Consider the following 56,395-nt stretch of genomic DNA (forward strand, 5'->3'; position numbering starts at 1 on the left):
TGAGTCTGTCAATAATTTTTCAGTATGGGTTTTCTCTGATAATATCTTTACGAAAGCCGTATCGCTGTCAGGAGGGCCGCCGATGTCGCACGCGCAAGACGCCATGGGCACAATCGAGGATCGCCTGACGCAGCGCTTCGAGGCGCTGACCCCGGCCGAACGCCTGCTGGCGGGTCATCTGACACGGAATTTTCCTGTCGCGGGGCTTGCCTCGATGACGCATTTGGCAAAAGAGGCGGGGGTTTCGACGCCGACGGTCCTGCGTCTGGTGCAAAAGCTGGGCTTTCGCGGTTATCCCGAATTTCAGGCGCAACTGCGCAACGAGGTCGAAGCGCGGCTGGAATCCCCCCTGTCCAAACATGCCCGCTGGACCGATGGCGTGCCGCAGACCCATATCCTGAACCGGTTTGCCGATGCGGTCCTCACCAACCTGACCAAGACGCTCAGCCGCATCGACCATGCGGATTTCGACGCTTGCGCCGCGATCCTCGCCGATACGAACCGTCGGATTCTGGTCACGGGCGGGCGGATCACCCATGCGCTTGCCGATTATCTGGCGATGCAGCTTGGGATTGTGCGGACGGGTGTTTCGGCGCTGCCCAGCAATTCCAGCGCCTGGCCGTCGGCTTTGCTGGAAATGCGGCCGGGTGATGTGCTGATCGTGTTCGATATCCGCCGCTATGAAAGCACCACCCTGCAACTGGCTGAAATGGCGGTCGAGCAAGGGGCCGAAGTCGTCCTGATGACCGACCCTTGGATCAGCCCGATCTCGGCCCATGCGCGCTTCCGGTTCGCGGCGCAGATCGAGGTGCCCTCGGCATGGGACAGCACGACGGCGTTGCTTGTGCTGGTCGAGACGCTGCTTGCCGCGGTGCAAGAGCTGAACTGGCCGCAGGCTCAGGATCGCATGACGCGACTGGAATCACTTTACGAACGCGCCAGCCTGTTTCGACGCGGCCGCAGCTAAGCCGTGCCATGGAAATGGGCGCCGCACCGGGTTTAGGTTCGGTGCGGCACCGAGTCTTAGAAGGTCATGCGGGTCGTCAGGAAGAAGCTGCGACCCGGTTCGGGATAGCCCTCGGCCACCTGATAGTTGCGGTCAAAGATATTGCGCACCCCGAAAACGACGCTGGCCCGTTCCGTTGCCTGCCAGTCGAAATCCAGATTGACCAGGCCAAAGCCGCTCATCCGGGTATAGGCGATATTGGTATAGTCGCCGGTCTGGTCCGCGCTTTCCACCAGACGCGAACTGGTGGCCTCGACCGACGGCGAAACCGTCAGGTTGTCGAGCGCCTGCCAGTCCAGCCGCAAGAATGCGTTGTGGCGTGGCGTGTCGGTGGCGCGAAGATCGGCGCGTACCGGGTCGGCGATGCTCAGATGCAGGTATGTATAGCTTGCCGCCAACCCGATACGGTCGCTGAGCTGCCAGTTGGCGCCGATCTCGAAACCTTTATAGGTGCCGTCGCCGACGTTCTGACTTTGCGAGATCGTGTTGCCTTCGGGGTCCACATCCACGGGCACCGACTGCATCATGTCCTCGACCTTGCTGTAGAACAGCGCGGTCTTGATGGTCGCGGGGCCAATCTCGCCGTCATAACCCAGTTCAAAGTTCGTAGCGCGTTCCGGTCCCAGATCAGGATTGGGAACAGCCCAGCCGAAACGGGTGCTGTAACGATTGGACAGCGTCGGGAAGCGGGTGCGCGAGGACAAGCTGGCGTGATACTCGCCCCCGGTATCGGGCTGCCAGATCGCCGCCAACTGCCAGTTTACCGCATCCGAGGATCCGATCGGCAAACCATCGCTGTCGGCGGTGCGGTCGGCCATCAGCACCGTGGCCTTGTCATAGCTAAGACCCGCGACGATGCTCAGATCCGGGCGCGCCTGCCATGTGTTCTCCAGCGCGACAGACCAGGTTTCCTCTTCGCTGCGCTCCTCCTCGGGGGCAGGCGGCGGCACAAGACCCGGCTGGTTGTACTGAAAGCTGTCATGCCGGTCGTGCCGATAGTGCAGCGCGCCGCGCAGGGTGTTGTCGGCGCCAAGCTCGGTCCCCGCCTCAAGGCTGACCCCCCATGCGCGGTCCTTATAAAGACTGTTGAAGGCGCGCCGCTCGACCTGGGTGGTGTGGGTCGGGTCATCCCATGACGACAGCAGGTTTTCGAAGTGGTTATAATAGGCGCGGGTCTTCAGATAACCGTTGCCCAGTTCGGTGTGGGAATAAAAAGCCAGGCTGTCCAGATCCCAGTCCGGCCATGTCCAGTCGCGCTGAGTCCGATAGACGTTGAGGGGGGCGCCTTTCTCGCCATCCTGGCGGGTATAGCTGAGGACGTATTCGTCGGTCGCATTCGGCGTCCAGCCCGCTTTCAGGTTCAAGCGGCTGTCCTCGGTCTCGGCATTCTCGCGCAGGCCAGCGTCCTGACGTTCGGTCGGGACAAAATCGCGCGACAGATAGAAGCCATCGCTGTCGCGGCGCAAATAACTGCCTTGCAGCCAGAAATCCTGCTGCCTCGTGCCCATGGACAAAAAGCCGGTGCGGGCGGTGATATCGCCACGATTGCCCGCCTCGACGCCCAGCCGCGCCTCGCCCTCGAACGGCTGCGAGGGTTGGCGGGTGACAAGGTTGATCGCGCCACCCATGCCGCCCGGCCCGTTCAGGACAGAAACATATCCCTTTTGCACCTGGATCTCGGCCAGGTCCGGGGTCATGAAGCGCCCGAAATCCAATCGGTTGTCGGCAGGTAGATAGACGCGGATGCCGTCGATGGACAAAGGCACCTGATACCTGTCGAAGCCGCGGACATTGATCACACGCTCGTTCCGGGTGCCGCCGGTGTTGCTGGCGATGACCCCGGGGACCGAGCGCAGGGCGTCATCCAGCATGATGCGGTTCTGACGCAGGGTGTCCTCTGCGCTGACGGTAGTGGAGGTGCCGCCCTGCTTTTGATCATCCTCGGCCTTGATGACGATCGTGCCCAGCACAAAGGTCTGGCTTTCTGCCGCCTGATCCTGCGCCGCCACTGCGATCGGCATCAGCCATAATGCGACCGCACCCAGCAGCCCGGCCCTAGTTTTTCTGCGCATACGCACCTCCTGAAACATCACGTCGCCTCCTGAATTCCCGGATCTCTGTCGTCCTGAGATTCGTTATGTTTAGTCAAACACAACGTAACGATGTCGAATGCAAGCATCAGGATCTTGTTTTCCCGCGGCATTCCGTCACTTGCCATCCACACACGCTATGTTTCATCATGCATATCGAAAGCAGGCCGGCTGCGCGGCAAGATGGAGGTATGCATGGATATCCGATATGTCTGTTCTGACGATGACCGCAGGGCCGGCGAGGTGCTGGCGGCTGTGGCCGAACGGGCGAAACAGGCCGGTCTGAACCTGGCGGGAACGGTGCCGGCACCGACCCGGGGGGCCGCTGGTGAGAAATGCCACATCGTCCTTGCCCTGCTGCCGGATGGAGAGGAGCGCGATATCAGCATCTCCATGCCAGTGGAGGTTCCCGGTTGCCGTCTGGATCCGGGCGCGCTGGAACAGGCGGTGCTGGTCGTTCAGGAACGGCTGCCCACGGCGCAGGCGCTGATCGTCAACACCTTCGGCAAGCAAGAGGCCGCCGGGCGCGGACTGGTGGCGGCCATCGGCGATGCATGCGAACGCGATATTCCGGTGCTCGTCGGCGTGTCGCGGCAATGGCTGGACGCCTTTCTCGCTTTCGTGGACGGGCGGGCCTTGCCCTTGCCGGCCGATGAAGACCGGATCTTTTCCTGGCTCAACATGACCTGCCTGCGCGAAGCAGCAGCCTGATCCACCATAAAACAGACAAGGAATCTGCCATGAAGCTCAGCGCCCGAAACGTGCTGCCGGGAACCGTGACCGAAATCGTTGCGGGGGCAGTCACCAGCCACGTCCGCCTTGACTTGGGCGGCGGCTGCATCGTCACCGCCGCGATCACCAATGAGGCGGTGGCAGAGCTTGATCTGAAAGTCGGGGCACGCGCCTCGGCCGTGATCAAGGCCTCCGACGTGATGGTTGGCATAGATGACTGAATCCCGTTCAGACGCCCTGCGACCGCGTGAAATAGCCGTGCCCGTACCGGATCGCTTCGACGCGCAGCTCTGGTTTATCGGTCGCATCCACACCCCGTGGAAAAGTCGGGGCGAATGCCCGCGCCGCGGTGACGCCGACAACGGACCCGAGTGTCGGATCGAGGTTTTCCACCCGTGGGCCGCTGGTCTTGCAGGCATTGCGAAACACCAGCGCGTGCAGATCCTTTACTGGATGCATCAGGCGCGCCGGGATGTGATGATGCAGAACCCGAACTACGGCGACGTCGCGACGGGGACTTTTGCCCTGCGCTCACCGGTTCGGCCCAATCCGGTGGCGTCGTCCATCGTCAGACTGCTGGCCGTTGATGGGCCGATCCTGACTGTCCGTGGACTCGACTGTCTGGACGGCACGCCGCTTGTCGATATCAAGGCCGAATTCGGAGCTACTCCATGATACAGCTTACCCGCCGTGCTTTGGCCGGCCTTTTGCTGACCGCCGCCCTTACCGTCAGCTTCGCCCCAGCCGCGCCCGCATTCGACGGCCGGACCATCACCGACATCACCGGGCGCGAGGTTCAGGTTCCCACCGATCCGGCCCGGGTTTTTGCCGCCGGCCCCCCCGCTGCAGTGCTGCTTTATACGCTGAAGCCACAGGCGATGATCGGCTGGGTCAGCGCGCCCAAACCCGAAGCAGCGCCATTTCTGCTGCCCGAGGCTGCGGCCCTGCCCGAACTTGGTCGCCTGACCGGACGGGGCGACACCCTGAACCTTGAGGTTTTGCTATCCGCCAACCCTGATCTGATCGTGGATTATGGCGCGGTCAACGACACCTATATCGATCTGGCCGGCCGGATTCAGGAACAATCGGGCGTGCCCTATGCCCTGATCGACGGCAGTTTTGCCCATATGTCGCAGGGAATCCGGGAAATGGCCGACATTCTCGGCGTGCCCGAGCGGGGCGAAGAACTGGCCACCTATGCCGACAGGACTCTCGCCGATCTGGATGCACTGCTTGCCGGGATCCCTGAAAGCGACCGCCCCACCGTCTATCTGGCCCGCGGGTCCGAAGGGCTGGAGACACCGGCTAGAGGTTCGATCAACGCCGAGATCATCGAGCGTATTGGCGCCCGCAACGTGACCGCCGCCGAAACGCAGGGCCTCACCAGCGTGTCGCCCGAGCAGGTTCAGGCCTGGGCGCCCGAGGTGATCATCACCATCGACCGGGACTTCGCCGCCAATGTCGGCAATATGCCCGAATGGCAGGGCATCCCCGCAGTCACGAACGGGCGGGTCTATCTGGCGCCCTCGGCCCCATTCGGCTTTATCGACGCGCCGCCTTCGGTCAACCGGCTGGCGGGCCTGATCTGGCTGTCGCACAAGCTTTATCCCACTGCGGCAACCGGGGATCTGCGGACAGAGATCGCCGATTTCTATGGCCTTTTTTATGGTATCCGCCCCGACGAGGCCGTGCTGACGGACCTGCTGGGTGAGTGATCGCCGACTGACCGGCCTGTTGGCACTTGGGCTGGTCGCAGCATTGCTAATCGCAGCCGCGACCGGCCCATTTGCCTTGTCGCCCAGCAAGATATTGGCGGTTCTGGGCGGGGACAGGTCGGACCCGCAGGCGGTAACGGTGCTTTGGAATATCCGCCTGCCGCGCGTTCTGGCTGCCGCCGTGGTCGGCGCGGCGCTGGCAGCAGCCGGGGCCGCCTATCAGACCACCTTCCGCAATCCTCTGGTATCGCCCGACATCTTGGGCGTATCGGCCGGTGCCGGTTTCGGCGCGGTGCTGGGCATCCTGTTGGGATTGCCGGTCATGGCCATCCAGTTTTTGGGGTTCGGCGTGGGGCTTGCGACGGTCGGGCTGGTTCTTGGCCTGACACTGGCGTTGCGCGGCACGGGTCAGGTGCTGGTCATGGTCCTGTGCGGCATCGCCATCGGGGCTTTGGCAAGCGCCGGCATTTCTTTGGTCAAACTGCTGGCCGATCCGGAACAGCAACTGCCCGCGATCACCTTTTGGCTTATGGGCAGCCTCGCGGGGGTAAAGCGCGCCGATCTGGGCGCCGCAACTCCGGCGCTGCTGATCGGCATCGCACCACTGCTGGCTTTGCGGTGGCGAATCGGCCTTTTGGCCATGGGCGATGACGAGGCCCGTGCCATGGGCATCAACGCGACCCGGCTGCGCATACTGGTCATCGCCTGCGCGACACTGATGACTGCGGCGGCGGTGGCGCTGGCCGGGATCATCGGCTGGATCGGGCTGATGGTGCCGCATATGGCACGGCTGATCACCGGCCCCCGCTTTGACCGGATGTTGCCTGCGGCCATCCTGATCGGCGCGGGTTTCATGGTGCTGGTCGATACCGCCGCCCGCAGTATCGCCACGCTGGAGGTGCCGCTGGGCATCCTGACCTCGGCTCTGGGGGCGCCCGTCTTTGTCTGGTTGCTGGCACGCGGGGCAAGGCCATGGAGCGAATGACCCCGCTTGTCGTCGCCCGCGATCTGGCCATAGGCCATCGCGGCAAGGCCCTCATTTCAGGCGTCGACCTGCGTCTGGATGCAGGCCGCGTGCTGTGCCTGCTAGGCCCGAACGGCGCGGGAAAAACGACGCTGTTTCGTACGTTGCTGGGCCTGATCCCACCCGTGGCAGGCCAGATCACGCTTGACGGCCAGCCGCTTGCCCAACTGACACGCACCCGCATCGCGCGCCATCTGGCCCATGTGCCGCAGGCGCTGACCACGCCCTTTGCCTTTACCGCACTGGACATCGTGCTGATGGGCGCGGCGGCCGGCCTGGGTCATTTCGACCGGCCCGGCAAGGCCGAGGTCCAGCGGGCCATGGCGGCGCTGGATATGCTTGGCATCGCCGATCTCGCCCAGTCCGAGGTGACGCGCCTGTCCGGCGGCCAGCGCCAGCTTGTCCTGATCGCCCGCGCATTGGCGCAGGATGCCAGCGCCATCGTTATGGACGAGCCCACGGCAAGCCTTGATTTCGCCAACCGGATCAGGGTCGGCAAGGCGATCAAGCGGTTGGCGAGCGCGGGTATCGGCGTGATCCTGTCCAGCCATGATCCGGATCAGGCCGCCGCACTGGGTGACAGCGCCCTGCTGATGAACCGCCAGGGCGTCATCGCCTGCGGTCCCATTGATGAGGCAATGACCGCCGAAAACCTGACCGCGCTTTACGGCATCACAGTCCGGCGCGAGTAAGGCGGCGACGGGCGGTTGCGATTCTACTGACTTGCGGCAAGGCTCCGGGCCAGCCCCATCCATCCGTCACTGCCGGGCCAGCCAATCGGTGATGCCGCGTCTGAGGTTGGTTTCACCCTGGGCGCGGGCATCATCGATCAAACATTTCAGTTCGGCCAGATTGACCCGTCTTATCAGATGCTTCACCGGGCCGATCGACGCCGGCCGCATGGACAACCGCCGAAAGCCAAGCGCCGCGAAAGTCACCGCTTCGATCGGTCGGCCGGCATCCTCGCCGCAGAACGACACCGGCACCCGCGCCTCGTCGCAACGCTGCACGATCTGGTCCAACAGCGCGATGAATGAGGTGTTCAGCGTGTCGTAACGGCGGCGCACCCGTTCATTCTCTCGGTCGGCAGCAAAGAAAAACTGCTTCAGGTCATTGCCGCCGACCGAGATGAAATCGCACATCTCGAAGAACTTCTTGGGCGCGAAGGCCAGAGAGGGGGTCTCAAGCATCGCGCCGACACGGATGTCCGAGGGCATCGCATGGCCCAGCCGCTGTTCGCGGGCCAGTTGCTCCATCAGCAGCTTATGCGCCTCTTCGAATTCACCCATCTCGGTGATGAAGGGGAACATCACATGCAGCGGACGCCCCACCGCCGCGCGGATCAGCGCCTGCAACTGCATCCGCAAGACACCGCGCTTGTCCAGACCCACGCGGATCGCACGCCAACCCATGGCCGGGTTCGGCTCGTCCTGCGGCTTCATATAAGGCAGCACCTTGTCGGAACCGATGTCCAAGGTGCGAAACATCACCGGCTTGCCATGGGCGTTGTCCAGCACATGGGCATAAAGTCCCGCCAGTTCCCCACGGCGCGGCACGCGGGTCCGGGTCAGGAACTGCAATTCGGTGCGGAACAGGCCCACCCCCTCGGCACCCGAGCTTTCCAGGCTGGGCAAATCCGCCATCAGGCCCGCATTCATATAAAGCTGAATGGTCGTGCCGCATTTTGAAGTCGCAGGCAGATCCCGCAGCCCGGCATATCTTTTCTGCGCCTGCGCCTGCATGGCCATCTTGTCGCGAAAAGCCTTGGCTACCGATTCTTCGGGGCGCAGATGCACCGTGCCCATATCACCGTCCACCAGAATCGAATCGCCGTTCAGTGCCTCGGAGGTAATGCGCTCGGCATGGATCACCAGCGGGATCGCCAGCGCACGGGCGACGATGGCGGCGTGACTGCCGACCGAGCCCTCTTCCAGAACCACGCCTTTCAGCCTGCGGCCATAATCCAGCAATTCGGCCGGGCCGATATTGCGGGCGACCAGAATCGGGTCCTCGGGCATTTCGGCACCAGTGTCGCGCCCCTGCCCCGTCAGGATGCGCAGAAGCCTATTCGACAGATCGTCCAGATCATGCAGCCGGTCGCGCAGATAGGGATCGGCGGCACTTTCCAGCCGGGCGCGGGCCTGACTTTGCTCCTTTTCGACCGCGGCCTCGGCCGACAGGCCCAGATCGATCGCCTCTTCCATACGGCGCAGCCAACTGCGGGAATGGGCGAACATCCGGTAGGTTTCCATGACCTCGGCCGAATCGCCCACGCCCATATCACTTGCCGCCAGCATCGAATCGACCTTGGTGCGCAGCATGGCCACGGCCTCGTTCAGCCGGACCTTTTCCTTCAGCGGGTCATCGGCGACAGGGTTCGTGACCACGACACGCGGCTCGTGCAGCCAGACATGACCCTCGGCCACACCCTCCTGCGCGGCAGCCCCCGGGAACATGACAGGAAAGCGGTGCTGCGGCGGCATGCCATCGGCCTGAGTCCCCAGAAAAGCGCCCAGTTCGGCCATCTCGGCCAGCACCATGGCGACGACTTCCAGCCCATAGACCTCGTCCTCGCTGAACTGGCGGGCATCGCGGGACTGCACCACCAACACGCCCAGCCGTTCACCCACGCGCTGGATCGGCAGACCAAGAAAACTGGAGTAAACCTCTTCGCCGGTCTCGGCCATATAGCGAAAGCCGGGCTCGGCTGGAGCGTTGGCGGTATTCACATGCCGCCCAAAGCGGGCGACGCGGCCCACCAGCCCCTCGCCCAGACGCAGCCTGGTCTTGTGGACGGCCCCCGGGTTCAGCCCCTCGGTCGCGCATAGTTCAAGCGTATCGGGATCGCGGAAAAGATATATCGAGCAGACCTCGGTTCCCATCGAATCGGCGATGTGATGGGTAATCTGGTCCAGACGGTCCTGACCACCCCCCGGGGCAGCCAAGGTTTCACGCAGCCGCCGGAGCAGCTTGCGCGAGTCACTGTCCTTGCGTTCGGGCATAATCCTCCCGCTTCAGCCTGTCGGGCCCGGAATCAGGGCTTGTCCAGTTCGAAGGCATCATGCAGTGCCTGAACCGCCAGTTCCATATATTTGCGGTCGATCAGCACCGAAATCTTGATCTCGCTGGTGGAAATCACCTTGATGTTGATGTTTTCGTCAGCCAGCGCCTTGAACATCAGCGCGGCAACACCGGCGTGGCTGCGCATGCCGATCCCCACGACCGAGACCTTGGCGACCTCGGTATCGACGACCAGATCGTCATAGGCGATGTGGCCGGCGGCCTTGGCGTCTTCCATGGCTTTCCGGGCGCGGGCGACCTGATTCACCGGACAGGAAAAGGTCATGTCGGTCACAGCGCCGGGGTGGTCGTCGTAATCGCGTTCAGAGATGTTCTGGACGATCATGTCCACGTTCACGCCGGCATCCGCCAAAGGCGCAAAGATCGCGGCCGAGATGCCGGGACGATCCTCGACAGTGACCAGGGTGATCTTGGCCTCTTCGCGGGAATAAGCGACGCCGTTGACGACTTTCGATTCCATGATTTCATCCTCATCGCAGACCAGAGTGCCGCTGTTTTCGTCGGTTTCCTCGAACGACGACAGCACCCGCAGGCGGACCTTGTATCGCAACGCCAGCTCGACCGAGCGGGTCTGAAGAACCTTCGCCCCCAGGCTGGCGAGTTCCAGCATTTCCTCGAACGCGATCTTCTTGAGTTTGCGCGCTTTCGAGGTGATGCGCGGATCGGTGGTATAGACCCCGTCCACGTCTGTATAAATGTCGCAACGCTCGGCCCCGAAGGCGGCGGCAAAGGCGACGGCGGTAGTATCCGATCCGCCCCGGCCCAGCGTGGTGATCCGATTGTCCGAGGCGATGCCCTGAAAGCCCGCGACGACCGCAACCCGCATGCCTTCGGCGAATTTCTGGTCGATGTTCTGGCGCGGGATATCGACGAAACGCGCCGCCGAATGCTGCGCGGTGGTGTTGATCGGCACCTGCCAGCCCTGCCAGCTGCGCGCCGGCACGCCCATTTCCTGCAAGGTCAGCGCCATCAGGCCGGCGGTGACGTTTTCGCCCGAAGCGACAACGGCGTCGTATTCGCGCGCGTCGAACATGGGCGAGGTCGCCTCGACCCAGCCGACCAGCTCATTCGTCTTGCCCGACATGGCGCTGACGATGACGATGACGTCATAGCCACGTTCGACTTCGCGCTGAACTTTCAGCGCTGCGTTCTTGATGCGGTCCAGGTCGGCAACCGAGGTGCCGCCGAATTTCATCACCAGAAGCGGCATTCCCTTGCCCCCAGCATCACCAGTTTTCCGGGGCGGGTTCTATGGTCGGGACGGGAAAAGAACAAGGGGCGGCAGGAGTTTCGCGCGTATTCGGCTGCATTATTTTGCCGGCTGCCCCGCCAGAGCGGCCGGGCCCTTGATGCGGCGGGCGCGTGGCCGCACAAGACGGGCATGAAAGTGACGCATGACGAATCCACCTTTACCCTGACCGGCAAGATCTGGTCGACCACCTATCCGCTGGAGGAACTGCCCAGGTGGCTGGCCTTCTATCGGGGCCGCAAGGCACGCTTTCCCAAGGCCGGCAACAGCTATGACGCCACCATCGCCGCGCTGGAGGAACTGGAGCGGATGCTGGCCGCCAAAAGCTAGGCCCCGCTATGGTCGCGCCAGCGGCTATGGATGTTTTTGCAATGGGCCGTTTCGGAAAAGATGCGATCCATCAGGACCATGAAGGCGCTGCGCCACAGCGACGGCGGCTGTCGATACACGCGCGAGCACAGCGGTTCGGATTGCCGGCCTCCAAGGGTCCGGTTGATGCAGACTGACGCGCTCCACCAAGCGTTCATGAGAACCTCACTACTCGTCAAAACACCTTCGATCAGACGAATGTGACGCCCGGAAAACGGCTGGGCGCCCATTCCGATATGAAGCGGCGGTGATGCGGGAAAGTCACGCTGCCTTTTTCGGCAGGACGGCAGCAGTGCGGGTGGCGCATGTTCCCAGCAGTGCGTTGGTAACAAAAGAAAAATGCTGCAGCACAAGAGAGCCAGAACTTTGACACGGCATCAAAGTCCATCCAGATTCTCTGCCAATTTCCGCCACCCGACGGCGCCAACCCGCTACGCAATTCCCCAAGTGCCTTGGCCAAGGGAGGCTGCATCAACTGCCCCGTCCATTCAGATCCTAGCGCTGTTCAGCCATACAACTTGGTTGCTCCCTACAGCAAATCAGGTATACAGATAGATTCAACAATCCCACGCTATCTACGACGGCTCTGCCTCCAGATCGCCAGTCGTAAACTTACTTGGTTAAAATGGTTGATAACCCCAAAAAACAATTCCATGCGCATGATATATTCATTCCAGGCGTCGATGAGGGATTGCGACTTGCATATGCACAGTCACTGGAAACTGGCAGGGATAAACCCGCAAATATAAGCTTCCTGTCATTATCCAGCAATGACGACCACAGACTGACATCCTACAGATTGATGTGGAAGAAACCTGCGTGGGAACAGTCTGTGACGACCCCCACCGTCTTGGCAGTTGCGGATAATTTGGAAATCTCCCCTTCCGAAACCAGGATCAATGGGAAGGTTCTGCTGAATTCCGCAAAGGGCGCAAGGTTTCGAAATAGAATAGTCCAGACAAACAAGACATTAGACGCAGAAATAACAGCGTATTTGACGGAGAAATCCTTCCGGAACAGGAGAAGTATTCAAGCTGACACCACGGATTTTCGCGACCTAAGCCTTGTAATTGAGGCAAAGAATTTCTTTAATTATTATCACTTTCTCAAAGAATCTTTCCCTGTTCTGATGTTGTACAAACAGCACAACCTGACGGGGAATATCATATTCTATAGCGGAAAAGGTTCGGTTGCTGATTTTGTTATTTCACAATGCAAAACGTGGTTTCCGGAGCTGTTGGAAAAAATCGTATTCGATGCGAGCGGAGATAGCAGAAAATTTGCTCGGGCCCTATTGGGGCTGAACACCTCCCACCTTTATTTTCAATGCAGAAACCGCGTAATGAAAAGCATTGATGATGTCGGTGTCGAAGTGGGACGTCGCGCAAGCGTACGAAACTTTCAGATGCTTGGCATGAATGCGTACGAACAGCCACTTGCTGATTTCCGCAAACATGCGTTAGCGCTGGCTCGCCCTGACCCAAAACCAAAGCGGCGCTTGTTCGTTACACGGAAATCCAAACGCGTCCGCAGTATAGATGGTGAAGAGCACTTCCTGCAGCTTCTTGAAAGGCTGAACTTCGAGACGATTAGCTTTGAGGATTACTCGACTCTCGAGCAAGCCAAGTTGGTCGCAGAAGCCGAGGCAGTTGTTATTCTACACGGCGCCGGGATAACTAATATGCTTTACGCACAACCCGGTTGCCACTTTATAGAACTCTCCAACCTTCAAACTCTGAAAAAGCGATACGGCGATTTCCTGCCGCTCGCAATTGCATCCGGCGCCCATTATTGTCATGTCTTTCTGGATCACGATTTCGATGATCCCGACACTGTGCCATCAATCGCCCTGCACGGTCTTCGTGGCGTTCGCATGAGCCAATTTCAATCTCAGGTAACGGCATCCTGGATTGCCGCTTTGCTTCATCCAGAGGAGTTTGAGGAGGCGAGGCGAGAATGTGCAGAGTTAAATGACCAACGCGATTTTTCAAAACTCACAACGCAACTAGATAAGCATAGCCACCTCCTACAACATCTCGCAGATGCACATGTCTGGACTGCGAACTGCCTTAACGACGGCCGCGACCTTACGGGCTCTTTGGATGCACTGCGCCGCGCTTTGATCCTGGCTCCACGCAGACACCCATTGATTAAACGAATCCTGACCCTCGCACACCGCATTGAGGATAAAACTGCGTTCGACCAAGCCTGCCTGCACGCAAGAAGGTATGGCGGCGAGGACATGCAGGCATTCTTCCAACAAAACGGTTGGATATTTCACGTAACAGACTCAAACTCCACGCCCAGTGAGCCAATTCACCAGCGTTAAACTGAAGTATTCATGTGCGTCGTCGACTTTGATTGCCAGAGGCTTGCTGGAGCATTCAATGATCTGATTGAAGGCACAGGACCCGTTTGGCACGCAGCAAGGCCTGCACCTCCGTAAAATGGGTCCCGCTGCCACGCATCGCGATGCCGGCCTCGATATCGATACCCCCCGCCGTCGTTATGGCTCCAGACCAAGATGTAGGCACGCATCGAGCGCAGGCCGCTGGCGGAAGCCAGGCGATCAGACGCTAATGTAAGAGGCACAGCCGCTCGGTCTCACGGAAACCTGCGCCAGCAAACTCGGAAGAGCCCTGGTCCCGTTGAACAGCTCCTCCTGCGCACCGATCTGGAGCAGAATATCCAGGAAGCATCGCTCGAATCGCCGATAATCTTTCGCTCATTACCAGAACTTGCCAAACCCTGATGATTGCAGGCCAATCCGAAGCAATCAAGCGCCACGTCTTTCAGCTTCAAAAAGCCTCAAACCTTGACAGAATTTCCGTTGCTCGAGGATCGGTCAAGCAATGTCTTGGTTCTGCAAACGGCCCTGCAAACCATGGACACTGACTTCCGTTAATGATGGTCGGGGCGAGAGGATTCGAACCTCCGGCCTACGGTACCCAAAACCGTCGCGCTACCAGGCTGCGCTACGCCCCGGACCTTCTGGCGCTGTCTAGCGGGTGACTGCGCGGGGGGAAAGGGGAAATTGACGGTATCAGCATCGTCTGTTCAGTTTCAGTCACAGGGCGCCAGTGCGCCATCCTGCGGCAAGCCCGGGTGGGACAGCACCATACCGGGATGAATCCCCAGCCGGGCCGCATCGCCGCCCCGGATCTCAAGCACCATCAGCCGCTCGGGCGCTGGATCATCGAGTGGGGCGCCGGGCACCGACGTTTCGTCCAGCGGCCGGGCCATGGGATGGACGTGACGCACTTCGCCCCGCGCGTCGATAAAGATCATATCCAGCGGGATCAGCGTGTTGCGCATCCAGAAACTGACCGGTTGCGGTGATTCGTAGATGAAGAGCATGCCTTGCCCCGAAGGAAGATCGCGGCGGAACATCAGGCCCCGCGCGCGTTCCTCGTCGGTATCGGCGATCTCGACCGACACTTCGACCGGCATTCCCCGACCCTGAAACAACGCCCGGTCGGGATGGCATTCGGCCGCCAGGGCCGAAGAATGATTGGCAATGAGAAGAATCAGAGTAACAGTTGCGGCTCGCAACTTCATACCGCGCCCGCGACCAGCCGCAATTTAGCGAGCGCGGCCGCTCCCCCCGGTTGCGACTGCCGCGCCTCGATCGCGGCTCTTTCCCATGAAAGGATTTGTGCGGCCATCATCCCCCGTCGCCCATCAACCACGCGCAGGGCAATGGCCTCGCCCACGGCCAGGTCGGCAAAGCCGGAATGTCGCAGGACCTCGACGTGCAAGAACACGTCGGCCTTTTCACCGAACAGATTGGCAAAGCCAAAGCCCTTGGCCTTGTCGAACCATTTCACCCGTGCCGGCAACAGCGGCAACAGTGCGATTTCTTCCGGCGTGGCCGAACACAGATCGGCGATGGCTGGCATCGGCTCGCTGGCCGGAGGCGTGATCTCGAGCACCTCGAGCGCCTGCATGCCACGGGCAGTTTTCTGAATGATGGCAACAACATGAGAGCCCTCGGCAACTGAGCTCTGGCCGAAATTCCGCAGCACGTTGGCGTGCAACAGAATATCGGCGCCACCGTCGGGGTCGGTAAGGAACCCAAATCCCTTACCACCATCGAACCACTTCACGACGCACGCGATCTTGCGCTGTTGCCCGTCGTCTTCTTCCATGTCTTCCCGTCACCCGTTTGAAAACCAGAAACAACCCGAAGCTCCGGTCTAGCGCCCTTCGGTCTGGACTGAACGAAGGTGAAGCCGGATTGGTCAGGTTTTCCATACCATGGATAAATCCCGAACCCGCATCAAGGGCTAAGACGGCACACTTGCCATAAACTTTGCGTAAATTCCGGGGCACCTTCCTGCAATCCGCTGTTTTCGTTTTCTGAACCCGGTTTTGTCCAACGAAAGCGATCATGCAGCCGAAAAGCACCGTCGGCCCAGAATTCGATCTGAACCGGGCGAATACGGTAGCCGCCCCAATGCGGCGGGCGCGGCGGATGCAATCCAAGGTTGATTCCCTGCCGCGCCACCTCGGCCATCAGCGCGCCGCGACTGGCCAGCGGCCGGCTTTGTCGCGAAGCCCAGGCACCAATCCGCGACTGCAATGGACGCGAGGCGTAATAGGCATCGGCCAATTCCGGCTCAACTCGGGTGACATGACCGCGCACGCGGATCTGCCGGCGCAGGGATTTCCAATGCATGACGAAGGCCGCGACGCCAGTAGCCTCGATTTCGACCCCCTTCGCGCTTTCGAAATTGGTATAGAAAACGAACGAGCCATCTGCCCCAGCGCCTTCTATATCCTTCAAAAGCACCATGCGCACATCAGGCATCCCGGCCGCATCCACCGTGGCCAACGCCATGGCGGTCGCGTCGTTCGGCTCGGTCTTTTCGGCCTCGGCCAACCAGCTTCGCGCGATGGCAAACGGGTCGTCGCCGGCGAATATTCCGCTACGGTCGCTCATGACAGTCTGCTTACCAACACTTGATGCCTCCATGCACATGGCCTAATCCTGCTGAAAACCGAAGAAGCGCGAGGGGCAGCATCATGTCAAGTGACGGCGGTATGGGGCTGATGAAGGGTCGTCGCGGCCTGATCATGGGCCTGGCGAATGACAAGTCCATCGCCTGGGGCATTGCCAAGGCCCTGGCCGACCACGGGGCCGAACTGGCCTTTTCCTATCAGGGGGATGCGCTCAAGCGGCGAGTCGAGCCTCTGGCCGCACAGATCGGCTCGGACCTTCTGGCCGAATGCGACGTGTCGGACGAGGCTTCGATCGACGGGCTGTTCTCGACCATTGCGGAACGCTGGGACAATCTGGACTTCATCGTCCATGCCATCGGCTTTTCCGACAAGGAACAGTTGCGTGGACGTTATGCCGATACGACGCGCGACAACTTCCTGATGACCATGGATATCTCGGTCTATTCCTTCACCGCCGTCGCGCGCCGCGCCGCCGCGATGATGCCCAATGGCGGCTCGATGCTGACCCTGACCTATTATGGGGCCGAACGGGTGATGCCGCATTACAACGTCATGGGTGTCGCCAAGGCGGCGTTGGAGGCATCGGTGCGCTATCTGGCCGAGGATTTCGGCAAGGACGGCATCCGCGTCAACGCGATCTCGGCCGGCCCGATCAAGACGCTGGCCGCCAGCGGCATCGGTGATTTCCGCTATATCATGAAGTGGAACGAACTGAATTCGCCCCTGCGACGCAACGTCAGCCAAGAAGAGGTCGGGCGTTCCGCGCTGTATCTGCTGTCCGATCTGGGCTCCGGCGTGACGGGCGAAACGCATCACGTCGATGCCGGCTATCACATCGTCGGCATGAAGGCCGTGGACGCCCCCGACATCGCCACGACGAAAAAGGACTGATTCCCCGCGATGAGCGCCGAGCAGGTCATTGCGCTTGTCTCGGCGCTGTCGCTGGCGATCCTGACGCCCGGCCCGGCGATCATCGCCACCGTGCAGGCAGCCTTTGCCCATGGCCGCAGCCGCGCCCTGCCCTATGCGCTGGGGCTGGCCTGCGGCGCGTCGCTGTGGTGTCTTTTCGCGCTTGCCGGGCTGGCCGTGCTGTTCCGGCTGCACCCCGGGCTGTTCGCGGTGCTCAAGGTCTTTGGCGGTTTTTACCTGCTGTGGTTCGCATGGACGCTGTGGCGTTCATCGACGCGGCCCCTGCCCGAGGCCGCAGGCGGCACATCGAAAGGGTTTTGGGGCGGAATCGCGCTGAATCTGTCAAACCCCAAACCCGCGCTGTTTTATGCATCCCTTATCCTTTCGGTCTTTCCCGAGCCGATGGGGATCGCGCGTCAGGCGCTGATCTACGGCATCTGCCTTGCGACCGAACTGTTCTGGTATGCGATGGTCGCCGTTCTGATGTCGACAGCCATCATGCGAACGCGCTATTTTGCAGCAAAGTTCTGGATCGACAGGGCTGCCAGCATCGCCATGGCATTGCTGGGTCTGCTGTTGATCGTCAATCACTAAGGAGCCAGCATGAACGATCGCCTGCCCCATGAACGCGGATTCCACATCAGCTGGGATCAGCTCCACCGCGACGCCCGCGCGCTGGCCTGGCGGCTTGAGCATCGCCAGTGGCGCGCGATCCTGGCGATCACGCGCGGCGGCCTTGTGCCGGCGATGATCGTTGCGCGCGAACTCGATGTCCGCGTGATCGACACCATCTCGGTCAAGTCCTATCACGGCAAGGGCGGGCAAGAGCGGGGCGAGGTCAAGGTACTGAAGGCCCCCGATGCGGCGATGATGCAGGACGGCGAGGGCATTCTGGTGGTGGACGATCTGGTCGATTCGGGCCGCACGCTGGAACATGTCCGTGCCATGTACCCCAAGGCGCATCTCGCCACCGTTTATGCCAAGCCCAAGGGCCGTCCAATGGTCGAAACCTATGTGACCGAGGTCAGCCAGGACACCTGGATCTTCTTCCCCTGGGACATGGCGCTGCAATACGTCCAGCCCTATCGCGGCGAGGACTAAGCGCGGCGCAACAGCCTAGCCGGTGTGCCGGGACCGCGACGCGGGTTTTGGTGGCGCCAGAGCCAATAAGGCAGCCAAGGCCGGTTTTGCAAATACGGGCCTTGGCCGTGGCATGTGCATATGCATCGGTGAACGGCGGATCAGTCCTTGTTGCATCCCTTGTCGGTTATTGGCCCCGCGGCTATTCTGTGCGCATGATAAGCATCAGACCCGCAAGCGACCGTGATGCTCCCCTCCTGCCAGAGATCGAACGCAGTTCCGGCGAAATATTCCGGCAATCTCCGGGGCTTGAGTGGATCGCCGATGACACTGTTCAGTCCGAGGAACAGCATCGCGCCCTGATCGCAAATGGCCTTGCCTTCGTCGCGGAGGTGCAAGGTTATGGAGTTGCGGCTTTCCTGAACGGAGAGGTAACGCCCGACGCCCTCCACATTTGGGAAATTGCGGTCCACCGCGATCAGCAGGGGCACGGCATCGGGCGAAGGTTGATCGAGGCGGCGCAGCAGTTTGCCGCGGATCATGGGATCAATGCACTGACCTTGACCACGTTCAGGGAAGTGCCTTGGAATGAACCCTATTATCAAAGACTTGGGTTCAGTACACTAGATTGCGAAGAGCTCAGCCCCCGGCTGCGGGCCGTCCTGGACGCCGAGGGGCAGGCCGGGCTACCTACAGCACGGCGTTGCGCCATGAGGAAACTTCTCTAACGGCAGCAGTGCCCCGCCTAGCCATTCCCGCGCACGAAACGGGCGGCTTCCTCGGCGGCGCGGCGCAGGGCGCGGCTTTTGTTCACCGTCTCAGTGAATTCGGCCTCGGGGTCGCTGTCATAGACCACGCCACCGCCCGCCTGAATATAAAGCGTGTCGTTCTTGATGACACCGGTACGCAGGGCGATGCACATGTCCATCTCGCCATTCGCGGCAAAATAGCCGACGCCGCCGGCGTAGACGCCGCGCTTTTCCGGCTCCAACTCGTCGATGATCTCCATGGCGCGGACCTTGGGCGCACCCGAAACCGTGCCGGCAGGCATACCCGCCAGCAGCGCCGACAGCGCATCCTCGCCTTCGTTGAGCTCGCCCACCACGTTCGACACGATATGCATGACGTGGCTGTAGCGTTCGATGGTGAACTGCTCGGTCGGGTGAACTGTGCCCACGCGTGCCACGCGGCCCACGTCGTTGCGGCCCAGATCCAGAAGCATCAGGTGCTCGGCCAGTTCCTTCTGGTCGGCCAGCAGATCTGCCTCAAGCGCGCGGTCCTCTTCGGCGGTCGCACCGCGCGGACGGGTGCCGGCGATGGGGCGGATCGTCACCTCGCCACCGCGCAAACGGACCAGAATCTCGGGCGATGCACCGACGATCTGGAAACCGCCGAAATTCAGGAAGAACATGAAGGGCGACGGGTTGGTGCGCCGCAGCGCCCGGTAGAGCGCAAAGGGCGGCAGCGGGAAATCCATCGCCCAACGCTGCGAGGGCACCACCTGAAAGATGTCGCCGGCGCGGATATAGTCCTTGGCCTTCCCGACCGCCGCCAGATAGGCCTCTTTCGAGAAGTTCGAGCGCAGCTCACCGATCTTGAGGTCATGCCCCAATGCGCGCGGCTCGCTAGGCTGGCGGTCTAATGCGCGCAGCGCCTCCATCACCCGCTCAGCGGTCTGGGCATAGGCGGCGCGGGCGGGTGTCCCGTCCTGATACCAGGCCGGGGCGCAAAGCAGGACCTCGCCCTTTACGCCGTCAAGCACCGCCACGACCGAGGGGCGCATCATCATCGCATCCGGCAGCCCCAGCGGATCGGGGTTCACATCGGGCAACCGCTCGACCAGCCGGATCATGTCATAACCCAGATAGCCGAACAGCCCTGCCGCGCCCGCAGGCACGCCGTCCGGCATGTCGATGCGGCTTTCCGCGATCAGGGCGCGCAGGCTGTCCAGCGCCGGCCGGTCATCGTCGGCGAATTCGTCCGAATAGCGGGCATTGCGGTTGATGCGTGCCTTGCCGTCACGGCATTCCCAGATCAGATCGGGCTTCATGCCGATAAAGGAATAGCGCCCGCGAATCTCGCCGCCGGTGACGCTTTCCAGCATAAAGGAATTGGGCGCGGCCTCGGCCAGTTTCAGCATCAGGCTGACCGGCGTGTCCAGATCGGCTGCCAGCCGGATGGTCAAAAGCTGATTGCGCCCCTCGGCCCAGCCGCGTTCGAATTCGGCAAAATCCGGGGTAATGTCCATTACTGAACCTGTGCGTTCACCGCATCCACGGCGGTCTGGTTCAGCGTCACACCGTTCCGGGTCTGCAGAGCACGGGTGAAATAGTCGAACACGTCCTGACGCAGCGAATCCGCCAGCCGGGCCGAGATCCCTTCGCGGATCTGCCCGGCCTCGTCACTGTCGGTCTCACCCGCATGGATCTTGTCCAGAGTGATCAGGAACACCCGGTTCTCGGCGTCCACCACCTCGGTCACGCCCTCTTCGGCGATGTCAAAGGCTTGGATCACCACATCCTGCGGCACGCCGTTGATAAAGCCGCCGCGGGCCAGATTGGTCACAGGGGTCCCCGGCTCGGGGGTGGGTCTGTCCGCCACCGGCGCGCTGTCGGAAGTCCCGGCCGCGGCCGCACCCAAGGCCTGCGCGACCGGAGCAGTCGCCGCCGCCGGGGCCGGCTCGATGCCGGGATCGGCGGCTGCTTCGGCTTCGACGCGGCGCTGATCGGCCAAGGCCAGCAGTTGGCGATGCGTTTCGTTCTGCGACCAATCGTCGGCCACGCGATCACGCACCTCCTCGAACGGGATCAGTGCCGGCGGTTCGATCTGGTCCAGACGCATGGCGAAAACGCCGCCGTCACCCGTCTCGAAAAGCTCGGGGAAATCCTTGTCGGTCAGTTGCGCGGCACGCTGGCGGAATTCGGGATAGGCGTCGATGCCGTTCGGATCGGCCTCGGCCCCCTGGCTCCAGTCGATCTGGCCCATTTCCATCGGCGTGTCCTGCGCCATGTCCTCCAGCGCGGCACCGCCGGCCAGAAGATCGGCGAACTCGCCGGCGCGTTCCTCGATCTGGCGGCGGGCGCGATCGACGGCGGCCTCAAGCCGCAGGTCGTCCTTGGCCTGATCGAAGGGAATATCCAAGGGTTCGAGTATTGCGTTCATCGAAAACAGCGCCGGCCCCAGTTCGGAACTGGCCGGGCCGGCGATACCGGGTCCCTCCAGCGCAAAGACAGGCTCACCTGCCGCGCCCAGATCGGTCTTGGCAACCTCGCCCAGATCGATGTCGGCCAGCGTCAGACCGCGCTCGGCGGCCAGTTGCTCGAAGGTGATCTCACCGCTGTCGATGCGGGCCTTTGCCTGTTCGGCAGCCGCCACGGTCGGAAACACCAGACGTTCGACCATGCGGCGTTCGGGCTGCTGGAACTCTTCGATCCGGTCCTGATAAAGGTCACGCAGCGCCTGTTCATCGACCTCGACCTCGCCCTCCAACATCTCGGGGGTCAGCCAGACATAGGTGATCTTGCGGATCTCGGGCGCTGTAAAGCGGTCGGCATTGGCCTTGTGCCAAGCCTGCAACGTCGCCTCGTCGGGGGTGGCGACCGGAGTGGGCAAGTCCTCGACAGTCAGTTCGCTCCAATGGATATCGCGCGTCTCAAGCAGCCAGCCCTGCGTCTGCGTCACCACCGGCTGCGGCGCGCTGACGGCCGAGAGTGCCGCGTCCTGCAGGATCTGCCGCGCCATGTCCATGCGCAGGTCATGTTCGAACTCGGCTTCGCGCAGCCCTTCGCGGCGCAGCGCATCCGCATAGATGGCGCGATCAAACTGGCCGTTCAGCCCGCGAAAGGCACCTATGCCGGTAATCTGTTCGGCAACTGCCTGATCGCCCACCGAAACACCCAGCCGGTTCGCCTCGGCCTCAAGTGCGGCGGCGGTGAAAAGCCGCGCCAGCGCCGCCTGATCCACGCCGATGGCCTTGGCCTCGGCGGCGCTGATCTGGCGGCCGGTGCGGGCGGAAAAGTCCTGCATCTCGGCGCGCAGCGTGCGGGCATAATCTTGTGCCGATATCTCGACCCCGCCCACGGCACCGATATCCGCCGTGCCGCCCGAGAAGTTGGTGACGCCAAAGCCGCCCAGTCCCAGAACCAGCATACCCATCAGCAACCAGACGATGGTCGATTTGCCCTTGCCTCGCATCTTGTCGCCGTGCCCCGTCAGTTGCTCTTATTAGTCAGCGCAAGTCTTTAGGGTGCCAAAGCCGCCGCGGCAAGTGCCGCAAAGCCATGCACCCATCACGGGCGCGCGCGTTGGCGCGCGATGGGGCCCGTCACCGGCATGGCGGACAGGTATTCAATCGGTCAGCCGCAGAGCACCGAAATCGGGGGGAGTGGACAGGTCGACCCCCGTATCAGGCGCGGGTCGGGACAGGCCGACCGGTCCTTCGCTGGACGTATTTCCGGTGATTTCCGGGGTCGGAATCGTGGCAGGCGCATCAGCGGCGGGCGGCGCGAGGGCATCCGACGACCGCCCGGAAATAACAGGCGCGGCAGGAGGATCCCCGGCGGCTTCCGCAAGCGGGGGCTCTGCCTGGGGAACCGCCACCTCGGCCGGGTCGGCATCGGCGGGCTCTTCGTGCGCCGTCACGGTTTCCGGCGTTGCCGTAGCAGGGGCCGACAGCGCCCGTTCCGGCGCGCGGTCCAGTCGCGGCACCACCACCTTGCCGGGCGGCGGCACGGGAATCGGGGCCTCGGACACGAGTTCGGGCAAGTCGATGGAATCGATCTCGGGCAAGGCCATCTCAGGCGAGGCCGGGCTTTCATCCGGTGTCTGCGGCCGCAAACCGGCAGGCTCCGCTGCGACAGGGGCGAATTCGTCGGCGGGACGCTGCACCTGCGGTGTGGCGGCAGGCCGCGGACCCTCGGCGGACAGGGGCGTGGGCGGCTGCGGCTGCATATCGCTGGCGCGGGAAAACTCGGATCCGGCGGGGACGGTCAGCGTCTCGGCCGCCGGGGCTTCGTCTAGGGCGGGCCCCTGCGGGCGCGGCGGTTGCGGCAGCACCAGGGACAGCCCGACCAGCGCCGCGCCGCAGATCAGCGCGCCATGAACCAGCCCCGTTGCAAATCCCCTTGCCATGCTTTGCCCAGCCCTTGCCCCACGCACGTCCGATGCCGTTTTTCTTGCCCCGCGGGCTTGACCCGACGCGGAGCTTTGCCCCATCTATAGCCGCAGATTTTCCGGGGTTCACCCCCCAATGCAAGGCGCCCCGCCGGAAGGCCCAGACCATGATCCTGCTCATCGACAATTACGACAGTTTCACCTGGAACCTTGTCCATTACATGGGCGAGGCCGGGGCCGAAGTGGTCGTGCGCCGCAACGACACGCTGAGCGTGGACGAAGCGCTGGCGATGGGCGCGCAGGGTATCGTGATCTCTCCCGGTCCTTGCGATCCCGCACATGCGGGGATCATCGTGCCGCTGATCCGGGCGGCCGCGGAACGGGGCGTGCCGCTGTTCGGGGTCTGCCTGGGCCATCAGGCCATCGGCGAGGCTTTCGGCGGCAAGGTCGTGCGCGCCTCGCGCATCGTGCATGGCAAGACCGATGCGATCAGCCATGATGGAACCGGGGTGTTTACCGGATTGCCTTCTCCGCTGACCGCGACCCGCTATCACTCGCTGACGGTCGAGCCGGAAAGCCTGCCCGATTGCCTGCGCGTCACCGCCACCGCCGCGGATGGCACGATCATGGGGCTGATGCACCGGACGCTGCCGGTCGAGGGCGTGCAATTCCACCCAGAAAGCATCGCTTCCGAATATGGCCACGACATGATCCGCAACTTCCTGCGCCGCTGCACGAATCTGGATCGCGCAGCATGAACGGCGCGACAGACATCCGCCCGCTGATCGGGCTGGCCGCAACCCGCCCGCTGACGGGAACCGAGGCCGAAGCCGCCTTTGGCGCGCTGTTCGAGGGGGCGGCAACCCCCGCCCAGATCGGCGGCCTTCTGATGGCCATGCGCGTGCGCGGCGAAACGGTCGAGGAAATGGCCGCCGCCACCCGCGCCATGCGCGCGCGCATGAACCGCATCAACGCCCCGCAAGGCGCCATCGACATCGTCGGCACAGGCGGGGATGGCAAAGGCACGCTGAACATCTCGACCGCCACGGCCTTCGTGGTGGCGGGCGCGGGCGTGCCGGTCGCCAAGCACGGCAACCGCAACCTGTCGTCGAAATCCGGCTCGGCCGATGCGATCACCCATCTTGGCCTGAACGTGATGGGCACGCCCGAAATCGCCGAGCGGGCGCTGGCCAGCATCGGCATCTGCTTCATGATGGCACCGGTTCATCATCCGGCTATGCGCCACGTCGGCCCCGCGCGGGCCGAACTGGGGACCCGGACCATCTTCAACCTGTTGGGGCCGATGACGAACCCCGGTCTGGTCAAGCTGCAACTGACCGGCACCTTCGACCGGGTCTGGAACCGCCCGATGGCCGAAACGCTGCGCGAGCTTGGCTCGGAATTCGCATGGCTGGTGCATGGCGGCGATGGCACCGACGAGATCTCGATCGCGGAACCGACCTGGGTGGCGCAGCTCAAGGACGGCGAGGTCACCGAATTCCAGATCTCGCCCGAGGATGCCGGCCTGCCCGTCCACCCGTTCGAGGCGATCCTGGGCGGTGACCCGGCCCATAACGCCGGCGCGCTGCGGGCGCTGCTGGATGGCGCGCAGAGCGCCTATCGCGATGCGGTTGTGCTGAACGCCGCCGCTGCGCTGCTGATCGCCGGCAAGGCAGCCGATCTGCGCCAAGGGGCCGAGATCGCGCGGGACTCCATCGACAGCGGCAAGGCCAAGGCCAAGCTGGCGGCGTTGGCCGCAGAGGTCGGCGCGCCGGTCGACCCAAATGGCTGAAGATATTGCCGTGCCCCGCGCCTGGGCCGAGTTGCCGTTCTTTCATCAGGACTGGCCCGGCATCGCTGCCCGGTTGCGGGATCGCGACTGGCTGCCCGGCCCGGGCCGCGTCTTTGCCGCGCTGGAACTGACACCGCCGGAAAAGACCCGTGTGGTGATCCTTGGCCAGGACCCCTATCCAACGCCGGGCCATGCCAATGGGCTGGCCTTTTCGGTCACGCCGGAAACCGCCTTGCCGCGCTCGCTCAAGAACATCTTTGCCGAGATGAAGGCCGATATCGGCGCCATCCCCCCAACGGGCGATCTGAGCCATTGGGCGCGTCAGGGCGTGCTGCTGCTGAACACCTCGCTCAGCGTGCTGCCCGGTCAGGCCGGCATACATGCGAAATGGGGCTGGGACAAATTGGCGCATCAGGCCGTCGTCCGGGCGCAGCGGGAACGACCGCTGGCTTTCATCCTGTGGGGCGCACATGCGCAAAAAGCCCTTGCCGGCTTGCCCCGCACACAAGATCTGGTCATTGAAACCGCCCATCCCTCGCCTTTGTCGGCGCGGCGCGGCTTTTTCGGCTCTCGTCCGTTCAGCCGCGTGAACGACTGGCTGAAGGCCCGGGGCGAGGCGCCGGTCGACTGGGCTCTTTCCGAAACTGTCGCTGCGGGGTAAAGCTGGGCCATGGATATTCTTGATCGCATCAAGGCTTACAAGCTTGAGGAAATCGCCGCGGCCAAGGCCGCAAGGCCGCTGGCAGAGGTCGAGGCTGCGGCCCGCGCCGCATCGGCCCCGCGCGGCTTTGCCAAGGCCCTGACCGACAAGGCCGGCACCGGCCACGCGCTGATCGCCGAGATCAAGAAGGCCAGCCCGTCAAAAGGTCTGATCCGGCCGGATTTCGATCCTCCTTCGCTGGCCCGTGCCTATCAAGCCGGCGGCGCCGCCTGCCTTTCGGTGCTGACCGACGGCCCCAGCTTTCAGGGCGCGCCCGAATTCCTGACGGCCGCGCGCGAGGCCTGCGACCTGCCGGCATTGCGCAAGGATTTCCTTTACGATCCCTATCAGGTGGCCGAGGCCCGTGCCTGGGGTGCCGACTGTATCCTGATCATCATGGCGTCGGTCGATGACGAGCTTGCCGCCGAGCTTGAGGACGCAGCATTGCATTGGGGCATGGATGCTTTGGTCGAGGTGCATGATCGCAATGAACTGGACCGCGCCCTGAACCTTAAATCGCCGCTGATCGGGGTGAACAACCGCAATCTCAAGACCTTCGAGGTCAGCCTGGACACCACGCTGGAACTGGCGCCGCATGTGCCCAAGGACCGCGATCTGGTTTGCGAAAGCGGGCTTTTCACCCCAGCTGACCTGAACCGCATGGCCGATGCCGGGGTCAGGCGTTTTCTCATCGGCGAAAGCCTGATGCGGCAGCAGGACGTGACCGGCGCCACCCGCAACATCCTGGGTCTTGCGGCATGAGCCTGACGCATTTCGACGCGCAAGGTCAGGCCCATATGGTCGATGTCTCGGCCAAGCCCGAGACTGCGCGCGAAGCCATTGCCGAGGGCATGGTCATCATGGCGGCCGAGACACTGGCGCTGGCGCAGGGCGGCGCGGCCAAGGGCGATGTGATGGGCGTCGCGCGACTTGCCGGGATCATGGGTGCCAAGCGCACCTCGGACCTGATCCCGCTGTGCCATCCGCTGCCGATCACCAAGGTTTCCGTGGATCTGGTGGCCGACCCCGCCTTGCCCGGCATTCGCGTGACCGCCACCGTCAGGACCGCCGGTAAAACCGGGGTCGAGATGGAGGCGCTGACCGCCGTCTCTACCGCCTGTCTGACCGTATATGACATGCTCAAGGCCGCGCAAAAGGACATGCGGATCGAGGGGATCCGCCTGCTTTCGAAAACCGGCGGCAAGTCCGGCGAGTTCCACGCCGCACCCTGAAGGGGAAACCGATGATCAGCGTCGAAGAAGCCCGCGCCCGCGTCCTTGCCCTCGCCCGCTCGCCGCAGCCCGAACAAGTGGCGCTGTATGACGCACTTGGCCGCGCCATGATCGCGCCTGCGGCGGCACGGCTGACGCAGCCACCCTTCGACGCCTCGGCAATGGACGGTTATGCGCTGCGCTCGGCCGACCTGCCCGGACCGCTGACGGTCATCGGGACCGCCGCCGCCGGCGTGCCCTATCAGGGCGAAACGCCTGCAGGCACAGCCATCCGCATCTTTACCGGCGCGCCGGTTCCTGCCGGTTATGATCGCGTGGCCATGCAGGAAATCGTCACGCGCGACGGCGACCGGATCACCATTCCCGAGGTCGGCAGCAACCTGAATATCCGCCGCAAGGGCAACGACTTTACGAAAGGTTCCGAATTCCTGCCGCAGCATCCGTTGCGTCCCGCCGATCTGGCGCTTCTGGCGGCGATGAACGTGCCACAACTGACCGTGGCGCGTCGTCCGCGCATCGCCGTTCTGGCGGGGGGCGATGAGTTGGTTCCTGTTGGCACCGAACCGGCGCCGGGCCAGATCATCTGCTCGAACGACATCGCCATCGCCGGGCTGGCGCGCGAAGCCGGGGCCGAGGCAACCATCCTGCCGCTCGCCCGCGATACCGAGGAAAGCCTGCGCGACCGCTTTGCCAAGGCCGAGGGCTTTGATCTGATCGTAACCATCGGCGGCGCCTCGGTCGGCGATCACGACCTGATCGCCAAGGTCGCCGGAAGCTTGGGTATGGAGCGCGCTTTCTACAAGCTGGCAATGCGCCCGGGCAAGCCACTGATGGCCGGGCGCATCGGTGCGTCCGCCATGCTGGGCCTGCCGGGGAATCCCGTGTCGGCCATGGTCTGCGCCAAGCTTTTCATGCAGCCCCTGATCCGCGCCATGCAGGGCCTGCCGCCCGGTCCCGAACCGCTGCAAGCCGTGCTGGGCCGCGATTTGAACCCGGAAGGCGACCGGCAACATTATTTGCGCGCACGGCTCGCCCCCGGCGAAACCCGGCCCCGGATCGAGCCCTTCCCCGATCAGGATTCCGCCCGCCTTTGGCTGCTGGCCGAGGCCGACGCGCTGCTGATCCGCCCTGCCCACGACCCGGCCCGCAAGGCGGGCGAGCGCATCAGCTATCTGCCGCTCTAGGCAATTAACCGGAAATTTACCCGAATCGTCATAAAGATTGACGCAAAGAACTGACCGCGCTAGAACATTCGATGAACATAACGGCGGCCGCAGCAGATCGGGGGCAGAGCATGCTGACCAAGAAACAGATCCAGCTTCTTGAATTCATTCAGGCACGGATGGCTCGCGACGGGGTGCCGCCCTCATTCGACGAAATGAAACTCGCGCTGGACCTGCGGTCGAAATCGGGAATCCATCGCCTCGTGACCGCCCTTGAAGAACGTGGGTTCATCCGCCGGCTGCCGCATCGCGCCCGCGCGCTGGAAATCATCCGGCTGCCCGACAGTCTCAGCAAGGGTCCGGGCTTCCAGCCCCGGGTGATCGAGGGCAGCGCACCCGACCGGCATGCACCGCAGCCGCGCGGCGCGATGGAGGTTTCCGTTTCCGCCATCGAACTGCCGGTGATGGGCCGCATCGCCGCCGGCGTCCCGATCGAGGCAATCTCGGAAGTGTCGCATCACATCGCGGTGCCCGGATCGATGCTCTCGGGGCAAGAGCGGCACTACGCGCTGGAAGTGCGGGGCGATTCGATGATCGAGGCCGGGATCAATGACGGCGATGTGGTGGTGATCCGCGAACAGCAAATCGCCGAAAACGGCGACATCATCGTCGCCCTGATCGAAGGTTATGAGGCGACGCTGAAACGCTTTCGCCGCAAAGGCGGCATGATCGCCTTGGAAGCCGCCAACCCTGCTTATGAAACCCGGGTGCTGCCCGAGGACAAGGTCCGCGTGCAGGGCCGTCTCGTGGGGCTGATCCGCAGCTATTAGACCACCTGCCGTTCACTTGCTCGATACAGGGTGTTTGGTGGCGTTGCGGCGACTTGCCGGCTGCGCTAACCATGGCCAAAGGCAAGTCAAGGACAATCCATGCGCGCTCTGACGTTTCGCATCTTCGCTCTGGTCATAGTGTTCGCGCTTCCGGCGCGGGCCTTCGATACCAACGCCCGTGCGGCATGGGTTTATGATGTCGCAACCGGCACCGTGCTGATGGAAAAGAACGCCGACGAGCCGCTGCCTCCAGCCTCGATGTCCAAGCTGATGACCATCTATATGCTGTTCGAGGCACTGCACGAAGGCAGGGTGCAGCTTGATACCCGGCTGCCCGTCTCGACCAAGGCGCGGCAGATGCAGGGCTCGACCATGTTCCTGAATGAGCAGGATCGCCCCACGGTCGATGAGCTGATAAAGGGCATCATCGTGCTGTCGGGAAATGACGCCTGTGTCGTGGTGGCCGAAGGGTTGGCTGGCACCGAGGAAGCCTTTGCCCGTCAGATGACCGAGCGCGGCAAGGCGCTTGGGCTGACGCATTCCACTTTTTCCAATGCCTCGGGCTGGCCCGATCCGCGACATCGCATGTCGGCCCACGATCTGGGCATTCTGGCACAGCACCTGATCACGGATTTCCCCGAACTTTACAAAAGCTTCGCCATCGAGGAATACCGCTTCGACAACCGTGCCCCGGCCAACCGCTTCAACCGCAACCCGCTTCTTAAGCTGGGCATCGGCGCGGATGGGCTGAAAACTGGCCATACGCAAGAGGCCGGCTATGGTCTTGTCGGATCGGCCATGCAGGGCGACCGGCGGATCATCTTTGTAATCTCTGGCCTGCAAAACGACCGTGCCCGCGCGGAAGAGGCTGAGCGTATCGTCAACTGGGCCTATCGCCAGTTCACCATGAAAACCATCGTGCCCAAGGATGAGATCGTGGCGCAAGCCCCTGTCTGGCTGGGTTCGAAAAGCAAAGTCGGGCTGACCACGGCGGATGGCGTCAAGGTGCTGATCCCCGCCGGCTCGCAATCCGGCGTGACCGCTGAGGCCGTGTTCCGCGGTCCGATCGAGGCCCCGATCACCAAAGGAGACCGGCTGGGCGAATTGGTGGTCGATATCCCGGGGGCAGGCCAATCGCGCCTGCCGCTGTTCGCCGCCAGCGACGTGGCCCGCACCGGCGTTCTGGGCCGTATGCAAAGCGCCGCTTTCCGTTTGGGCGAGAAGGCCGTCCAGGCAGTGCGGAACTAGGCCAGATCCAGCACATGTTCATCAGCTTCGAGGGCATAGACGGTTCAGGAAAATCCACGCAAGCACGGCGTCTGGCCAAGACATTGAACGCGCGGGGCACGGAAACTCTGTTGACCCGCGAACCCGGCGGCAGCGAAGGCGCCGAAGAGATCCGGCGGCTTCTGGTCCAGGGTCGCAGTGAACGCTGGTCTGCGGAAACCGAACTTTTGCTGTTCACCGCTGCCCGCCGGGATCATGTCGAGCGCCTGATCCAGCCAACGCTTGCACGCGGCGCGTGGATCGTCACCGATCGCTTCGCCGATTCCAGTCGGGTCTATCAGGGACTCGCCCGCGCCGATCTGCGTCAATTGGTCGAGGAATTGCACCGCCTGACCATCGGCATGGAACCTGACCGAACCTTCATCATCGACATCGACCCGGCCATGGCACTCTCTCGCAGCCAGACACGCGGCGGGATCGAGGACCGTTACGAGACACTGGGCCTCGGCTTTCAGCAAAAACTGCGCAAAGGCTTTCTGGAACTGGCCGCCGAGACACCAGAGCGCATCCGGGTGATTGACGGCAGCGGCAGCGAAGACGAGGTCGCCGCGCGCGTTCTGGCGGCACTGGATTGAGAAGGCCCGAGATGAGCAACGAGCCGCTTCCCGAACCAGATCGCGTCCCCGGCGCCCCGCATCCGCGCGAGGCGGCGCGCGTCATCGGTCAGGACGGCGCGGTTGCGGATTTCCTTGCCGCAGCGCGCGCGCATCGTCTGCACCATGCCTGGCTGATTTCCGGCCCCCGTGGCACCGGCAAGGCGACCCTGGCGTGGAGCATCGCGAAATGGCTGCTCAGCGACGGCACGACCTCGGATCTAACCACGCCGCCCGATGATCCAACGATCCGCCGCATCCGCGCGCTTTCCGAACCGCGGCTGCATCTGGTCCGGCGCCCAGTCGATGAAAAGACCCAGCGTCTGCGTGCCGAAATCACCGTGGACGAGATCCGCCGCCTGCAAGGTTTTTTCCACATGAGCGCGGCTGAAGGTGGGCGCCGCATCGCCATCATCGACGCCGCCGACGAGATGAACCAGTCGGCCGCGAATGCACTGTTGAAGCTGCTGGAAGAGCCGCCTCAGAATTCCACCTTGCTTTTGGTCGCGCATCAGCCGGCGCGACTTTTGCCGACCATCCGTTCCCGTTGCCGCGAGTTGCGGCTGCATCCGCTGACCCCCGAGGATATGGGCAGGGTGCTGCAGGATCTGGGGCTGGACCACGACGCCGCCCAGCTTGCGGCACTGTCGGGCGGCTCTATCGGTGAGGCCCTGCGGCTGGCCGGACAAGACGGTCTGGCGCTTTATCGGCGCATCGTTACCTTGTTCGCCGATTATCCAGGCATGGATCGCCGCGCCGCCGCCGCCCTGGCGGACTTGGCTGCAGGTCGCGCAGGCGCCGACGGCGATCCTTTCGATCTGGTCGTCACCCTGCTGGATCGTTTCCTGACCCGCGCTGCACGCGCGGGCCTGCTGGGCGCCCCCCTGCCCGAGGCCGCCGTGGGCGAGGCCGGGGTCCTGCACCGCATCTCGCCCGACCCGGCGGCCGCCCAGCTTTGGGCCAGCGCCCAGGCAGAACTTTCGGCGCGCGCTCGCGCCGGGCGGGCGGTCAACCTTGACCCTTCCGCGCTGGTGTTGGATATGCTGGTCGGGCTTGCAAACCAGCCAGTCGTCTGACGGAACATGCCGATGTCCGAACCCGAACTTCCCATCCTGGTGGACAGCCATTGCCACCTGGACTTTCCCGATTTTGACGGCGAGCAGGCCGAGTTGGTCGCGCGCGCCCACGCGGCAGGCGTTACCCGCATGGTCACGATCTGCACGCGGCTGCGGTCCGAGCCCAAGGTGCGCGCCATCGCCGAGATGCATCCCGGTGTCTTTTATGCTGCCGGCACCCATCCCATGCATGCCGCGGAAGAGCCGCTGGCCACGGTCGAGGAACTGGTCGCCCTGTCGCGCCATCCGCGCTTTGTCGGCATCGGCGAAACCGGGCTCGACTATCACTATACCGCCGACAGCGCCGCCATACAGGCCGAAAGCCTGCGCATCCATATCGAGGCAGCGCGGCGCACCGGCCTGCCGCTGATCGTCCATTCGCGCGACGCGGATGAGGATATGGCCCGTATCCTGGGTGAAGAGCATCGCGCAGGCGCCTTCACCGGTGTCATGCATTGCTATACCAGCGGGCAGGAACTGGCGCGCGTGGCGCTGGAACTGGGCTTTTACCTGTCCATGTCGGGCATCGCGGCCTTTCCGCGCTCGGCCGAGATCCGCGAAATATTCGCCGCCGCACCTCGGGACCGGATTCTGGTCGAAACCGATGCGCCCTATCTTGCCCCGCCGCCCTATCGCGGAAAACGCAATGAGCCAGCCCATGTCGTCCATACCGCACGGGTCGGCGCTGAACTGCTGGGCATGACCGAGCATGAATTCGCCAGCCTCACCTCGTTGAACTTCGACCGGCTGTTCCACAAGGCCGCGGCATGATCCGGGCCACCGTCCTGGGCTGCGGTTCATCAGGGGGCGTGCCGAGGCTGGGAAATCGCTGGGGTGAATGCGACCCGGCGAACCCGCGCAACCGCCGCCGCCGCTGCTCGCTGCTGGTCGAGCGGTTCGGGCCCGACGGGGTGACCCGGCTTTTGATCGATACCGGACCGGATCTGGTCGCGCAATTGCTTGATGCCGATGTGGCAGAGATCGACGCCGTCGCCTACACCCATGCCCATGCCGATCATATCCACGGCATCGACGACCTGCGGCAGATCGTCTTTAACATGCGCCGTCGGATGCCTGTCTGGACCGATCAGCCGACCGGCGCGGCGTTGAAGGCGCGCTTTGGCTATATCTTCGAAACACCGCCCGGTTCCTCTTACCCGCCGGTCTGCGATATGCATCAGATCAGCGGCCCCTTTACCATCGAGGGTGCGGGAGGGCAGGTCGAGCTTTGTCCCTTCGAGGTCAACCACGGGGACATGAACGCGCTGGGTTTTCGCATCAGTGGGAAGGGGCAGAGTCTGGTTTACCTGCCCGATGTGCTGTCGATCCCCGAGGAGGCCTGGCCCGCGATCACGGGCTGCGATGTGTTCATCTGCGATGCGTTGCGGCGTATCCCGCATCCAAGCCACGCCCATCTGGCGCTGACGCTGGAATGGATCGCGCGCTCGGGCTGCACACAAGGCGTGATCACGAATATGCATATCGATCTGGATTACGACGATGTCATGCGCGAGACGCCGGAAAACGTCGTGCCCGCCTATGACGGCATGCGGATCGAACTGACATGACAACGCTTTTCGATGTCATCCTGCCGGTCTTTCTGGTGGTTGGCTTCGGTTATCTGGTCTGCTGGCGCAAATGGCTGACCGAAGTGGCGGTCGATGGCGTCATGCGATTTGCCCAGAACTTCGCCCTGCCGGTATTGCTGTTTAGTGCCATCGCCAAGCTGGACCTTGGGGCAAATTACAACCCCCTGCTGCTTCTGGCCTTTTACAGCGGCGCGCTGCTGTCCTTTGCCCTAGGGACGGCGTTGTCGCTTTACTGGCTGAAACGCCCGGCTCAGGACGCCATCGCGATCGGCTTTGTCTGCCTGTTCTCGAATTCGCTGCTTTTGGGTGTGCCCATCACCGAACGCGCTTTTGGGCCCGAGGCGCTGGTCGGCAACTTCACTATCATCTCGGTGCATTCGCCGCTGCTTTACACGTTCGGCATCACCGCAATGGAGTTTGTCCGGGCGCGTGGCCATAACCTGTCGATGGGTCGGGTGGCGCTGCGGGCGCTGTCGGGGGTGCTGCACACGCCGATGGTCATCGGCATCCTCTGCGGCTTTGCCATGAACCTGCTGACCTTGGGCGGATTGGTCATGCCCGAGGGTTTTTGGGCAGCAGTGTCGATGATGTCCAGTGCCGCCCTGCCCGCCGCGCTGTTCGGGCTGGGCGGGGTGCTTTACCGTTATCGTCCCGAAGGCGAGGTGCGCGCCATTGCAATGTGCTGCTGCATTTCGCTGCTGCTACATCCGGCCGTAACCTTTGGGCTGGGCAAGCTGTTCGCGCTGAGCGTCGCCGAGATGCGCTCGGCCGTGGTCACGGCCGCGATGCCACCGGGGGTGAACGCCTATCTTTTTGCCGCGCTTTATGGGGTGGCGATGCGCGTCTCGGCCACGGCCGTGCTGGTGGCGACAGGGCTGTCCATGGTGACAGCCCTGCTGTGGCTCAGCCTTTTGCCCTGAGGCGGGAACGCTGCCACAAGGGCCGCGTTTCACTTCGGCGTCAGGCCCCTTAGCCTTTCGGACCTTCTGCGCAGCATCTCGACGGTTGTGAGCAGCGCGATGGAAAAGATGACCAGCAGCGTCGCCACGGCGAGGATTGCCGGTGAGATCTGCTCTCGGATACCGTTCCACATCTGGCGCGGGATGGTCTGCTGGTCGGGGCCGGCAATGAACAGCACAGCCACCACCTCGTCGAACGAGGTGACAAAGGCGAACAGCGCGCCAGAGATCACTCCGGGCAGGATCAGCGGCATGGTGATGCGGAAAAAGGTCGTCCGGGGATTCGCGCCCAGACTTGCCGCCGCGCGGTTCAGCGACTGGTCAAAGCCGATCAGCGTCGCGGTTACCGTGATGATGACAAAGGGAATACCCAGCGTGGCGTGGGCCAGGATCACCCCCAGATAAGTGCCGGCCAGCTTGCCGCATTCAGGGTTCAGCCCGATCCATGTCAGCGGCTCGCAGGGGTTGGAGTAAAAGAAGAACATCCCCGTCGCGGTAATGATGATCGGCACGATCATGGGCGAGATCAGCATCGCCATGATCGCGCGGCGATAGGGCATCTCGGGGCGCGACAGGCCAAGGGCTGCCAGCGTGCCCAGCACGGTCGCCAGAATGGTCGCGAAGATGCCGATGATGAGCGAGCTTTTAGCCGCATTCACCCATTTCGCATTCTGCCAGGCATCCGCCCACCAGTTCAGGTCGCGGGGTGCCTCGGGCCGCGCCATGCCAAAGGTCAGCAGGCTGTCGTACCAGCGCATCGAGTAGCCGTCCGGGTCAAAGGACAGCATCCTGTCGGTAAAGGTGAAATAAGGCTCGGCGTTGAAGGACAGCGGGATGACCACCACGATCGGCGCGATCAGAAAGAAAAAGATCGCGCCGCAGATCACCAGATAGGCATAGTGCCAGACTTTCTCCAAGGGCGATGCATAAGTCGGAAGCGCCATGGCGATTACCCCAGTTTCAGGTTGTCGATGCCGACGAGCCGGTCATAGACCCAGTAAAGGATCAACACCCCGCCCAAAAGCAGTGCCGCCAGCGCGGCCGCCATGGACCAGTTCAGCGTCTGCGTCATATGCATCGCGATCATGTTCGAAATGAGCTGGCCCGAAGCCCCGCCGACCAGCGCGGGCGTGATGTAATAGCCGACCGCCAGAATGAACACGAGCAAAGCCCCCGCCCCCAGCCCCGGCAGGGTCTGCGGGAAATAGATGCGACGGAAGGCCGTCCAACTGGTCGCGCCAAGGCTGCGCGCCGCGCGGACATAGGACGGGTTGATCGTGCGCATCACCGAATAAAGCGGCAGGATCATGAAGGGCAGCAGGATATGGGTCATGGCGATGATCGTGCCGGTGCGGTTGAAAATCATCTGAAGCCGCCCATCGTTGCCGATCACCCCCAGCCAGACCAGAATGTCATTGACCACCCCCTGTTGCTGCAGCAGCACGATCCAGGCCGTGGTCCTGACCAGCAAAGAGGTCCAGAATGGCAAAAGCACAAGGATCATCAGCAAGTTGGACTTACGCGTTGGCAAAGTGGCCAGCAAATGCGCGACGGGGAACCCCAGCAAAAAGGTCGTGCAGGTGATGATCAGCGACAGCCAGAAGGTGCGCAGGAACAGCTTGACATAGATTTGCTGCTGCGCCGGTGCAGAGACAATATTGCCCTGATCGTCGCGGGTGCGGTCTACCGAGGCCAGATAGAAATTGCTCGTATAGGGCGAAGAGGCCTCGCGCATCACCGACCACAGCTTGGGATCGCCCCATTTGGCGTCCATCTCCAGAACCGCCTCGCGATAGGGTGGCTCGATGCCGCCGCGCGCCTTGCGTCCAGCCGAGGTGAACAGCGAACGCGTGCCGGGCATGTCGTAATTGACCCGAGTGCCCACCACGCCGATGGTGCGCGACTGGGCTGCGGCGCTTAGATCCGCTGCCAGCGCAGCCCAGGCCGCCTCGTCCGGTTCGGTGCCGCGTGGGTTCTCGTGAAACCAGGCGGAAAGCTGCGGCATGTTGGCCGAGAAGCCGTCGTTCTTTACCGAGCGTTGCAGCATCTGCCCGATCGGCACCACGAAGGTGATCAGGATGAACAGTAACAGCGGCAGGACAAGCAGGAATGCACGGCGACGGGCGCGACGCGAACTGCGCGCAAGCGCGCGCGCCAGCGGTTGTCCGTCGGCGGTCCTCAGTGTGCCGCCTTCGTCAAGGCCACCGGCGGTGGCCACAATGGCGGCGTGGGGGTCAAGGGCGTTGGCCATCTCGATCCTTTGTCAGGCAAGATCCTTGGGCGAAACCGCGGCCCGGCCCTCCGGGCCGCGGCGATGATACGATCAGTTTTTGGAAAGCCAGCCGTTGAAACGCTCGGCCAGTTCGGCGGAATGGTCGGCCCAGAATTCCGGGTCGTCCATGATGGCGGTCTTCATGTGTTCTTCGCTGGTGGGCATATGCGGCGCCATTTCGGTCTTGCCGTCCTGGAACAGCCCGACCAGCGCCGCCGAGCTTTTCCGCGCCGGACCATAGGCGATGTATTTCGCCTGATTGGCCAACTGCTCGGGCGCGGTGGCGAATTTCAGATATTCCAGCGCCGCCTCGGGGTTGGGCGAGCCCTTGGGAATGGCGAACATGTCCATGTCCATGTATTGCCCGTCCCAGATGATCTCGAAGGGCTTGCCCTCGCCGACCATGGCATCGAAGAAACGGCCGTTATAGCCGGTGGCCATCACCACTTCACCATCGGCCAGCAGTTGCACCGGCTGGGCGCCGGCTTCCCACCAGACCACGTCCTGCTTGATGGTGTCCAGCTTGGCGAATGCGCGGTCCACGCCCTCGGGTGTGCTCAACACCTCATAGATCTGGTCGGGCGCGACGCCATCGGCGATCAGCGCCAGATACAGGGTGCGTTTCGGGTTCTTGGGCAAGCCGCGCTTGCCGGGGAACTTGGCGGTGTCAAAGAAATCCGCCGCAGTCGAGGGCTTGCCGTCTTCGGGGAACTTGGTCGAATCGAAGGCGATGACCGTGCCCCAAAAGATGTTGGCCACCGCGCATTCCTGCAAGGCGCCGGGGATAAAGTCGTCCGTGGCCGGGGTGCCGTCGGCCGCGGCCGGCAGGATAGCCGGGTCGATCTGCAGCAACGCGCCTTCGTCGCACAGCCGGATCGCGTCCGAAACCTCGATGTCGAACACATCGCCGGTGATATTGCCCGCCTCGACCTGTGCCTTGAGCGGCGTGGCCGGGTTGTCGGCGGCCAGCATGTTCACCTTGATACCGGTCTGTTCGGCAAAGGGTTTGTTATAGGCTTCGACCTGCGATTTTTCATAAGCGCCGCCCCATGAGACGACGTTGACCTCTTTGTTCTGGGCATGGGCAGCAAGGCCGAGGCTGCACAACGCCGAGGTCAGGATCAGTGTGGTTTTCATATGCTACTCCCGTTGGTGTTTGCGGCTCTTTGGCCGCTATTTGGCCCGTTCGGGCTTGGTATGGGCCACGGCGGGGCTTTTCTCGCCGTGGCAAGCGTATCAGTTCGACGCCAGCCAGGCGTTGAAGCGTTCCTGCAATTCGGCGTCGTGATCGACCCAAAAGTCCAGGTTCGACGCCAGCGCCTGTTGCAGGTTGTCGGCAAAGGTCGGCAGGTTGGGACCCATCGGAACGTCGGTCCCTTCGATATTGCCGACCAGCGCAGCTGCCGAAATGCGTGGCGGACCATAGCTGATGAACTCGGCGGCACGGGCCTGCTGCTCGGGCGCGGTCGAGAAGGCGATGAACTCTTTCACAGCCTCGGCATTGGGCGCACCTTTCGGGATGACCCAGCCTTCCATCTCATAGATCTGGCCGTCCCAGACGATCTTGAAGGGCTTGCCCTCTTTCTGGGCCGCGTCGAAGATCCGGCCGTTGAAGGCGAAGGCCATGGAGACCTCGCCATCCGCCAGAAGCTGCGGCGGCTGAGCGCCGGCTTCCCACCAGATCACGTTGTTCTTGATGGTGTCCAGCTTGGCAAATGCGCGGTCCACGCCCTCGGGGGTGCCCAGCACCTCATAGACCTGATCGGGCGGCACGCCGTCGGCCATCAGCGCGAATTCCAGGTTGAACTTGGCGCCCTTGCGCATGGTGCGCTTGCCCGGGAACTTTGCCGTATCGAAAAAGTCGGCCGCGCCGGCGGGCTTGGCATCAGGGAATTTGCCGTCGTCATAGGCCAGGATCATCGAATAGACGTCGGTGCCGACGAAGCATTCGGTGATCGCCCCGTCAATGAAGTCATCCACCGCGGCGGTGCCATCGGCAGCCGGGGTCAGGATCGAGGGGTCAAGCTCTTCCAGCAGACCTTCGTCGCAAAGCCGCACCGCATCGGCATATTCGACCGAAGCCACGTCGATCGAGACGTTGCCCGCCTCGACCTGGGCCTTGACCGGAGTGGCCGGGTTGTCGGCGTCCGAGATCACGACCTTGATGCCGGTCTTTGCCTCGAACGGCTTTGCATAGGCCTCGACATGGCTGCGGCCATAGGCACCGCCCCACGACAGCAGGTTCACCTGCTTGTCCTGCGCCTGGGCAGACACCCCCATCGCAACCAGCGCAGAGGTCAGTATCAACGTGCGTTTCATTATAACTCCCTGGGTTCTTGCGTAACAGTTAGACCGGATCGAGCGCACGGGCATCCTCGGGATGCCAGCCGATCCGAATGGTCTGCCCGGGCGACAGTTTTACCTGACCCAGTGTATTGCGGTATTTCATGACGAAATCGTCCTGCCCGGCCACATGCAGCCGCGCCCGCAGGATGTCGCCCATATAGATGACGTCGCGCACCCGCGCCTGGATGGTATGGGCGCCCGAGGGCATCAGTTCAGGCTTGAACTCCACCCGCTCAGGCCGGATCGAGACGGTGGTGGTCTGCCCGACCTCGCGGATATTGACGGCAGTGGCGTCGATCAGGTCGCCATTGGTCAGCTTTACCAGCGTCCTGTCGCCCTGCAACTGCTCGATGGTGCCGCGCAACGCGTTGTTTTCGCCGATGAAGCCGGCGACAAAGCTGTTGCCGGGCTGCTCGTAAAGCACCGGGGGCGCCGCAAGCTGCTGGATGCGCCCATCGTTGAACACGGCGATGCGGTCCGACATGGTCAGCGCCTCGCCCTGATCGTGGGTGACGTAAACGACGGTGATGCCCAGCCGGTCGTGCAGCGCCTTGATTTCAAACTGCATATGTTCGCGCAACTGCTTGTCGAGCGCGCCCAGCGGCTCGTCCATCAGCACAAGCTTGGGATCGAAGACCAGCGCCCGCGCCAGTGCGATGCGCTGCTGCTGGCCGCCCGAAAGCTGGGCCGGGCGGCGGTTCTTGAACTGGCCCATCTGCACCATGTCCAGCGCGCGGGCGATGCGGGTTTCGCGCTCATCCTTGGACATGCCCCGCACTTCCAGCGGGAAAGACAGGTTTTCGCCCACGCTCATATGCGGGAAAAGCGCGTAGTTCTGGAACACCATGCCAATGCCGCGCTTATGAGGCGGCACATCGTTGATGTTCCTGCCGTCCAGCCGGATTTCTCCATGGGTTGCCGTCTCGAATCCAGCCAGCATCATCAGGCAGGTCGTCTTGCCCGAACCTGACGGGCCAAGCATTGTCAGAAATTCGCCCTTGCCGATGGTCAGGTTCAGGTCTTTGACCACAAGCGATTGGCCATCATAGCTTTTCTGGACGTGATCGAAGACAACGAAAGCGTCGTTGCCGGGGTCTGCTGTCACGATGCGGGCTCCCTGTTTCTATTGTTTCTTCGTTCCGCCCGCCAACAGTAAGCGGCGGTTATCGGGGAATGCAACTCACTTGTCATCGCGCGCGGCAGAACACCGGCGACGAGGTCCATGTGGCATTGCGTCACCACCCTTTCGCCCGGCAGAGTCGCATTTATCGGGAAGACTTGCCCGCCGGTTCAGCGGAAGCGGTAAAGATCCGCGTCGGGATCGGACCGGCCATCTATGCGGCGCGCGGTCAATTCCGCGGCGATAACGGAATAAGTGATGCCGTTGCCGCCAAAACCCATCACCGCATGGCTGCGGCGGCAGCCGGGCACCCGGTCGATGATCGGCAATCCGTCATCGCTGTCGCCAAAGGCAGCCGCCCAGCGATAGGCCGGACGGCCGACGCGAATACCGCAGGTTTCACGCAGTTTCCGCGCAATTTCTGCGGCGTTTCGTCGCAGTTTGTCGGGGTCCGACCAAGCGTCGGGACTTGCTTCATCCTCGCCCCCGGCAATGATCCGGCCGGTCGGGGTGGTGCGGAAATACAGATAGGGGTCGGCGGCCTCCCACACCAGAAAGTCGCTGAGCCAGCCGGGCTGACGCACCCCTTCGTCCGAGGCGATGGCCCAGGTCGAGATGATCCGGTGATGCGCCGAGGCCAGTTGCGGCAGGGTTTCATAACCGGTGCAGAATACCACGTGACCCGCCACCACCACCCTGCCGTCCGACAGCGCCAGCGCCACGCCGTCCGCCAGTTCGGCGAAATCCGTCACCTCCAGCGGCGAGACGATCTCGGCCCCGCGCTCTTGCGCCACGCGTAAAAGACCGGCCGTAAGTTGCGCCGGGTTGGCCGAGGCCGAAGCCCGCGAGACGATGGCGCCGGTGCGGTCGATGCCGAATTCGTCCAGCAGGCGTTGACGGGACAGGAACTCAGCCTCGATCCCGACTTCGCGGCGCAGCGCGGCCTCGGCTTCCAGCGCGCGAAAGCCCATCTCGTCGCCGGCAAGGTAAAGCGCCCGCTTGCGGCCCATCTGGCAGTCAAGGCCAAGCCGGCGCGATAGCCGCAGCAATTCCTCGACCGCCTTGACGGAACGCAGCCATGCCCGGGCCGCCTTTTCGGGACCGATCTGGCGTGAAAGCCGTGTCAGCGGCACATCAATCTCGTGCTGGATCATCGCGGTCGAGGCCAGCGACGAACCCCGCACCGGCTGGCGCCGATCCAACAGCAGCACCCGCCGGTTCTTGCGACGGGTCTGCCGCTCGGCCAGCAGCGCCGCCGAGATGCCTGTGCCGACGATCACCACGTCCCAGCGGGGTTGCGAGGGCGCGGCCTGATGCGCGACCGTGATACGCGGTGTCTCTGCCCAGAACGGATATGCCGTGCGCAGACGCCGCTTGATGGTGCGGCGGGGCGCGGTCATGCCTTGTCCACCCAGATCATTTCGTGCTGCGGCAGGGCGGGTGGCTGGTAAAGTCCCGCCTTGTCGGCCCGGTCATCGGTCAGCACCGACAGCCCGCCGTTCGATTCCAGAATGGCGAACTTGACTTCGGCCAGGTCGGTCACACCCTTTTCGCGCAACTTCAGATACAACTCGCTCATGCCGATACCCTGCTGTCGCAGCCGGTCCTGATGCACCCGGCCGTCGCTGATGACAATGCGCGGCCGTCCCTCGAAAAGCCGCGACAGCATGTCCGAGGACAGGATCGCCTCGTCCAGCAGCTTGTTGAAGGCCGCGACAAGAAAGATGGCGAACATCGCCGGCAGCAGCGGCACATCGGGATAGAACAGCGAATCGCCCACTGCCGAGCCGATGGCGATGACCAGCAGGAATTCCACGATGGAAAGCTGCGCCACCGTGCGCCCACCCAGCCAGCGCATCAGCGCCAGCGTGTAGAAATAGATAATGGTGGTGCGAAAGACGATCTCCCAGGCGAAGCCAAAGCTCTGATCGCCCAGAAAGATGCGGTGAAGTTCGTCAAGCATGGCGGCTGTCCCCTGCCCGCGCTGGCTTTGCGCCAAGAGACAAGCCGCGAGGCCGTGCGCCGGTTCCACGCCCGGTGCCGCAAACACCCAGCATTTCAGCAGGTCGTTGAACCGCAGAAATGCCTTGGATCCTTATTTGCGCATTTCCCGCGCAATCCCGGTTTTGCCGGAAATGCTTTAGACAGCCAGAAAGCCGCCATCCACCGGCAGCACCGCGCCCGAGATCATGCGGCTGTCATCGGAGAGCAGCAGCGCGATGGCCTGCGCCACCTCTTCGGCCTCGGCAAAGCGGTTCAGCGGATGGCGCACCATCATCGGCTGGCTTTTTGCCGGGTCCGACCAAGCATCGGCGGCCAGTTCGGTCAGCGTGATGGTCGGGGCCACCGCGTTCACGCGAATCCCATGCGGCCCCAACTCCTTGGCCAGCACGCGCGTCGCACCCTCAAGCCCGGCCTTGGAGGCGGCATAGCATAGGTGGTCCTGAAACCCGCGATGACCGGCGATCGAAGTGATATTGACGATGGCGCCGCCGCCGCCGGCCGCCACGCGGGCGCGGGCGAATTCCTGACAACAGATCAGCGCAGCGCGCAGGTTGATGCCCAGCACCGCCTCATACCCCGCCTCGGTCATGTCCAGCGCACTTTCCAGCACATTGATGCCGGCGCTGTTGATCAGATAATCGGCGGTCCCGGCCTTGGCCATGGCAGCGCGGGCGGCGGCCGGATCGGCCAGATCCACGCTGATGCCCGTGCCACCGATCTCGGCGGCAAGGCTGTCCAGATCGGACTGGGTGCGGCTCAGCGCGACGACATGCGCGCCGCGTTCGGCCATAAGCCGGGCGCAGGCGCGGCCGATGCCCTTGCCCGCGCCGGTGATGATGACGGTTTTGCCCGAGAATTGCATAAGGCCTCGCATGGTTCGGAAAAGGGGTTCAGGCCGGCACGGCCGCCATGGCGTCGCGGATCTGCCGCGCCGTGGATTGCAGCATCAGGAAGGCGGCATAACGCGCATCCTGTCGGGCGCGCGCGCCTTGCTGGGGGTCGCAGCGCGTAGCGATGCGCGACATGGCAGGCATCGCCGTATGCAGGTCGGGGAACATCCCCGCAGCCACCGCACCCAGCATGGCCGAGCCCAAAAGCACCGGCTCGGGGCATTCGGTAATCTCGACCGGCAGGCCCGTGGCATCGGCCAGAAGCTGACGGGTCAGCGGATGCGCACCTGCGCCACCGCTGACGCTGATGGTTTCAACCGGGGCACCGTTTTGCGCCTGCGCCTCGATGATCTGGCGCAGACCGTAACCCAGGCCGCAAATCCCCGCCACATATAGGGCGACCAGCGAATCCGGCCCGGTCTCCATCCCCTGCCCCATGATGACGGCACGGGCGTGGGGGTCGGCAAAGGGCGCACGATTGCCCAGAAACTCCGGCACGACATGCAGCTCATCCGCCAGCCGCACCGCTTCGCTTGACCCGCCCGCCAGTTCCAGCGCCCGGTCGGCCAGCCATTGCGGCAGGGATTTGCCAGCGGCTTTGGCAAGCGCGGTCGCCTCGGCGGTGGCGGGGTGAAGCTGAACCAACTGGTCGATTGCGGCACCTGCGGCGGATTGGCCGCCCTCGTTCAGCCACATGCCGGGCACCATGGCGGAATAGTAGGGCCCCCAGACGCCCGGCACGAAAGCCGGTTCGCGCGTCGTGGTCATGGTGCAGGACGAGGTGCCAAAGACATAGCCGACACAGCGCGTCGCATCACCGCCCGCAGCCACGGTGCCGACGCCGCCGGCATGGGCATCGATCAACCCGGCCGCAACGGCGGTGCCGGGACGCAGACCCATGGCTTGCGCGGCTGCCTCGGTCAGTCCGGCGCCCAGCCGCGTACCTGGATCGACGACGCGCTGGCCGATACGTGCGAAATCCTGATCGGCAAGGTCCGCCAAACCGATCTGACGGAAATAGCCGGCATCCCAGCGGCCCTCATGCGCCAGATAGGTCCACTTGCAGGTCACCGTGCAGGCCGACCGCTCTGACGCGCCCGTGGCCTTCCAGGTCAGGAAATCGGTCAGGTCGAAGAAATGCTCGGCCGCGGCATAGATCTCGGGCCGGTTCTCGCGGAGCCACAGCAGCTTCGGCGTCTCCATCTCGGGCGAGATGCGGCCGCCGACGTATTTCAGCACGTCATGGCCTTGCGCATTGATCCGCTCGGCCTGTTCGACGGCGCGGTGGTCCATCCAGACGATGATATCACGTTCGGGATGGGCAGGATCGCCCACAGGCAGCGTCTTGTCCCCCGCACCGCGGACGACCAGAGAGCAAGTGGCATCAAAACCGATGCCTGTGACCTGCGAAGGCTCGATCCCTGCACAAGTCACGCATTCCCGGACCGAGTCGCAGACGGCGCGCCAGACCTGCTCACTGGACTGCTCGGCGATCACCCCGCCCTCGCGGTGCATCTCGATGGGACGCTTGGCCGTGGCAAGCAGCCTGCCGCCCCGGTCAAAGACCCCGGCACGAGCCGATCCGGTGCCGACATCGATGCCGATCAGATACTGGTCCATTACGCTTCTCCGTGCCGGGGCGGTGGTTCAAACGCGGTCGAAATTGGTCGGCAGCACCAGCATGTCGCGGATGGTGACGGTGCGTTTGCGGGTCAGCATGTATTCGACCGCATCGGCGACCTCGTCCGCGTCGATCAGGCTGCCGGATTCCTTGGCCTTGCGCAGGTTCTCCTCGGGCCAGTCGGCCAGCAACGCCGAGATGACCGGGCCGGGCGAAACCTGCATGACACGCACGCCATGCGGGATCATCTGCCGGCGCATGCCTTGCACAAAGCTGGTGATCGCCCATTTCGAGCCGGAATAGACCGGCTCCCAATAGGTCGGGAAATGGCCGGCGATCGAGCAGGTGACGACGATGTCGCCGGTCTTGCGCGCGGACATATGCGGCACCACGGCCTGAACGTTCTTCATCACCGCGTTGATGTTGAGGTTCAGCATCCGGTCGATGGCTTCGGGCGTCGTCTCGGTCAGATCGCCGCCGATATAGGTGCCGGCGTTGCAATACAGGATGTCGATGTGATCAACCTTGGCCAGGATCTCGGGGATCATGGCATTGCAGCTGTCGGTGTCGAGCAGATCGGTGACCTGCGCGACCGCCTTAGGCCCCAGCTTAGCGGTCAGCTCGTTCAGCGCCGCCTCGTTTCGGTCCACCATGACCACGGTGGCGCCGCCTTTCAGCAGCCGCTCGGCCGTGGCCAGACCAATCCCCGAGGCCGCGCCGGTGATGACGGCAATCTTTCCGTCCAGCGATTCAGACATTCCGTTCTCCTGTTCTGGATGATGAAGCGGGCCGGCTCAGCGCCACTCGCGCCCGATATAGATGGCCAGCAGGATGATCGCGCCCTTGATGACGTCCTGCAGGTAGGGGTTGATGCCCATCAGGTTCAGGCCGTTGTTCAGGATGCCCAACAGCACCGCGCCGATCAGCGTGCCCAGGATCAACCCCCGTCCGCCGGCGATGGCGGTGCCGCCCAGAACCACGGCAGCGATGGCGTCCAGCTCGAACCCCTGTCCGGCGTTGGGCTGGCCGCTCATCAGCCGGCCGGTCAGGATCACCGCGGCAAGGGCCGAGGTCAGGCCCGATATGCCATAGACCGCCAGCTTGACCCGCTGCGTCTTGACGCCTGACAGCCGGGCGGCGGTCTCGTTGCCGCCGATGGCATAGACATGGCGGCCGAACGCGGTGCGCTGCAGCAGGACCCATGCGAAGGCATAGATCACCACCATGATGATGACCGGGACCGGCACGACGCCAATGCGCCCGACACCGAACCACGAAATCCAGCTGGGAATGCCGCTGATCGGATAGCCGCCCGAATAGATCAGGCCCAGGCCGCGCGCCATGCCCATGGTGGCCAGCGTCACGATGATCGCGGGCATCTTGCCCCATGCGACCAGCGCGCCGTTCGCCAGCCCGATGCCCAGACCGACGACCAGACCGATCAGCAGCCCCAGCGGCGCCGGCAGGCCCATATTGACCATCATCCCGGCGCTAAGCGTCCCGACCAGCGCCATGACTGCGCCGACCGAAAGGTCGATGCCTCCGGTCAGGATCACGAAGGTCATGCCGACTGCAAGAATGCCGACGACCGACACCTGACGCAGCACGTTCATGATATTGTTCAGGCTGAAGAAGTTATCGCTGGCCAAGCCCATCAGCACCGACACCACGATCAGTCCGATCAGCGGCAGCGCCAGCGGCGAATGCAGCAGGCGGCCAAGGTTGAGGCCGCCGTTTTTCCCGGCTGCGCCGGTGTCTGTGTCATGCGACATGTTCAACTCTCCCGGTCGTGGCATGGGTCATGATGGTTTCGGAATTGATCTGGTCGCCCTCGACCGTGGCCACGATCCCACCCGAGCGGAATACGCAGACCCTGTCGGACATGCCGATCACCTCGGGCAGTTCCGAGGAGATCATGATGATCGCGCCGCCTCGCGCAGTGAATTCGCGCATCAGCGCATAGATTTCCGACTTGGCGCCGACGTCGATGCCGCGCGTCGGCTCGTCAAAGATCAGCACGTTCATATCATGGTTCAGCCAACGGGCGATGACGACCTTTTGCTGGTTGCCGCCCGACAGCGTATCGACGCGGGCCAGCGGCCCCTGCGCCTTGACCCGGACCTGCTCCATCGCGGTGCGGGTGCAGTCCAGCTCCTTCTTGAGGTCGATGAACCAGTGGTTCTTGCGATACTTGCCGTAATTGTTCAGCGAAATATTCTGCAGGATTGAAAAGCTGGTGATCAGCCCCTGTTCCTTGCGGCTTTCGGGAAGCAGGCCGATGCCATGCGCAAGCCCCTCGTCCGGGCCACGGAACCGCTTTTCGACGCCGTCCACCTTAACCTTGCAGCGCGCGGCGGGATATGCGCCAAGCGCGGCCAGCACCGTTTCCGTGCGACCCGAACCGACAAGCCCGGAAAAGCCCAGGATCTCGCCCCGGCGCAGGGCAAAGTGCGACATGGGGCCGCCCTTTTTCAACTGCACCTCTTCAACCTCGACCACGATGGGGGCAGCCGGGTTGGCGGCGGGCTTGGGCGGAAAATTATTCTCGATCCGGCGACCGACCATCATTTCGACCAGCCGATCGTTATCGACATCCGAGACCGCGCAGGAGCCGACGAATTCGCCGTCGCGCAGGACGGTGATGCGGTCGCAGATCTCGAATATCTCCTCAAGATGGTGCGAGATAAAGATGATCGCCACGCCCTGCTTGCGCAATTCGCGCATGACATTGAACAGATGCTCGACCTCGGACGGGGTCAGTGTGGCGGTCGGTTCGTCCAGCACCAGAATACGGGCGTTCAGCGACAGCGCCTTGGCGATCTCAACGAACTGCTGCTCGGCGACGGAAAGGCGATAGATCGGCACGTCCAGCGGCACATCCACCGCAAGCTGGCGCAGGATTTCGGCGGCGCGGGCGCGCATCGCCTTGCGGTCCAGCATGCCCAGCGGCCCACGCATCTCGCGCGCAAGAAACATATTCTCGACGGCGTTAAGATAGGGGATCAGGCTGAATTCCTGAAACACGATGCCGATACCGGCGGCGATGGCCTGATCGTAATCGGCAAAATGGCGTTCGGCGCCCTCGATGCGGATCGTGCCGGCACTGGGCTGGATGATGCCGCACAGGATTTTCATCAGCGTCGACTTGCCCGCGCCATTCTCACCCAGAAGGGCATGGACCTCGCCGGCCCGGACGTCCAGATCGACGCCGTGCAGAACCTCGATCTTGCCAAAGCTTTTTCGGATTCCGTTCAGTTCCAGCATGGTGCCCTCCTGAATGGCTGCGAAATGTCCCGCCCCCGCGAACGCAGGGGCGGGAGCGGGGAGGAACTCTTACCAGCTGAACTCGGCAGCGTTCTCGGCGTCAACAACCATGACGTCGATCGGCACCTCTTTCGGCACCACGCGGGCGCCCCATTTATGTGCCAGCGCCATGGCCAGGCCGACACGGACCTGGTCGCGCGGGAACTGCGCCGTCGTCTGGATAAAGGCGGTGCCATCCGAGATCGCCTTGACCGCTTCCGGCGCACCATCGACCGAGGTCAGCTTGATATCCTTGCCCGAACCCTGGATCGCGGCCAGAGCGCCCATGGCACCACCGTCGTTGACCGAGAAGATGCCGGCCAGGTTCGGCTTGGACTGGATCATGTTCTCGACCACGCCCAGGGCGACCGAGCGGTCCTGACGGCCGTTCTGGGTATCGACCAGAGTGATCTCGGGGAATTCTTCCAGCGCGGCCTTGCAGCCTTCGACGCGTTGCAGGATCGGCACGACCGGGATGCCGTCGAGGATCGCGACCTCGCCTTTGCCGCCAAGCGCATCGCCCAGGTATTTGCACGACATATAGCCCGCGTCGCGGTTTTTCGAACCGACGAAAGTATCGACCGGGCCGTTGGCGTTCGCATCGACCGCAACCACGATCACGCCGGCAGCCTTGGCGGCATGGACGGCAGCTTCGATCCCGGCCGTGTCGGTCGGGTTCAGCAGCAGGATATCGATGTTTTGCTGCAGCATGTCCTCGACGTCCGAGATCTGCTTGGCGACGTCATGGCCCGCATCGGTCACGACGACATCAGCGCCAAGGCTGTCGGCGGCCTCTTTCAGCGCCTCTTGCATCGAGACGAAATAAGGGTTGTTCAGCTCTTGGAAGGTCATGCCGATCTTGAGCTTGTCCTGCGCGAGGGCCGGGGCCGCAAGCAGTGCAAAAGCCGCCGTGGCGGTAAGAAGGGTCGATTTCATCTGGGTTCCTCCCATCTGGATGAAAGCAGGCAAAGCCTGCGCATCTCCGAGCGGCGCCGCGCCGCCCGAATTGGTGAAGTTCGCGACGTTTCCTTGGTGTCAGTCCGCCATGACCAGCGCCTTCTGGGCCGCAAATGTCGCGCGGAACTGTGAGGGCGACATCCCCTTGAGCTTCAGGAAATGCCGGTTGAAATTCGAAAGGTTCGAAAAGCCGATTTCATAGCAGATCTCGGCCACCTTGATATCGGGATCGGTCAGTAGCATCTGGCAGGCCAGATCCACGCGCAACTGGTTGCGATAGCGCACCAGCGTCGTGCCGGTATGGCGCTTGAAGGCGCGGGAAAAGGCGCTTTGGCTTTGGCCAACCATCTCGGCCAATTCGCCCTCTTCGACCTGCTCGGTCAGATGCTCGCGCAGATAGCTGAGCGCGCGGTTGATGCCGCCGTCGTGGATGCGCGTCAGGTCCAGCTCAAAGCTGAGACTGGCCAGTACCTCGTATTCCGGCGCGTTGGCCAGAATATCCAGAATCTCCCAGAACAACGACAGGCGTCTAAGACCCTGCGCCTCGATCAGCCGCTCCATCAGCGGGCGGATGCGGGCGCCGGTTTCATTGCTGAACAAAAGGCCGCGACGGCTGCGTTCCAGCAGCGGGCGCAGCGCCTCCATCTCGGACATGGCGGCGCTGGCTTCTTCGATGAAGGCTTCGGGGAACTGGATCACCAGCGAGCGCACCGGCACCCCCTCGCCGGGGGCAATTTCGCTGATCCAGTTCTGCGGCAGGTTCGGCCCGGTCATGATCAACTGGCCGGGCTGGAAGCTGCCGACGTGATCCCCGATGTAGAAGGTGCCCGAAGTGGCGACGACCAGATGGATTTCATATTCCGGGTGGTAATGCCAGCGCACCGTGCGGAACGGATAGCCATGCATCCACGCAGCGAAGGATTCGCCCTTGCGGATGTGGACAAGTTCCAGATCGGGTTGCATTCACCTTCCTCCCTGCGCGGCAGCCCCTGAAGGCTGTCGCGGACGTTCAGGGAACATAGGCTTCAGGCGGCATTACAATCCACATCAGCGCGGAAAAAATACCGATACTTTTTTGCTCAAAAATGCGCGGTAATCGACTAGTGCGACAAGACTACCGACACAACATCAGGTTACGCGGCGTAAAGCCTATGCCGCAGCGCAGCAAAACGGGTCTGGTTTTTTCGGAAAAAGTCGCGATTCCCGCAGTTCAGCCGACCAGCGGGGTCAAATCCCGCAATCGCGGATAAGCGGCATGGTAGGTCTCATACTTTTTCTTATAGGCTGCCGCCAGTTCGGGATCGGGCAGAACTTCGGCCCGCACCGCGGGTTTGGCAAAGATGCGGTCCGAAGTATCGCCCGTTGCACAGGCCGCCGCCAGCTTTGCCGCGCCAAAGGCCGCGCCGAAATCGCCGTCCTCGGGCTCCAGCAGCACCAGTCCGGTGGCCGAGGCCATGATTCGCAACCATGCCCGCGAACGCGCCCCGCCCCCGACCGCATAAGCCGCCTCGATCGGCGTGCCCGCCTTGCGCAGCGCAAGAACGCAATCGGTAAAGGCCATCGCCACGCCCTCCATCACCGCCTGCGCCAGATCGGGCAGGCCCGAGGCGCGGCGCAGATCAAGAAACGCTCCGGTCGCCTGCGGATCGTTCAGCGGCGTCCGTTCACCCGAAAGATAGGGCAGGAACGTCACCGCAGAGGGTGCAGCGACATCCCCGGCCACCAAGCCGGCCAGTTCAGGAACACCCCTGCCGGTGATCTCGGACAGCCAGGTCATGCTGTCGGTCGCCGACAGGATTACCCCCATCTGGTGCCATGTCTGCGGCACGGCATGACAAAACGTATGCACCGCGTCGCCGGTGTTGGGCGCATAGCTTTCCGTGGCGGCAAACAGAACGCCCGAAGTGCCCAGCGACAAAAACCCGGTTCCCGGCGTCATCACCCCCATGCCGCAGGCCGTGGCGGCATTGTCGCCGCCCCCTCCTGCCACCGGGACTTGGGAAATGCCCCAACGCGCCGCCAGATCGGCGCGCAGATGGCCCGAAACCTCGCTGCCCTCGACCAGGCGCGGCATATGGCTGCGCGTCAGCCCCGTGGCGGTCAGCAGAGCATCCGACCAGTCCCGCTTGCCTACATCCAGCCACAGCGTGCCGGCGGCATCGGACATTTCTGCGACATGTTCGCCGGTCAGCCAAAGCCGCAGGTAATCCTTGGGCAGCAGCACCTTGGCGGTCTTTTCAAAGATCGCGGGTTCGTTCTCGGCCACCCAGAGCAGTTTCGGCGCGGTAAACCCAGCCATGACCAGATTGCCGGCGATACCGTGGAAATCGGCGCGTCCGGTCAATTCTGCGCATTGAGGACCCGAGCGGCCGTCGTTCCACAGGATGCACGGCCGCAGAACATTGTCCGCACCATCCAGCAGCACCGCACCGTGCATGTGGCCCGACAGGCCGATGGCCTGCAACCGCGCCATCGCCTGGGGATGTTCGCGCAACAGGGTGGCAATGGCCACCTCGGCGCCGGCGATCCAGTCGGCGGGCGCCTGCTCGGACCAGCCGGGATGGGGGCGGCTGACGGTCAGCGCGGCATGGGCCACGCCGACGGTCGCGAAACCGTCGTCCACCAGCATGGCCTTGATGCCCGAGGTTCCCAGATCCAGTCCCAGATACATGGCGCTTACTCCGGCATCCTGATCTGCAGTTTCACGTCGGTATCACGCGCCTCGACGGCGCGGTCGAAGCCGCCGATGCTGTCCTCGAACGGGATCGTAGCCGAGATCAGCGGCTTGAGATCCACCTTGCCCGAGGCGATCAGCGCAACGGCCCGGTCATAGACATTGGCATAGCGAAAGACCGTTTCGACGCGCAACTCCTTGGCCTGCAAACCGACGATATCGACCGGCACCGGATCGACCGGCATACCGACCAGCACGATGGCCCCGCCGGGACGCGCCAACATATGCATGCCCAGGATCGCGGGGGCCGCGCCCGAGCATTCGAACACGATGTCGGCTCCCCAGCCATCGGTCGCCTCGGCCACCACTTCGGCCAACGGACGGTTGCGGATATTCACCGTCTCGATGCCGTCATAGGCGCCGATGATGTCCAGCTTGGGCTGGGCCAGGTCCGCGACGATCACCTTGGCACAGCCCCCCGCCAGCGCAGCCAGCGCAACCATCATGCCGATGGGACCCGCGCCCGTGACCACGGCCACATCGCCCGGCTGGATGCGCGCCCGCAAGGCCGCCTGCATGCCGATGGCAAAGGGCTCAACCATCGCGCCTTCGGCAAAGGTCACGTTCTCGGGCAGCTTATAGGTGAAGGCGGCGGGGTGAACGACCTCGGGGGTCAGGCAGCCATGCACCGGCGGCGTCGCCCAGAAGGTGACCGCCGGATCAACGTTATAGATCCCAAGCTTCGCGGCGCGCGAGGTCGGATCGGGTATCCCCGGCTCCATACAGACCCGGTCGCCGGGCTTCAGATGCGCGACCTCGGCCCCGACCTCGATGATCATGCCCGAGGCCTCGTGCCCCAGCACCATCGGCGCTTCGACGATGAAATGGCCGATCTTGCCATGGGTGTAATAATGCACGTCCGAGCCGCAGATCCCGACCGTATGGGTCTTGATCCGCACATCCCTGGGACCCAGCCGGCCGGGAATATCGAAATCCCGCAGCGCCAGCCTGCCCTTTTCCTCAAGAACCAATGCCTTCATCGCCCGCCCTCCTGCTGGCCGCGTCACCTGGACGCCCTCGACTTGCGCCATTGGCCGCGAGTCGGGGCGGATGTAAACAAAAACCCGCGCCGAACGCGGGCTTTTGCCCATTTAGGGAATAATTGTATCTAACCCGGCCAGCGAAAGCTATGCGCCACAGCATCGCGGCGGCACCTGATGGCGGAACGCCTTGTCCCGACCAAGAATCAGGCGGTCATTTCATCAACCGATCCTTGATCACCGGCCCGACTGCGCCGAAATCCATCTGCCCGGCATAGCGGGCGCGCAGCTCGGCCATGACCCGGCCCATGTCGCGGATCGACTCGGCGCCCAGATCGGCGATGGCCTTGTCGATGGCGGCACGGGTTTCCTCTGCGTCCAACTGGCGCGGCAGATAGGACTGGATCACCTTGATCTCGTCCTGCTCGCGTTCTGCCAACTCCAGCCGGCCGCCTTCTTCATAGGCTTTCGCCGATTCCTGACGCTGCTTGACCATTTTGGACAGGATCGCAGTCAGGTCGGCCTCTGACAGCCCCGCTTCGTCCCCACCTTCACCGCGTGCGGCGATCTCGCGATCCTTGATCGCGGCCGAGATCAACCGCAGCGTGGACAGCCGCGCCGTCTCTTTTGCTTTCATCGCCTCTTTCGTGTCGGCCAGAATGCGTTCGCGCAGTCCCATCTGATCCTCGCTCAATGAATTCAACCGGGTGGTGCCCGGCTTTACCCCCGCAGTCAAGCAGGGGCCGTGCGCGGGTCTCAACCCCGCCCCGGCGTCAAAGTTCCGCGTGCCCGCCGTTCCGCCTTGACGCCCGCCCGCCCTTTACCTAGGTTCCCGCCGATTTACCCGGAGAGTGACGATGCCCCAGAAACCGACCGCATGTCTTGCGCTTGCCGACGGCACCGTGTTCCACGGCCATGGCTTCGGCGCGGTCGGGGAAGTGGTGGCCGAACTGGTCTTCAACACCGCGATGACCGGCTATCAAGAGATCATGACCGATCCCTCTTATGCCAGCCAGATCGTGACCTTCACCTTCCCGCATATCGGCAATACCGGCGTGACCGAGCAGGACGACGAGGCGCCTGAGCCCGTCGCCTCGGGCATTGTGGTGAAATGGGACCCGACCGAGCCGTCGAACTGGCGTGCAAGCTCGGATCTGGTCGAGTGGATGACGCGGCGCGGCCGCATCGGCATCGGCGGCATCGATACCCGCCGCCTGACCCGCGCGATCCGTCAGCAAGGCGCGCCGCATGTGGTGCTGGCCCATGATCCGCAGGGCAATTTCGACATCGCGGCCATGGTTGCCAAGGCCCGCGACTGGAAGGGGATCGTCGGGCTGGATCTCGCCAAGGACGTGAGTTGCCGCCAGAGCTATCATTGGAGCGAGGGCGTCTGGTCCTGGCCCGGAACCTTCGGTCAGTCGGAAGAGAAAAAGCCCTTCCGCGTCGTCGCCGTCGATTATGGCGCGAAACGCAATATCCTGCGCTCTCTGGTACAAAGCGGCGCCGATGTGACCGTCCTGCCCGCCACCGCCACCGCGGAAGAGGTGCTTGCCCATAACCCCGAAGGGGTGTTTCTGTCGAACGGTCCCGGCGATCCGGCCGCCACCGGCGCATATGCCGTGCCGATGATTCAAGAGCTGCTGCGCAAGGATCTGCCGATCTTTGGCATCTGCCTTGGCCACCAGATGCTCGCCTTGGCGCTTGGCGCCCAGACCGTGAAGATGAACCACGGCCATCACGGCGCCAACCACCCCGTCAAGGACGTCGAAACCGGCAAGGTCGAGATCACCTCGATGAACCACGGTTTCGCCGTCGATGCCCAAACCTTGCCAGAGGGCGTGATCGAAACCCATGTCAGCCTGTTCGACGGTTCGAACTGCGGGCTGCGCGTGGCGGACAAGCCGGTCTTCTCGGTGCAGCATCACCCCGAGGCAAGCCCGGGCCCGCAGGACAGCGCCTATCTCTTTGACCGGTTCACTCAGGCGATGCGTAGCCGCCGCAGCTGATTCCGCTGCGGTAAAGGGCTGCGATTAACCCGTTCTTAACCCTCTGCATGTCAGAGAAGGGTCAATTGACCCTGTTCGGGAAACACGCATGGCCCGCACCGCCCTTGTCACGCCCTTTGCAGCCGAACCGCCGCCGGTAGTTGCGTCCGGCTGCAGGGGAACCATCGTCGCGCCACGCGATATGCGCCCGCTGGGCCAGATCCTGATCGAGGATGGCGCGGTCGATCCGCACAACCTGCTCAAGGCTTTGGTGATGCGCCACCGACAGTGGGCGCGGCTGGGTGAAATCCTGCTGGCCAACGGCTGGGTGCAGGAACAGGCGCTGACCCGTGCCCTGTCCCGACAATGGCGCGCAAGCGTGCTGGATCTGGCAGAGTTGCCGCCTGATCCGCGTCTGGTCGATGCACTGGGCGCGCAGTTTTGCCTGGCCCAGGGCGTGGTGCCCTGGCGACGTGTCGGCGGCGTGACCTTCATCGCCACCGCCCGGCCCGAATGCTTCACGGCCCTGAAAGACCGCCTGCCCGCCAGCTTCGGCCCGGTGCGCATGCTGCTATGCTCCGAAAACGCCGCGAGAGAGGCGGTGCTGTCCCTGCGCCGCACCGCGCTGATCCGCCAGGCAGAAACCTGCGTTCCGGCGCAGGAAAGCTGCCGCACCCGGAATGAGCGCCGCTGTGGCCGAATCGCTGTCGCACTGATCGCAGCGACAGCGCTGGGGGCGGTGTTGATGCCGGTCGCGGTAATCGCGTTGTTGACGGCATGGGCGGTCCTGACGCTGGTCGCCTCGGCCACGCTGAAGCTTTTTTCGTTCGCAGCCATCCTGCGCCAGCACAGGCAGGATCGGCTGCTGAAGGGCGCGATGGCGCACGGCACCAACCCACCGCCCGAGATGACGGCGCCCCTGCCGGTGATCTCGGTCATGGTGCCGCTTTTTGCCGAGGCGGATATCGCCGAAAAGCTGATCGGCCGACTATCGCAACTGGATTACCCGCGCGAGTTGATGGACATCCTGATCGTGGTCGAGGAAGTCGACCGCGTCACCTGCGAGGCGCTCGAAGGCGTCGAGTTGCCGCGCTGGCTGCGTGTCGTCAAGGTACCCGACGGGCCGGTCCGCACCAAGCCGCGGGCCCTGAACTATGCGCTGAATTTTTGCCGCGGCACGATCATCGGGGTCTGGGACGCCGAGGACCGCCCCGAGCCGGACCAACTGCACAAAGTCGCCCGAGGCTTTCATTTTGCGCCGCCCGATGTGGTCTGCCTTCAGGGTGTGTTGGACTATTACAACCCTCGCACCAACTGGCTGGCTCGCGCCTTTACCATCGAATATGCGTCCTGGTTTCGCGCTACGCTGGCCGGGGCGGCGGCGCTGGATCTGGTGGTGCCGCTGGGCGGAACAACGCTGTTCTTTCGCCGCGAAGCACTGGAAAAGGTCGGCGCCTGGGACGCCTGGAACGTCACCGAGGATGCCGATCTGGGCGTTCGCCTGACCCGGCGCGGCTATCGCACCCAAATGCTCGACACCGTCACGCATGAAGAGGCGAACTGTCGCCTGATCCCCTGGGTCAAGCAGCGCTCT

Annotated in this window: 54 protein-coding genes and 1 tRNA gene (1 of these 55 cut by a window edge); 28 read left to right on the top strand and 27 right to left on the bottom strand. The window is 63.3% G+C overall.

Translation table 11 applies throughout. The features are described from left to right. The first annotated feature begins 103 nt into the window (after positions 1–103). Entirely contained in the window at positions 104–967 is an 864-nt protein-coding gene (locus tag JWJ88_RS07775) for a MurR/RpiR family transcriptional regulator (protein ID WP_313349335.1), read from the top strand. Positions 968–1,023: 56 nt separating this feature from the next. Here JWJ88_RS07775 and JWJ88_RS07780 read toward each other — a convergent pair whose 3' ends face one another. Then, positions 1,024–3,078, bottom strand: coding sequence for a TonB-dependent receptor plug domain-containing protein (locus JWJ88_RS07780; RefSeq protein ID WP_205293545.1), 2,055 nt, complete (start codon positions 3,076–3,078; stop codon positions 1,024–1,026). 213 nt (positions 3,079–3,291) lie between these two features. Between JWJ88_RS07780 and JWJ88_RS07785 the strand changes: the two genes are divergently transcribed. The 6 genes from JWJ88_RS07785 to JWJ88_RS07810 are packed head-to-tail and all read left to right on the top strand — an operon-like array spanning position 3,292 to position 7,259. Continuing rightward, positions 3,292–3,807, top strand: a complete 516-nt coding sequence (locus JWJ88_RS07785; RefSeq protein ID WP_205293546.1) for a DUF2478 domain-containing protein — start codon at positions 3,292–3,294, stop codon at positions 3,805–3,807. Between the two features lie 29 nt (positions 3,808–3,836). After that, positions 3,837–4,049, top strand: coding sequence for a TOBE domain-containing protein (locus tag JWJ88_RS07790; protein WP_205293547.1), 213 nt, complete (start codon positions 3,837–3,839; stop codon positions 4,047–4,049). Then, positions 4,042–4,503, top strand: coding sequence for a tRNA (N6-threonylcarbamoyladenosine(37)-N6)-methyltransferase TrmO (tsaA, locus tag JWJ88_RS07795; protein ID WP_205293548.1), 462 nt, complete (start codon positions 4,042–4,044; stop codon positions 4,501–4,503). Before JWJ88_RS07790 ends, tsaA begins: the two co-directional genes overlap by 8 nt. Next, complete coding sequence (locus JWJ88_RS07800) at positions 4,500–5,543, top strand: iron ABC transporter substrate-binding protein (protein WP_205293549.1); 1,044 nt, start codon at positions 4,500–4,502, stop codon at positions 5,541–5,543. The genes tsaA and JWJ88_RS07800 overlap by 4 nt, the downstream gene beginning before the upstream one ends. Further along, entirely contained in the window at positions 5,536–6,528 is a 993-nt protein-coding gene (locus JWJ88_RS07805) for a FecCD family ABC transporter permease (protein ID WP_240200130.1), read from the top strand. Before JWJ88_RS07800 ends, JWJ88_RS07805 begins: the two co-directional genes overlap by 8 nt. After that, positions 6,525–7,259, top strand: coding sequence for an ABC transporter ATP-binding protein (locus JWJ88_RS07810; RefSeq protein WP_240200131.1), 735 nt, complete (start codon positions 6,525–6,527; stop codon positions 7,257–7,259). The genes JWJ88_RS07805 and JWJ88_RS07810 overlap by 4 nt, the downstream gene beginning before the upstream one ends. 66 nt (positions 7,260–7,325) lie before the next feature. Here the strand turns inward: JWJ88_RS07810 and ptsP are convergent, their stop codons facing one another. Beyond that, complete coding sequence (gene ptsP / locus JWJ88_RS07815; RefSeq protein WP_205293551.1) at positions 7,326–9,569, bottom strand: phosphoenolpyruvate--protein phosphotransferase; 2,244 nt, start codon at positions 9,567–9,569, stop codon at positions 7,326–7,328. A 32-nt stretch (positions 9,570–9,601) separates the two neighbouring features. Further along, complete coding sequence (locus JWJ88_RS07820) at positions 9,602–10,858, bottom strand: aspartate kinase (protein WP_205293552.1); 1,257 nt, start codon at positions 10,856–10,858, stop codon at positions 9,602–9,604. Between the two features lie 171 nt (positions 10,859–11,029). Here JWJ88_RS07820 and JWJ88_RS07825 point away from each other — a divergent pair, with 171 nt between their 5' ends. Both JWJ88_RS07825 and JWJ88_RS07830 read left to right on the top strand, forming a co-directional pair. Then, positions 11,030–11,227: a hypothetical protein gene (locus JWJ88_RS07825; protein WP_205293553.1), complete on the top strand. Its 198-nt coding sequence runs from the start codon at positions 11,030–11,032 to the stop codon at positions 11,225–11,227. Between the two features lie 664 nt (positions 11,228–11,891). After that, positions 11,892–13,595, top strand: coding sequence for a glycosyltransferase family 61 protein (locus tag JWJ88_RS07830; protein ID WP_205293554.1), 1,704 nt, complete (start codon positions 11,892–11,894; stop codon positions 13,593–13,595). A gap of 579 nt (positions 13,596–14,174) precedes the next feature. On the opposite strand, the gene JWJ88_RS07835 is transcribed toward JWJ88_RS07830, so the two are convergent. The 4 genes from JWJ88_RS07835 to pdxH form a co-directional block, all read right to left on the bottom strand. After that, positions 14,175–14,251 (bottom strand) — tRNA-Pro (locus tag JWJ88_RS07835). A gap of 78 nt (positions 14,252–14,329) precedes the next feature. Further along, positions 14,330–14,716, bottom strand: a complete 387-nt coding sequence (locus JWJ88_RS07840; protein ID WP_322983937.1) for a DUF192 domain-containing protein — start codon at positions 14,714–14,716, stop codon at positions 14,330–14,332. A gap of 104 nt (positions 14,717–14,820) precedes the next feature. Next, entirely contained in the window at positions 14,821–15,414 is a 594-nt protein-coding gene (locus tag JWJ88_RS07845) for a cold-shock protein (RefSeq protein ID WP_205293556.1), read from the bottom strand. Positions 15,415–15,545: 131 nt separating this feature from the next. Continuing rightward, positions 15,546–16,208 (bottom strand): pyridoxamine 5'-phosphate oxidase, encoded by a 663-nt coding sequence (gene pdxH / locus JWJ88_RS07850; RefSeq protein ID WP_205293557.1) that lies wholly within the window; start codon positions 16,206–16,208, stop codon positions 15,546–15,548. Between the two features lie 83 nt (positions 16,209–16,291). Between pdxH and fabI the strand changes: the two genes are divergently transcribed. From fabI to JWJ88_RS22140, 4 genes are all read left to right on the top strand, one after another. Beyond that, on the top strand, positions 16,292–17,119 hold the full coding sequence (fabI, locus tag JWJ88_RS07855) for an enoyl-ACP reductase FabI (protein ID WP_322983939.1): 828 nt from the start codon (positions 16,292–16,294) through the stop codon (positions 17,117–17,119). Positions 17,120–17,128: 9 nt separating this feature from the next. Further along, the gene (locus tag JWJ88_RS07860) at positions 17,129–17,731 is read left to right on the top strand and encodes a LysE family translocator (RefSeq protein ID WP_205293558.1); all 603 of its coding nucleotides are present in this window, start codon (positions 17,129–17,131) and stop codon (positions 17,729–17,731) included. A gap of 9 nt (positions 17,732–17,740) precedes the next feature. Further along, positions 17,741–18,238: a xanthine phosphoribosyltransferase gene (gpt, locus tag JWJ88_RS07865; protein WP_205293559.1), complete on the top strand. Its 498-nt coding sequence runs from the start codon at positions 17,741–17,743 to the stop codon at positions 18,236–18,238. A 194-nt stretch (positions 18,239–18,432) separates the two neighbouring features. Continuing rightward, complete coding sequence (locus tag JWJ88_RS22140) at positions 18,433–18,945, top strand: GNAT family N-acetyltransferase (RefSeq protein WP_205293560.1); 513 nt, start codon at positions 18,433–18,435, stop codon at positions 18,943–18,945. Positions 18,946–18,962: 17 nt separating this feature from the next. Here the strand turns inward: JWJ88_RS22140 and trpE are convergent, their stop codons facing one another. The 3 genes from trpE to JWJ88_RS07885 form a co-directional block, all read right to left on the bottom strand. Next, on the bottom strand, positions 18,963–20,465 hold the full coding sequence (gene trpE, locus JWJ88_RS07875; RefSeq protein WP_205293561.1) for an anthranilate synthase component I: 1,503 nt from the start codon (positions 20,463–20,465) through the stop codon (positions 18,963–18,965). Next, a complete protein-coding gene (locus tag JWJ88_RS07880) occupies positions 20,465–22,411 on the bottom strand; it encodes a peptidylprolyl isomerase (protein ID WP_205293562.1) in 1,947 nt (648 codons plus the stop codon). Before JWJ88_RS07880 ends, trpE begins: the two co-directional genes overlap by 1 nt. A 153-nt stretch (positions 22,412–22,564) precedes the next feature. After that, positions 22,565–23,347, bottom strand: coding sequence for a hypothetical protein (locus tag JWJ88_RS07885; protein WP_205293563.1), 783 nt, complete (start codon positions 23,345–23,347; stop codon positions 22,565–22,567). Positions 23,348–23,496: 149 nt separating this feature from the next. Between JWJ88_RS07885 and JWJ88_RS07890 the strand changes: the two genes are divergently transcribed. The 13 genes from JWJ88_RS07890 (at position 23,497) to JWJ88_RS07950 (ending at position 34,550) form a co-directional block, all read left to right on the top strand. After that, positions 23,497–24,087 (top strand): anthranilate synthase component II, encoded by a 591-nt coding sequence (locus tag JWJ88_RS07890; RefSeq protein WP_205293564.1) that lies wholly within the window; start codon positions 23,497–23,499, stop codon positions 24,085–24,087. Continuing rightward, positions 24,084–25,121 carry an anthranilate phosphoribosyltransferase gene (gene trpD / locus JWJ88_RS07895; protein WP_205293565.1) on the top strand — a complete coding sequence of 346 codons (1,038 nt, stop codon included), beginning with the start codon at positions 24,084–24,086 and terminating at the stop codon, positions 25,119–25,121. Before JWJ88_RS07890 ends, trpD begins: the two co-directional genes overlap by 4 nt. Next, entirely contained in the window at positions 25,114–25,782 is a 669-nt protein-coding gene (locus JWJ88_RS07900; RefSeq protein ID WP_205293566.1) for a uracil-DNA glycosylase, read from the top strand. The genes trpD and JWJ88_RS07900 overlap by 8 nt, the downstream gene beginning before the upstream one ends. A gap of 9 nt (positions 25,783–25,791) precedes the next feature. After that, positions 25,792–26,583, top strand: a complete 792-nt coding sequence (gene trpC / locus JWJ88_RS07905) for an indole-3-glycerol phosphate synthase TrpC (RefSeq protein ID WP_205293567.1) — start codon at positions 25,792–25,794, stop codon at positions 26,581–26,583. Continuing rightward, positions 26,580–27,053, top strand: coding sequence for a cyclic pyranopterin monophosphate synthase MoaC (moaC, locus tag JWJ88_RS07910; RefSeq protein WP_205293568.1), 474 nt, complete (start codon positions 26,580–26,582; stop codon positions 27,051–27,053). Before trpC ends, moaC begins: the two co-directional genes overlap by 4 nt. A gap of 11 nt (positions 27,054–27,064) precedes the next feature. Further along, positions 27,065–28,237, top strand: a complete 1,173-nt coding sequence (locus JWJ88_RS07915; protein ID WP_205293569.1) for a molybdopterin molybdotransferase MoeA — start codon at positions 27,065–27,067, stop codon at positions 28,235–28,237. A gap of 110 nt (positions 28,238–28,347) precedes the next feature. Continuing rightward, on the top strand, positions 28,348–29,046 hold the full coding sequence (gene lexA / locus JWJ88_RS07920) for a transcriptional repressor LexA (protein ID WP_205293570.1): 699 nt from the start codon (positions 28,348–28,350) through the stop codon (positions 29,044–29,046). A gap of 99 nt (positions 29,047–29,145) precedes the next feature. Continuing rightward, on the top strand, positions 29,146–30,294 hold the full coding sequence (locus JWJ88_RS07925; protein ID WP_205293571.1) for a D-alanyl-D-alanine carboxypeptidase family protein: 1,149 nt from the start codon (positions 29,146–29,148) through the stop codon (positions 30,292–30,294). Between the two features lie 14 nt (positions 30,295–30,308). Next, complete coding sequence (tmk, locus tag JWJ88_RS07930; protein ID WP_205293572.1) at positions 30,309–30,908, top strand: dTMP kinase; 600 nt, start codon at positions 30,309–30,311, stop codon at positions 30,906–30,908. 11 nt (positions 30,909–30,919) lie between these two features. Next, positions 30,920–32,002: a DNA polymerase III subunit delta' gene (locus JWJ88_RS07935; protein ID WP_205293573.1), complete on the top strand. Its 1,083-nt coding sequence runs from the start codon at positions 30,920–30,922 to the stop codon at positions 32,000–32,002. A 12-nt stretch (positions 32,003–32,014) separates the two neighbouring features. After that, positions 32,015–32,812, top strand: a complete 798-nt coding sequence (locus JWJ88_RS07940; protein ID WP_205293574.1) for a TatD family hydrolase — start codon at positions 32,015–32,017, stop codon at positions 32,810–32,812. Then, positions 32,809–33,609, top strand: coding sequence for an MBL fold metallo-hydrolase (locus JWJ88_RS07945; RefSeq protein WP_205293575.1), 801 nt, complete (start codon positions 32,809–32,811; stop codon positions 33,607–33,609). The genes JWJ88_RS07940 and JWJ88_RS07945 overlap by 4 nt, the downstream gene beginning before the upstream one ends. After that, the gene (locus tag JWJ88_RS07950; protein WP_205293576.1) at positions 33,606–34,550 is read left to right on the top strand and encodes an AEC family transporter; all 945 of its coding nucleotides are present in this window, start codon (positions 33,606–33,608) and stop codon (positions 34,548–34,550) included. Before JWJ88_RS07945 ends, JWJ88_RS07950 begins: the two co-directional genes overlap by 4 nt. 29 nt (positions 34,551–34,579) lie before the next feature. On the opposite strand, the gene JWJ88_RS07955 is transcribed toward JWJ88_RS07950, so the two are convergent. The 17 genes from JWJ88_RS07955 to JWJ88_RS08035 form a co-directional block, all read right to left on the bottom strand. Then, the gene (locus JWJ88_RS07955) at positions 34,580–35,533 is read right to left on the bottom strand and encodes an ABC transporter permease (RefSeq protein WP_205293577.1); all 954 of its coding nucleotides are present in this window, start codon (positions 35,531–35,533) and stop codon (positions 34,580–34,582) included. A gap of 5 nt (positions 35,534–35,538) precedes the next feature. Then, the gene (locus JWJ88_RS07960) at positions 35,539–36,840 is read right to left on the bottom strand and encodes an ABC transporter permease (RefSeq protein ID WP_240200133.1); all 1,302 of its coding nucleotides are present in this window, start codon (positions 36,838–36,840) and stop codon (positions 35,539–35,541) included. A gap of 72 nt (positions 36,841–36,912) precedes the next feature. Continuing rightward, positions 36,913–37,998, bottom strand: coding sequence for an ABC transporter substrate-binding protein (locus tag JWJ88_RS07965; protein ID WP_205293578.1), 1,086 nt, complete (start codon positions 37,996–37,998; stop codon positions 36,913–36,915). 99 nt (positions 37,999–38,097) lie between these two features. Beyond that, positions 38,098–39,180 carry an ABC transporter substrate-binding protein gene (locus tag JWJ88_RS07970; protein ID WP_205293579.1) on the bottom strand — a complete coding sequence of 361 codons (1,083 nt, stop codon included), beginning with the start codon at positions 39,178–39,180 and terminating at the stop codon, positions 38,098–38,100. A 28-nt stretch (positions 39,181–39,208) separates the two neighbouring features. Next, on the bottom strand, positions 39,209–40,312 hold the full coding sequence (locus JWJ88_RS07975) for an ABC transporter ATP-binding protein (RefSeq protein WP_205293580.1): 1,104 nt from the start codon (positions 40,310–40,312) through the stop codon (positions 39,209–39,211). Between the two features lie 185 nt (positions 40,313–40,497). Next, the gene (locus JWJ88_RS07980; RefSeq protein WP_205293581.1) at positions 40,498–41,727 is read right to left on the bottom strand and encodes an NAD(P)/FAD-dependent oxidoreductase; all 1,230 of its coding nucleotides are present in this window, start codon (positions 41,725–41,727) and stop codon (positions 40,498–40,500) included. Continuing rightward, on the bottom strand, positions 41,724–42,290 hold the full coding sequence (locus tag JWJ88_RS07985; protein WP_205293582.1) for a DUF421 domain-containing protein: 567 nt from the start codon (positions 42,288–42,290) through the stop codon (positions 41,724–41,726). The genes JWJ88_RS07980 and JWJ88_RS07985 overlap by 4 nt, the downstream gene beginning before the upstream one ends. Positions 42,291–42,467: 177 nt before the next feature. Next, complete coding sequence (locus JWJ88_RS07990) at positions 42,468–43,193, bottom strand: SDR family oxidoreductase (RefSeq protein WP_205293583.1); 726 nt, start codon at positions 43,191–43,193, stop codon at positions 42,468–42,470. A 28-nt stretch (positions 43,194–43,221) separates the two neighbouring features. Then, positions 43,222–44,841 carry an FGGY-family carbohydrate kinase gene (locus JWJ88_RS07995; RefSeq protein ID WP_205293584.1) on the bottom strand — a complete coding sequence of 540 codons (1,620 nt, stop codon included), beginning with the start codon at positions 44,839–44,841 and terminating at the stop codon, positions 43,222–43,224. Between the two features lie 27 nt (positions 44,842–44,868). Then, on the bottom strand, positions 44,869–45,600 hold the full coding sequence (locus tag JWJ88_RS08000) for an SDR family oxidoreductase (RefSeq protein WP_205293585.1): 732 nt from the start codon (positions 45,598–45,600) through the stop codon (positions 44,869–44,871). Between the two features lie 36 nt (positions 45,601–45,636). Continuing rightward, positions 45,637–46,614 carry an ABC transporter permease gene (locus JWJ88_RS08005; protein WP_205293586.1) on the bottom strand — a complete coding sequence of 326 codons (978 nt, stop codon included), beginning with the start codon at positions 46,612–46,614 and terminating at the stop codon, positions 45,637–45,639. Next, a complete protein-coding gene (locus tag JWJ88_RS08010) occupies positions 46,604–48,106 on the bottom strand; it encodes a sugar ABC transporter ATP-binding protein (RefSeq protein WP_205293587.1) in 1,503 nt (500 codons plus the stop codon). Before JWJ88_RS08010 ends, JWJ88_RS08005 begins: the two co-directional genes overlap by 11 nt. 69 nt (positions 48,107–48,175) lie before the next feature. Further along, entirely contained in the window at positions 48,176–49,081 is a 906-nt protein-coding gene (locus JWJ88_RS08015; RefSeq protein WP_205293588.1) for an ABC transporter substrate-binding protein, read from the bottom strand. A gap of 99 nt (positions 49,082–49,180) precedes the next feature. Next, positions 49,181–50,065 (bottom strand): AraC family transcriptional regulator, encoded by an 885-nt coding sequence (locus JWJ88_RS08020; RefSeq protein ID WP_205293589.1) that lies wholly within the window; start codon positions 50,063–50,065, stop codon positions 49,181–49,183. A gap of 247 nt (positions 50,066–50,312) precedes the next feature. After that, on the bottom strand, positions 50,313–51,773 hold the full coding sequence (xylB, locus tag JWJ88_RS08025; protein ID WP_205293590.1) for a xylulokinase: 1,461 nt from the start codon (positions 51,771–51,773) through the stop codon (positions 50,313–50,315). 5 nt (positions 51,774–51,778) lie between these two features. Beyond that, the gene (locus JWJ88_RS08030) at positions 51,779–52,816 is read right to left on the bottom strand and encodes an NAD(P)-dependent alcohol dehydrogenase (RefSeq protein ID WP_205293591.1); all 1,038 of its coding nucleotides are present in this window, start codon (positions 52,814–52,816) and stop codon (positions 51,779–51,781) included. Between the two features lie 214 nt (positions 52,817–53,030). Beyond that, positions 53,031–53,495, bottom strand: a complete 465-nt coding sequence (locus JWJ88_RS08035) for a GatB/YqeY domain-containing protein (protein ID WP_205295163.1) — start codon at positions 53,493–53,495, stop codon at positions 53,031–53,033. Between the two features lie 178 nt (positions 53,496–53,673). Here JWJ88_RS08035 and carA point away from each other — a divergent pair, with 178 nt between their 5' ends. Then, on the top strand, positions 53,674–54,822 hold the full coding sequence (carA, locus tag JWJ88_RS08040) for a glutamine-hydrolyzing carbamoyl-phosphate synthase small subunit (protein WP_205293592.1): 1,149 nt from the start codon (positions 53,674–53,676) through the stop codon (positions 54,820–54,822). An 88-nt stretch (positions 54,823–54,910) separates the two neighbouring features. Next, positions 54,911–56,395, top strand: the 5' portion of a protein-coding gene (locus JWJ88_RS08045; RefSeq protein ID WP_205293593.1) for a glycosyltransferase. Its footprint extends 600 nt past the window's final position; the window shows 1,485 of its 2,085 coding nt (coding positions 1–1,485); the start codon lies at positions 54,911–54,913; the stop codon falls past the right edge of the window.

The organism is Paracoccus methylovorus, assembly GCF_016919705.1.
Taxonomy (GTDB): domain Bacteria; phylum Pseudomonadota; class Alphaproteobacteria; order Rhodobacterales; family Rhodobacteraceae; genus Paracoccus; species Paracoccus methylovorus.

Excerpts from the sequence above, each read along its gene's own strand:
- JWJ88_RS07775 (WP_313349335.1), top strand. The coding sequence starts at position 104 with ATGGGCACAATCGAGGATCGCCTGACGCAGCGCTTCGAGGCGCTGACC.
- JWJ88_RS08010 (WP_205293587.1), bottom strand. The coding sequence starts at position 48,106 with ATGCTGGAACTGAACGGAATCCGAAAAAGCTTTGGCAAGATCGAGGTT.
- JWJ88_RS07845 (WP_205293556.1), bottom strand. The coding sequence starts at position 15,414 with ATGGAAGAAGACGACGGGCAACAGCGCAAGATCGCGTGCGTCGTGAAG.
- JWJ88_RS07860 (WP_205293558.1), top strand. The coding sequence starts at position 17,129 with ATGAGCGCCGAGCAGGTCATTGCGCTTGTCTCGGCGCTGTCGCTGGCG.
- JWJ88_RS07960 (WP_240200133.1), bottom strand. The coding sequence starts at position 36,840 with ATGGCCAACGCCCTTGACCCCCACGCCGCCATTGTGGCCACCGCCGGT.
- JWJ88_RS08020 (WP_205293589.1), bottom strand. The coding sequence starts at position 50,065 with ATGCAACCCGATCTGGAACTTGTCCACATCCGCAAGGGCGAATCCTTC.
- lexA (WP_205293570.1), top strand. The coding sequence starts at position 28,348 with ATGCTGACCAAGAAACAGATCCAGCTTCTTGAATTCATTCAGGCACGG.
- carA (WP_205293592.1), top strand. The coding sequence starts at position 53,674 with ATGCCCCAGAAACCGACCGCATGTCTTGCGCTTGCCGACGGCACCGTG.
- JWJ88_RS07880 (WP_205293562.1), bottom strand. The coding sequence starts at position 22,411 with ATGCGAGGCAAGGGCAAATCGACCATCGTCTGGTTGCTGATGGGTATG.
- pdxH (WP_205293557.1), bottom strand. The coding sequence starts at position 16,208 with ATGAGCGACCGTAGCGGAATATTCGCCGGCGACGACCCGTTTGCCATC.
- JWJ88_RS08015 (WP_205293588.1), bottom strand. The coding sequence starts at position 49,081 with ATGAAATCGACCCTTCTTACCGCCACGGCGGCTTTTGCACTGCTTGCG.
- JWJ88_RS08030 (WP_205293591.1), bottom strand. The coding sequence starts at position 52,816 with ATGAAGGCATTGGTTCTTGAGGAAAAGGGCAGGCTGGCGCTGCGGGAT.
- JWJ88_RS07890 (WP_205293564.1), top strand. The coding sequence starts at position 23,497 with ATGATCCTGCTCATCGACAATTACGACAGTTTCACCTGGAACCTTGTC.
- JWJ88_RS07980 (WP_205293581.1), bottom strand. The coding sequence starts at position 41,727 with ATGACCGCGCCCCGCCGCACCATCAAGCGGCGTCTGCGCACGGCATAT.
- JWJ88_RS08005 (WP_205293586.1), bottom strand. The coding sequence starts at position 46,614 with ATGTCGCATGACACAGACACCGGCGCAGCCGGGAAAAACGGCGGCCTC.
- JWJ88_RS07925 (WP_205293571.1), top strand. The coding sequence starts at position 29,146 with ATGCGCGCTCTGACGTTTCGCATCTTCGCTCTGGTCATAGTGTTCGCG.
- JWJ88_RS07790 (WP_205293547.1), top strand. The coding sequence starts at position 3,837 with ATGAAGCTCAGCGCCCGAAACGTGCTGCCGGGAACCGTGACCGAAATC.
- xylB (WP_205293590.1), bottom strand. The coding sequence starts at position 51,773 with ATGTATCTGGGACTGGATCTGGGAACCTCGGGCATCAAGGCCATGCTG.
- JWJ88_RS07780 (WP_205293545.1), bottom strand. The coding sequence starts at position 3,078 with ATGCGCAGAAAAACTAGGGCCGGGCTGCTGGGTGCGGTCGCATTATGG.
- trpC (WP_205293567.1), top strand. The coding sequence starts at position 25,792 with ATGGATATTCTTGATCGCATCAAGGCTTACAAGCTTGAGGAAATCGCC.
- gpt (WP_205293559.1), top strand. The coding sequence starts at position 17,741 with ATGAACGATCGCCTGCCCCATGAACGCGGATTCCACATCAGCTGGGAT.
- JWJ88_RS07955 (WP_205293577.1), bottom strand. The coding sequence starts at position 35,533 with ATGGCGCTTCCGACTTATGCATCGCCCTTGGAGAAAGTCTGGCACTAT.
- JWJ88_RS07900 (WP_205293566.1), top strand. The coding sequence starts at position 25,114 with ATGGCTGAAGATATTGCCGTGCCCCGCGCCTGGGCCGAGTTGCCGTTC.
- JWJ88_RS07950 (WP_205293576.1), top strand. The coding sequence starts at position 33,606 with ATGACAACGCTTTTCGATGTCATCCTGCCGGTCTTTCTGGTGGTTGGC.
- fabI (WP_322983939.1), top strand. The coding sequence starts at position 16,292 with ATGTCAAGTGACGGCGGTATGGGGCTGATGAAGGGTCGTCGCGGCCTG.
- trpD (WP_205293565.1), top strand. The coding sequence starts at position 24,084 with ATGAACGGCGCGACAGACATCCGCCCGCTGATCGGGCTGGCCGCAACC.
- JWJ88_RS07945 (WP_205293575.1), top strand. The coding sequence starts at position 32,809 with ATGATCCGGGCCACCGTCCTGGGCTGCGGTTCATCAGGGGGCGTGCCG.
- JWJ88_RS07785 (WP_205293546.1), top strand. The coding sequence starts at position 3,292 with ATGGATATCCGATATGTCTGTTCTGACGATGACCGCAGGGCCGGCGAG.
- JWJ88_RS22140 (WP_205293560.1), top strand. The coding sequence starts at position 18,433 with ATGATAAGCATCAGACCCGCAAGCGACCGTGATGCTCCCCTCCTGCCA.
- trpE (WP_205293561.1), bottom strand. The coding sequence starts at position 20,465 with ATGGACATTACCCCGGATTTTGCCGAATTCGAACGCGGCTGGGCCGAG.
- JWJ88_RS07825 (WP_205293553.1), top strand. The coding sequence starts at position 11,030 with ATGAAAGTGACGCATGACGAATCCACCTTTACCCTGACCGGCAAGATC.
- JWJ88_RS07830 (WP_205293554.1), top strand. The coding sequence starts at position 11,892 with ATGGTTGATAACCCCAAAAAACAATTCCATGCGCATGATATATTCATT.
- JWJ88_RS07985 (WP_205293582.1), bottom strand. The coding sequence starts at position 42,290 with ATGCTTGACGAACTTCACCGCATCTTTCTGGGCGATCAGAGCTTTGGC.
- JWJ88_RS07840 (WP_322983937.1), bottom strand. The coding sequence starts at position 14,716 with ATGCCGGTCGAAGTGTCGGTCGAGATCGCCGATACCGACGAGGAACGC.
- moaC (WP_205293568.1), top strand. The coding sequence starts at position 26,580 with ATGAGCCTGACGCATTTCGACGCGCAAGGTCAGGCCCATATGGTCGAT.
- JWJ88_RS07990 (WP_205293583.1), bottom strand. The coding sequence starts at position 43,193 with ATGCAATTCTCGGGCAAAACCGTCATCATCACCGGCGCGGGCAAGGGC.
- JWJ88_RS08035 (WP_205295163.1), bottom strand. The coding sequence starts at position 53,495 with ATGGGACTGCGCGAACGCATTCTGGCCGACACGAAAGAGGCGATGAAA.
- JWJ88_RS07995 (WP_205293584.1), bottom strand. The coding sequence starts at position 44,841 with ATGGACCAGTATCTGATCGGCATCGATGTCGGCACCGGATCGGCTCGT.
- JWJ88_RS07970 (WP_205293579.1), bottom strand. The coding sequence starts at position 39,180 with ATGAAACGCACGTTGATACTGACCTCTGCGCTGGTTGCGATGGGGGTG.
- ptsP (WP_205293551.1), bottom strand. The coding sequence starts at position 9,569 with ATGCCCGAACGCAAGGACAGTGACTCGCGCAAGCTGCTCCGGCGGCTG.
- JWJ88_RS07935 (WP_205293573.1), top strand. The coding sequence starts at position 30,920 with ATGAGCAACGAGCCGCTTCCCGAACCAGATCGCGTCCCCGGCGCCCCG.
- tmk (WP_205293572.1), top strand. The coding sequence starts at position 30,309 with ATGTTCATCAGCTTCGAGGGCATAGACGGTTCAGGAAAATCCACGCAA.
- JWJ88_RS08000 (WP_205293585.1), bottom strand. The coding sequence starts at position 45,600 with ATGTCTGAATCGCTGGACGGAAAGATTGCCGTCATCACCGGCGCGGCC.
- JWJ88_RS07940 (WP_205293574.1), top strand. The coding sequence starts at position 32,015 with ATGTCCGAACCCGAACTTCCCATCCTGGTGGACAGCCATTGCCACCTG.
- JWJ88_RS07820 (WP_205293552.1), bottom strand. The coding sequence starts at position 10,858 with ATGCCGCTTCTGGTGATGAAATTCGGCGGCACCTCGGTTGCCGACCTG.
- JWJ88_RS07965 (WP_205293578.1), bottom strand. The coding sequence starts at position 37,998 with ATGAAAACCACACTGATCCTGACCTCGGCGTTGTGCAGCCTCGGCCTT.
- tsaA (WP_205293548.1), top strand. The coding sequence starts at position 4,042 with ATGACTGAATCCCGTTCAGACGCCCTGCGACCGCGTGAAATAGCCGTG.
- JWJ88_RS07915 (WP_205293569.1), top strand. The coding sequence starts at position 27,065 with ATGATCAGCGTCGAAGAAGCCCGCGCCCGCGTCCTTGCCCTCGCCCGC.
- JWJ88_RS07810 (WP_240200131.1), top strand. The coding sequence starts at position 6,525 with ATGACCCCGCTTGTCGTCGCCCGCGATCTGGCCATAGGCCATCGCGGC.
- JWJ88_RS07800 (WP_205293549.1), top strand. The coding sequence starts at position 4,500 with ATGATACAGCTTACCCGCCGTGCTTTGGCCGGCCTTTTGCTGACCGCC.
- JWJ88_RS07885 (WP_205293563.1), bottom strand. The coding sequence starts at position 23,347 with ATGGCAAGGGGATTTGCAACGGGGCTGGTTCATGGCGCGCTGATCTGC.